The sequence below is a fragment of the Sphingomonas sp. UV9 genome (assembly GCF_004101245.1).
Taxonomy (GTDB): domain Bacteria; phylum Pseudomonadota; class Alphaproteobacteria; order Sphingomonadales; family Sphingomonadaceae; genus Sphingomonas.
The window spans coordinates 827,455-882,611 of record NZ_SCIN01000001.1; the positions used below are offsets into that span (position 1 = coordinate 827,455).

Sequence of the window (55,157 nt, forward strand, 5' to 3'; positions counted from 1 at the left end):
AATCGTCAGCGGCGTCGTCCCACTTCTTCTGCTGGTCGGCGAACTTCTGGAGCTGCTCGGTGACGGCCTCGTCGGCGACGGGCACGGTCAGGCGCTCGAGCTTGATACCGTCGATCGCGGGTGCGGGGACCTGCGGGAGGACCTCCATCTCGACCTTGACGACCGCGTCCTTGCCGATGTCATAGCCGTCTTCCAGCTCGACCGACGGCTGCATCGCGGGGCGAAGCTGCTTTTCGGCGACGAGCGTCTGGACGCCTTCCTGGATGGCGGCGTTCACCGCGTCCTGCGTCAGCGCGGGACCGTGCATCTTGCGGATGAGGTTCGCCGGCACCTTGCCCGGACGGAAGCCCGGCATCTTCATCTGCGGCGCCAGGCGCTTCAGTTCGACATCGACCTTCGCATCGATATCCTTCGCGGTGATGGTGAGCGTGTAGGCGCGCTTGAGGCCCTCGTTCAACGTCTCGACAGTCTGCATGTCCGGCCTTTGTCTAAAAGAGCATTCGGGAAAAATTCGTCTGGGTGTCGCCCCGCCCGAGCGGCGGAGTGGTGCGGGCGAAGGGACTCGAACCCCCACATCTTGCGATGGCAGGACCTAAACCTGCTGCGTCTACCAGTTCCGCCACGCCCGCACAGGACATCGCCGTAGCGGGCGCGTCTATACCAACGTTGTATGCCGGGGCAAGCACGCAAGGCAATACGTGGGCAACTACACGGGATCGCACGCGTTGATGCGGAAGAAGGAGAGAGCATCATGGCTACCCAACCCCCCGCAGAATTCCCGACGCCCTCGTCGCCTGCCGAGCCGACGACGCCACCGCCGGAGTTTAATCCGCCCGCGCCCGACGTCGACTATCCCGATCCGAGCGGACCCTCGACCGACCCCACGCCCATCCAGCCGGAGGTGTGACGATGAGTGATCCCCATGCCGGCACCAACCCGGAAACGCCGCCCGAGGATCGTGACGCAGACACGCGCAGCGACATCGAGCAGGCGGTGGAATCCCGTTCCGATGCGGTTGAGCGCGGCGAAGGCGGCGACGAACCCCAGACGTTTACCGATACCGGCATGCCGGACGGCGTCGGCGGCACCGGTGGCGTGACGAAAAATCAGGACGGCGACGCGCAATAAGGTCGCGTCAGCAACCAGACAGGCGGGAGGCGGTATGCGATAACGCACCCCTCCCGCCAAACAGGACTCGACGATTCCCACGATCCCCACCTTTGCCGAGCATCAGCACCTCTATCTCGGACTGGGCGCCCTCGTTCTGCTGCTGATCGTCGCGCAGCGCGTTCCCGTGATACGGTCGCTGGTGAACATCGTGACGACGCTCGCGCTCTTGGCCGTGTTGTTCGTGGCGATCGATCAGCGCCGCCAGTTCGATCCCTATATCGGCAAGATCGCGCGCTTCCTGAAGATCGAGGATCAGCAGGTCGTCGGTGGCGAGGTTCGGATCCGCATGGCGGCGGACGGGCATTTCTGGGCGCGCGCGACGATCGACGGCATCAGCCGCCGGTTGTTGATCGACAGCGGCGCGACGATCACCGCGATCTCGCAGCAGACGGCGGACGCGGCGCGGATCGATGCGAAGTCCAGCGTCGTGCCGATCGTGCTCCAGACCGCAAACGGATCGATCCCCGCGCAGACCGGCCGCATCCGCGAACTCAAGCTCGGCGCGATCGTCGCGCGCGACCTGCAGGTGGTGGTGTCGCCCGCGTTCGGCGAAACGAACGTGCTCGGCATGAACTTCCTGTCGCGCCTCGCATCGTGGCGGGTCGAGGAGAATGTGCTGATTATGGTCCCGCACCATCCGCAGAAGGTGGACACGTAACGCTTCCGACGGGAACTCCACCCCGGCGAAGGCCGGGGCCCAATTGGAAAGGTCTCAATAACGAAGCGCTGCCTTACGTTGGCATCGTTCCCCAATTGGGCCCCGGCCTTCGCAGGGGTGGTTCTGGCTGGCGCCGGCGAACAATACTTTTCCCGTTCCCCCGCATAGGCAGGGGCCCAGGAACCCAGCAGCGTTGCGCGCGGATACCTTGGGCTCCCGCTTTCGCGGGAGAACAAAGTCGTTACGGCGCCACCGACTCCCCAAGCGCGCTCTTCAGCACCTCGTTCACCACGGCAGGATTGGCCTTGCCGCCCATAGCCTTCATCGTCTGACCGACGAAGAACCCGAACAGCTTGTCCTTGCCGCCGCGATAATCCGCGACCTTGTCGGCGTTCGCTGCCATCACCTCGGCAATGACCTTCTCGATCGCGCCGGTGTCGCTGGTCTGCTTCAGTCCGCGATCCTCGACGACCTTCGCCGCACCATCACCGGTCTCGAGCATTACCTCGAACACCTGCTTGGCGAGGCTACCCGACAACGTGCCGTCGGCGATCAGCCCGAGCAACTCCGCCGCCTGCGCCGGCGATACGGGCGAGTTCTCGATGTCCTTGCCAGTCCGGTTCAGTGCGCCGAACAGTTCCGACGTCGTCCAGTTCGCCGCCGCCGCGGGCTTCACCCCCGCGTCGAGCAACGCATCGAACCAGCGCGCCGCCTCGACCTCGGCGGTCAGCACGGTCGCCTGGTATGGCGCGATCCCGAGCGCCTCGTAGCGCGCGCGCTTCGCATCGGGGAGTTCGGGCAACGACGCACGGCACTCGGCGAGAAACGCGTCGTCGAGCACGAGCGGCAACAGATCCGGATCGGGGAAGTAGCGGTAATCATGCGCATCTTCCTTCGACCGCATCGACCGCGTCTCGTTGCGATCGGGATCGTAGAGCCGAGTCTCCTGCTGGATCTTGCCACCGGCCTCGATCACCTCGACCTGCCGCTTGGCCTCCTGCTCGACCACCGCCATCACGAAGCGCACCGAATTGACGTTCTTCGTCTCGGTCCGCGTGCCGAGCTCGTCGCCCGCTTTACGCACGCTGACATTGACGTCGGCGCGCATCGAGCCTTCTTCCATGTTGCCGTCGCACGACCCGACATAGCGCAGGATCGATCGTAGCTTCCGCAGGTAAGCCCCTGTTTCGGCAGGCGATGCGAGATCGGGCTTCGACACGATCTCCATCAGCGCGACGCCCGAGCGGTTAAGATCGACATAGCTCTGCGTCGGATGCTGGTCGTGCATCAGCTTGCCGGCATCCTGCTCGACATGGATGCGCTCGACACCGATCCGCTTGCCCGTCGCATCCGGGTTCTTCTCGTCGAGGCTGATATCGATCGCGCCCTCGCCGACGATCGGATGATAGAGCTGGCTGATCTGATAGCCCTGCGGAAGGTCGGCGTAGAAATAGTTCTTCCGGTCGAACCGCGACCACTTATTGATCTGCGCCTCGATCGCCATGCCGGTACGGACCGCCTGGCGGATGCACTCGCGGTTCGGGATCGGCAGCATGCCGGGCATCGCCGCATCGACGAGGCTGACCTGCGTGTTGGGCTCCGCCCCGAACGCGGTCGCCGCGCCGGAGAACAGCTTGGCGTTCGACGTCACCTGCGCATGGACTTCGAGGCCGATCACCACCTCCCACTCGCCGGTTTCGCCCTGAATACGATAGTCGCTCATATTACCACCAAGCCTCCGGCCGCGCCGTAAATCCTGCCCGCTGTTCGATCGCGAGCCCTGCGTTCAGCACGCCTTGTTCGTCGAGCGGCTTGCCGATGATCTGCAAGCCCAGCGGCAGACCGTGGTGATCGAGGCCACCCGGCACCGACATCGCCGGCAGACCCGCCAGCGACGACGGCACGGTGAAGACGTCGTTCAGATACATCGCGATCGGATCGGCCGACTTCTCGCCGAGCGCGAACGCCGCCGAGGGTGCGGTCGGCGTGAGCAGGACGTCGCACGTCGCCCACGCCTTCTCGAAGTCACGCGCGATGAGGGTGCGGACCTTCTGCGCCTGCGTGTAGTACGCATCGTAGAAGCCGGCCGACAGCACGTAGGTGCCGATCATGATGCGGCGCTTCACCTCGGGTCCGAAGCCGTCGGCGCGGGTCGCGGCGTACATGTCCTGCAACCCGGCGCCCGTCGGCAGGTCGCGGATGCCGTAACGGACGCCGTCATAGCGCGCGAGGTTCGACGAGGCCTCGGCGGGCGCGATGATGTAATAGGCGGGCAGCGCGTATTTGGTGTGCGGGAGCGAGACCTCGACGATCGTCGCGCCGGCATCCTTCAGCCAGTCGATGCCCTGCTGCCAGAGCGCCTCGATCTCCTCGGGCATCCCGTCGACGCGATATTCCTTGGGAATACCGACGCGCAGGCCATTGAGATTGGCCGACAAACCCGCTTCCCATTTCGGCACGTCGATCTGCAACGAGGTGCCGTCCTTCGCGTCGAACCCCGCCATCGCCTCCAGCAGGATCGCACAATCCTTCACGTCGCGCGCCATCGGCCCGGCCTGGTCGAGCGACGAGGCGAACGCGATCGTCCCCCAGCGCGAGCAGCGACCATAGGTGGGCTTGATGCCCGAGATGCCGGTGAAGGCGGCGGGCTGGCGGATCGAGCCGCCGGTGTCGGTGCCGGTCGCGCCGGGGCAGAGCCGCGCAGCGACGGCCGACGACGAACCACCCGACGATCCGCCCGGCGCGAGCGCGGCATTGCCGCCATCGTTGCGCTTCCAGGGGCTGATCACGTTGCCGAACGCGGAGGTCTCGTTCGACGAGCCCATCGCGAACTGGTCCATGTTCAGCTTGCCGAGCATGCCCGCGCCCGCGTCCCACAGATTCTGCGAGACGGTCGATTCGTAGGTCGGCGTGAAGCCTTCGAGGATATGGCTCGCCGCGGTCGTGGTGACGCCCGCGGTGCAGAACAGGTCCTTCATGCCGATCGGCACGCCGGCGAGCGGCTTGAGCGTCTCGCCCGCCGCGCGCGCGGTGTCCGCGGCGGTGGCAGCGGCGATCGCGTGTTCGGGCGTCTCGACCAGAAACGCGTTCAACGCCTTGGCCTGGCTCACCTTGACGATGAACGCGTCAGCGACTTCGCGGGCCTTGAAGGAGCCGTCGCGAACGCCGTCGCGGATGCCGGCAACGCCCAGATCGGTAAGGTCGGTCATTATTCGATCACCTTCGGCACGGCGAAGAACCCGTGCTCTGCAACGGGCGCGTTCGCGAGCACCTGCTCGCGGATGCCGCCGCCGGTCAGCGGGTCGGCGTTGACGACGTCGTCGCGCAGCCGCAGCGTGTTGGGGATGACGGCGGTCATCGGCTCGACGCCGGTCGTATCGACCTCGCCCAGCATCTCGATCCAGCCAAGGATGTTTCCGAGTTCCGGCGCCATGCGGGCGGCGTCCTCGTCGGTGATCGCGATGCGCGCAAGGCTCGCGATCCGCTTCACGGTTGCAGTATCTACGGACATGCCGCTCGGCTAGCACCGCGCGACGCGAGGGCGCAACACCCTTCGTGTTCCCCCGCGGAGGCGGGGGCCCGGGATTACGGGCGGTGCCGCTTGAGATCCTGGGCCCCCGCCTCCGCGGGGGAACAGCTTACTTCGGCGAGAGGCGCCCGTTGCAACCGCCCCCAGCTTGCGGCACGGGGGCCGCAACGCCTGCACGGAAGGTCCCGCTTGGCCCGCAAGTTCCTCTATTTCATCGTCGTGATGATCGTCCTCGCGATCGCGGCGCTGCTCGCCTACCGGCTGTACGGGACGGAGATGATCCGGATCGCGATGGTCCCGCGCGAGACGTTCCACGCGCAACGCGAAGCCCCGCGCAACATCTACGCGCGGAAAGTCATGTGGCTCGCGCGGCCCGATGCGCCCGGCAACCCCGCGCTCTGGACGCCGCCGGGCTATACCCCCGGCGTAGCGGGAACGGGCGCGGCGATCTTCTTCATCCATCCGACCTCGTACATCAACCGCGACCATTGGAACGCGCCGATCGACGATCCTGAGACCAACGCGCGGGCCGAGTTGTTCCTCCGGGGACAGGCTAGCGCGTTCAACGAGGCCGGCGACATCTGGGCGCCGCGCTACCGCCAGGCGACGTTCGGCGCCTTCCTGACCAGCGAGGCCGACAGCGAACGCGCGCTCGCGCTGGCCTACGGCGACGTCTCCGCCGCGTTCGACCGCTTTCTCAACGAGGCCGGCCCGACCCGCCCGATCATCCTCGCGGGCCACAGCCAGGGTGCGCTCCACCTCACCCGCCTGCTGCGCGACCGCATCGCCACCGACCCGAAGCTGAAGGCGCGGATCGTCGCGGCCTATGTCGTCGGCTGGCCCGTCTCGCGCGCGACCGACCTGCCGCGCATGGGCCTCGCCGAATGCCGCGCCGCCGACCAGACCGGCTGCATCCTGTCCTGGGAGAGTTTCGCCGAGCCCGCCGACCCGGCGCTGATCGTCGACGCCTATGATCAGACCACCGGGTTCGACGGCCGGCCCCGCAAGGGCACGTCGATCGTCTGCACCAACCCGCTGACCGGCACCGCCGACGCCGCCGCGCCCGCGACCGCCAACCTCGGCACACTCGTCCCCGCCGCCGATCTCGCGACCGCGACGATCGCGGTCGGCAGCGTCCCCGCACGCTGCGCCGACCGCGGCTTCCTGCTGATCGGCGAAGGTCCTAGCCTCGGACCCTACGTGCTGCCCGGCAACAACTACCACGTCTACGACTACAGCCTGTTCTGGGCGAACATCCGCGCCGACGCCAACCGCAGACTGGCAGCGTTCAGGAAATGATCACCGTCTCCCCCGCCCTCTTCCGCGACGCGCTCCCCAATGGCGGGCGGCTGATCGGGCTCGACGTCGGCACCAAGACGATCGGCACCGCGCTGTGCGACGCCGGCTGGTCGTTCGCGAGCCCTGCCCTCCTGATCCGCCGCACGAAATTCCAGAAGGACAAGACCGCGCTCGCCGAGATCATCAAGGCACAGAAGGTCGTCGGGCTCGTCATCGGCCTGCCGATCAACCTCGACGGCAGCGAAAGCCCGCGGTCGCAATCGACCCGGGCATTCGCGCAGAACCTCAAGGACATGGGCCTCCCGATCCTGTTGCAGGACGAACGCTGGTCGACCGTCGCGGTCACCCGCACGCTGATCGAACAGGACGCCAGCCGCGCCAAGCGCGCCGAACTCGTCGACAAGATGGCCGCCGCCTACATCCTGCAAGGCGCGATCGACGCGCTGGTCACGGCACGAATCTAGCGGACGACCCGGTAGAGCGACGACTCGCCGTTGGTCCATATCAACCGCAGATCCCCCGCTCGTGCCACGCCGGGCGCAAACCCGATCGTCCAGACATGCGTGAAGGCCGCACGCGGAAATTGCGCGATCGTGGTATCGAACTTGGAGCCGATATCGCCACAGATCGCCGGGTAGACGCTCTGGCTGGGGTCCGAGAGATACGGCGTGGCGACAGGGTACCGGATGCGGAGCGCCTGCTGCCCCTCGATCGCCCATTGCTCGTTGGTGAAGACGTCGCGTCGCACGATCGCCAGCCCCGGCAGGTGATCGCGCCGCAGGTCGGTCCACGCACCGATGCAGGGTCGCGCGATCAGCGAGAGCACGGCGGCCCCGCGCGGGATCGCCGGGATCGCCGCGAGTTCGCGTTGCTGGTCGTGCGAACGCTCGACGAAGCTCATGGTGTTGCCGGCAAGGCGGACCAACAGGAAGGCCATCGCCGCGACCGCCAGCAGCCGCGACAGCCTGGCATCCTTCGGCGCGATCGATATCAGCGCCAGCATCGCCGTGGCCGGTGTCATCCGCATATCGACATAGGCGCCCCCCATCAGCAGGCGTGGCAGGACCAGGAACGCGCCGAGGCACAGCAAGGCCGGCCATCCGACCAGCGGCGACAGCGCCATCCTTGGGCTCCGCACCGCGAAATACACCAGCGCGACGAGCGGCAGCAACGATGCGAGGTCGAACCATTGCCAGCGATCTCGAAACAGCGACAGGAACCACAGGGCCTTGACCGGCAGATCGAACCAGTCGTCCGCCCCCAGCCCCCCCGCGGCCTTTCCGGCGGTTGCCGCCATCACGATCAACGGCAAGACGAGCGAGAAACACTGGATCGCCACGCTCACGCATGCCGGGACCCAGCGCTTGCCGTCCGCCCGGAGCCGGGCGAGCTCGGCCCCTGCCGCCATCAGGCCGAACAGACCCCAGCCGAAGCTGTGCGCGATCCACAGCGCGCACGCGACCGGCACGAACACGATACCCCGCAGCACGAAACGACGCTCCCGCCCGAGCCGTATCCACAACGCGAGCGCGCAGAAGGCCAGCGCCTGCGAAAGCGCGAAATTGACGAAGCCGAACTGGAACGGCCATGCATAGGCGAGCGGCAGCGCGAAGATCGCGGTCGGCGGTATCCGGCCATGCGCCTCGCGCGCGGTCCACAGCAAGCCGGCGGCGGTCAGCATCGGGATTGCGATTACCGCCAGCTTCGTCGCCGGTTCTAACCCGACCAACCGTGCGAGCGCCGGCACCACCAGATCCATCCCGAGGTTCGGGATCAACGCCCAGTGATACGCGTAATAGCGCTGAAGATCGGGCGAGGTCGGCAGCGCCATCGCGATATGCCAGCGCCCCATATGCCCCGGCAGGTCGCCAAGCGGTGGCAGCGCCGGCCACAACAACGGCACCGCCGACAGCAGGATCAGCGCCAGGGCGAACCACCACGTCTCCCACCACCGTCGCCCTGTATTTGCCTTGCCGTCCTGCATCATCCCCCCTGTTCGCCCACGTCATCCCATGACCGGACTAATTTCGGATTAACCATGCATATCGGGACCAACGATCGCGCGATGCTTGCCCCCTGCCCCCGCGCCCACTATCCCGCGGCTTTAATGCGACCTTCAGATCACCGCCCCGCCGCCCTCATCGAAGGCGGCGCCGTCTTCCCGCACCGGCATCTCACCGGCATCGACGGGCTCCAGCCGCACGAGATCGCGTTCCTGCTCGACGAGGCGGAGACGTGGGTCGGCGCGAACCGGACGCATGCGACGCCCGACAAACGGCTCGCCGGCCTCACCCAGATCAACGCGTTCTTCGAGAACTCGACGCGGACGCTGCTGTCGTTCGAGATCGCCGGCAAGCGGCTCGGCGCCGACGTCGTCAACATGCACGCCGCGCAGTCGAGCGTGAAGAAGGGCGAGACGCTGATCGACACCGCGATGACGCTGAACGCGATGCGCGCCGACGTGATCGTGATCCGCCATATGTCGTCAGGCGCGGTGCGGCTGATCGCGGACAAGGTCGACTGTCCGGTGTTGAACGCGGGCGACGGGCGGCACGAACATCCCACCCAGGCGCTGCTCGATGCGCTGACGATCCGTCGCCGGAAAGGCGCGATCGCGGGGCAGCGAATCGTGATCTGCGGCGACTTGCTGCACAGCCGGGTCGCTCGGTCTAATATTCTTGCCCTCACCGCGCTTGCCGCGGAAGTCCGCGTTTGCGCGCCGTCGACGCTGATGCCGCCGATGATCGAGCGGATGGGCGTGACCGCGTTCACCGATTTCGACAAGGCGCTGGAGGGCGCGGACGTGGTGATGATGCTGCGCTTGCAGAACGAGCGGATGGACGGCGCCTATGTGCCCTCCACGCGCGAATATCGGCTTCGCTACGGGCTGACGCTCGACCGTCTGGCGAAGGCGGCGCCCGATGCGCTGGTGATGCACCCCGGCCCGATGAACCGCGGCGTGGAGATCGATTCCGCGGTCGCCGATCATGCCCGCTCGGCGATCACCGAGCAGGTCGAGATGGGGGTCGCCGTCCGCATGGCGTGCCTCGACGTGCTGACTCGAAGAGCGCGCGGCGTGGAGGGTTGGGCATGATCCTCGCGCTCACCAACGCCACGCTCGCCTGCCCGGTCGGTGGCGTGTCGAAAGGCAATGTCCTGGTCCGCGACGGCGCGATCGTCGCGACCGGGATCCTCGACATTCCGTCGGATGCCGAGATCGTCGACTGCGCCGGCAAGACCGTCGCGCCGGGGATCGTCGATCTCGGCGTGGCGAAGGTCGATCGCGCGGCGTTCCGCGCTGGCGGGATTGTCCGGATCGGCCTCATGCCCGACCAGTCGCCGGTGCTGGACGACCCCGGCATCGTCCAGCGCGCCGCGCTGATCGGCAAGCCCGACCTGTGGATCCACCCCATCGCTGCCGCCACGCGCGGCCTAGAAGGCCATGACCTTGCGGAGATGGCGATCTGCGTTTCGGCGGGGGCGAAGGCGGTCGGCACGGGCCGGCACTGGATCGCCGACAGCGGTGTGATGCGGCGCGTGCTGGCCTATGCGCGCGACCTGGACGTGACGGTGGTCGCGCATGCCGAGGATGGCGGGCTCACCGCCGGCGCGGTCGCGACCGAGGGCGAGACGGCGACCCGCCTCGGCCTGCCCGCCGCACCTGCGGTGGCCGAGGCGCTCGCGATCGCGCGCGACCTGATGCTCGCCGAGGATACCGGCGCGCGCATCCACATCCGCCAGGTGACGACGGCGGCGGGGTTCGACCTGATCCGCGCCGCGAAGCGTCGCGGCGTTGCCGTCACCTGCGGGATCACGCCCGCGCATCTGCACCTGTCGGAGATAGCGGTCAGCGACTTCCGGTCGTTCGCGCTGCTGTCCCCGCCGCTGCGTGCGGAGGGCGATCGACGGGCCGCGCTGGACGCGATCGCCGACGGGACGATCGACGTGCTGTGTTCGGGCCACGAGCCGCGTGGGCCGGAGGAGAAGCGGTTGCCGTTCACCGATTCGACCAGCGGGATGGCCGGCGCGGAAACGTTGCTGCCGCTCGCGCTGATGCTGGTGCGCGACGAGTTGCTGACGCTGGAACGGCTGTTCGCGCTGCTGGCGCGCAATCCGGCGCGGGTCCTGGGGCTCGATACGGGGACGCTGGAGGCGGGCAAGCCTGCCGACCTGATGCTGTTCGACCAGCAGGCGCCGTGGCAGATCGTCGGGGAAGAATTCCTGGCCGAGGCGGGGAATACGCCGTTCGATGGCTTGCCGGTGCAGGGGCGCGTGTTGCGATTGTGGAAGGGTGGTAGGGAGGTTCGGTGAGGGGCGCGGGTGATACCCCACCAACATCACCCCGGCGAAGGCCGGGGCCCAACTGGGGAACGTCGCCAACTGAGCGTTGTCCACCGTTACGCCGACCTTTCCAATTGGGCCCCGGCCTTCGCCGGGGTGGTCGTTACTCTATAGGTGCGCGCCCTTACCGCGACGCCATCTGCATCCCGGGCTTGCGCAACCACTGCGCCATTGCGTCGCCCGCACCCTGGCGGACGAAGCAGGCGCCGCCCTTGGCACGGTATTGGCGGCACATAGAGTCCGCCGCCGGCCGGCTGAAACCGCCGACCGAGAGGCGGTAGAAATCCTCGCCCTTGGCCTTGAACGTCATGCCGTTCGGCGAATGCCCGGCGAGCATCGCAAACCGGCGCGAGGCGCGGCCCCAGGCGTCCTTGGCCACGCCCGCGCTCTCGAACGCGCCGAGCTGGACATACCAGGTGCCCGTCGCCGGTGCCTTCGCTTCATACGCCGCGGTCGCCATCCCGCGTCCCGTCGAGGCCGGGGTGGCGGCAAGCTTGATCGGACCATTCTCCGGGCGGAGCATCGTCGACGGCAACGCCTGGACGACCTCCTGCCGCGGGCCGAACGACACCTTCGAAAAGCCGGCGGCCGGCGTCGAGGCGACCTCGACCGGTACGGCGTCGGTCGGCGGGGCGACCGGTTCTACCGCCGCCAAGGCCTGCTCCGGAACACCCGGGACCATGGGCGCAGGCGCGTTCAGCGCCAGCGCGACCGGCTGGCCGGCGTCCGCCACCGCCCGCACGCCGAGCAGGCTCGCCACCTGGTCCGACGCGGTCGCAGGCTGCGCGAACAGCGCCCATTGCTGGAGCCGTGCGTCGACATCGGCCGGCGCCATGTCCGCCGCGGCGACCACGCGCGCCTCCGGCCAGCGACCCGCCAACGCGAAACTCAGCGCCAGATTCTGCCGGACCTTCGCATTCGTCTCGGGCGACCGCGCCACCTCGGTCAGCAGCGCGATCCCGCCCGCGGTATCCCCCGCCAGCGACAGTGCGAGCCCACGATCGGGCGCCGGAATGATCGTCGCGTTCGCTGTCAGAGTCTGCCGGGCCGCCTGCCAGTCGCCCGTCGCGACCTGTGCCAGCGCGAGGTTCAGCGCCGCCTTGCCGTTGGTCGGCGAAAGCTGAAGCGTATCCGCGAACGCGCGCGAGGCCGACGTGAAGCGGCCGCCTTGCAGATAGCTCTGGCCGAGCAGCATGCGGTATTCTGCCGACTGCGGCATCAGCGCGACCGCCCCCTCGGCATAGCCGATCGCCACCGGCCCCTCGCGCCGGGCGAGCGCGGTCTGCGCCTTGCCGGCGTTCGCCGCCGCGCCCTTGGCGGCCAACGCGCCGCTGCGGTCGCTTGCCGACGCTACGCCGCCGCCAGTGGCCGCACAGCCGACCATCGTACCGCCGAGCAGGAGGGCGGAAATGCCGCCGAGGAGGAGCGCGCGCGTGTTCATCGGGATAATCCCTGTTTCAACGTTTTGACGTGGCCGGCGGCAGCTGCGCGACGAGCGCATCCACCTCCGGTACAGTGTGCAGAAAGGCGTCGAGCGCCTGCGTGACGAGCTGTTGCGACGAACGGCCGGTAACGGCGCTCGCCAGCCGCAGCCGGAGATGCCGGTCGGTATCGAGCCGAAGCGTAAACGCGGCCTTTGCACCCCCGGTTTTGGACAACGTCTCGCGCCCGATCCGCGCAGCAGTCGCCTTCGACACGGACGCGACCGGCCGCTCGATCTCGACCTTCAGCGCGTCCCGATCGACCAGCACCTGCGGCTGCGAACCGCCCATGTCGTTCCAGCCGAGGTCGTCGAGCGCGTCCGTCGGCGCCTGATCGTCGAGATCCGGCTGGCGCATCGCCGGGCGGGCCGTACCCTTGCGGGCCAGCAGCGACGACGAGAGCGAGGGAAGCGGTTCGGGTCGTGCCATGGCGTCAGCCGATGACCCGGCGGCCAAAGCCACCTGCGGCGGGACGCTGTCCGACCGCGGTCGGCACGCTGAACACGGTCCGACGGAAATTCTTCTCGAGCCGGTCGCAGACATAGGTCCACAGCGCTTCGATCTCGGCGGTCGACTTGCTCCTCGGATCGAGCTCCATGACCGTTCGTCCGTCGATCATCGATACGGCGAAGTCGGTGCGCTGGTGGACGATGACCGGTGCCACGGTCCCGTGCTGCGACAGCGCGAGCGTCGCATCGGCGGTGATGCGCGCTTTCGGGGTCGCGGCGTTGACCACGAAGATCAGCGGCTTGCCGGCGCGCGCGCACATGTCGACGGTGGCACCGACCGCGCGCAGGTCGTGCGGGCTCGGCCTCGTCGGCACGACGATCAGCTCGGCGACCTGGATCACGCTCTGGATCGCCATCGTGATCGCGGGCGGGGTATCGATCATCGCCAGCTTGAAGCCTTGCTGGCGGAGTATCTCGAGATCGGCGGCGAGCCGCGACACGGTGGTCTGCGCGAACGCCGGCTCCTCGGCGGTGCGTTCGTTCCACCAGTCGGACAGCGAGCCCTGCGGATCGATGTCGATCAGCACCACCGGACCATGGCCGGCACGCTCCGCCTGGACGGCGAGATGACCCGTCAAGGTCGTCTTCCCCGATCCCCCTTTCTGCGATGCGAACGCCAGAACGCGCATAATTGGCCTGATCCCCAGTAATCGCAGCGGGCATGGCATGCGCGGGTCAAGAAGCGGTTAACGGCGCTTCATAATGGGCTTGAATCGAGCGAAATCGGTCGGAAAGCACGCGCGTGCCCTTTGCCTTGCGCCACGAACGGCGGCATGGTGGCGACGAGACGATATGGGGTAGAACGATGACGGTTGGGCGTAAGCTTCTGGTGGGTGCGATCGCGCTGAGCGGCCTGTTCGCCGCCATCCCCGCCCATGCCGATGTGAAGGCCGGCGTCGACGCCTGGGCCAAGGGGGATTACGCGCGCGCCGTCGGCGAGTGGCGGCCGCTCGCGATCGCCGGCGATGCCGATGCGCAGTTCAACCTCGCCCAGGCGTACAAGCTGGGCCGCGGCGTGCCGCTCGATCCCGGCCTTGCCGAAAGCTGGTTCCGCAAGGCGGCGCTCCAGGGGCATCTCCAAGCGGGCGACAATTACGGCCTCGCGCTGTTCCAGGCCGGCAAGAAGACCGACGCGCTGCCGTGGCTCGAAAAGTCGGTGGCGCGCGGCGAACCGCGGACCCAGCTCGTGCTCGGCACGATGCTGTTCAACGGCGACGGCGTGCCGCGCGATTTCCCCCGCGCCTATGCGCTGATGACGCGCGCATCCGCGTCCGGGCTGCAATCCGCCTCGCAGACCTTGGCGCAGATGGACCAGTATATCTCGCCCGCCGATCGCGAGAAGGGCACCGCGCTGGCACAGCAATACGCGCTGCAGATGACGCCCGCAGCGCCGTCGCGCACGACCGTCGGACAGGCCGGCGAGCGCGTGAGCGGTCGGCCCGCCAACCAGGCCGGTGGGCGGGTCGACGTGCCGGCGTCGCTCCCTGCCCGCGACTCCACGCCGACGCGTGAGCCCATGCCCAAGCCGGCAACGCCAAAACCAGCGCCGGTAAAGGCGGTTGCGGCAAAGCCCGTGCCGAAGCCGACACCCAAGCCCGCACCCGTCCCCGCACCCGTCCCAGCAACCGTCAAGGCGACCGGGAAATGGCGTATCCAGCTCGGTGCATTCCGCGATCAGGGCAATGCCGAGACGCAGTGGAGCAAGGTTCGCGGCAGGCTTCGCGGTACGCAGCCCTTTTATACCAAGGCGGGCAGCGTGACGCGGCTCCAGGCCGGCGGCTTTGCCTCGAAGGCCGAGGCGACGCGCGCCTGCTCGGCGGCCGGTGTGCCCTGCGTGATCGTCGCGCCCTGACCGGACAGGCTCAAACGCGACGATACGCATGACGAGGATGTGCGAATGTTCTTCCTGACCCTGGCGCTGGTGTCCGCGTCACCGACTTGCACCGAGGTCAGGCAGCAGTGTCGGGCGTGCCCGACCGGTGGCAGCGTCGAGGGATGCTCGACGGTCGGGATCGCCTGCCAGCCGACGGGTCGTATCTGCGAACCCACCCCTCCGGCGAAACCGGCGACGCTTCCGGCGCGCGGCATCGACCAAAGGTCGCGCTGAACCACCACCTCGTCCTTCGGCGAACGAGGCGCGTGACGCCGCAGGGATCAATTAGCCGGACCGGTCGTTTCGTTTCGACATCGACCGGGAGCTAGATGCATGATTTCGAAGACCTTGGCGCTGGCACTTGCCGGCGCAACGCTGTTGGCCGCGTGTTCCGGCAATCAGCCTGCAACGAATACGACCGACACGATCGTGGAAAACGGCGTGTCGCTTCGCAACCTCGCCGAAACCGACGTGGCCGTGCCCAAACCCGAGCAACTGACCGTCAAGGGCCGGCTGATCCCGACCCCGTCCGACCCGACCTCGCGCCATTTCCTGTTGCGCGAGCGCAAGGCGGTCGGCGGCACGATCATCGCGATCCTGCGCCAGGAACATGAGGGCAAGGTCGCCTATGCGCGGACCGAAACCGATTGCGCCAACCGCCTGTTCCATGTGCTCGGCGTCGGCCCGAACCGCGCGCTGGTCGAGACCAACATCGCGCATGACGGCCCGCTGCGGCCGATCAAGGGCCTGCCGCTGCGCGAGGAACTGGCGACGTATGTCTGTACGGCCAGTGGGACGCCGCTCGCCAAGGGCTGACGCGACCCATTGCATCCTCCCCCGCCAGGGGGAGGTGGCTGGTGCTTGCCAGACGGAGGGGCAGGAAAGGATCACGTCTGGTCCGTGTCCTCCCCTTCCGTCGCCTTCGGCGCCACCTCCCCCTAGCGGGAGAGGATTGCGGTATTAGTCGAGGACCCAATCGCGCTTTGGGATACCCTGTGCGTGTAGAAGCGCGGTCAGGTCGCCGTGATCGATCCGCGCCGCTGCGGCAGCCGCGACGATTGGCTTGGCGTGATACGCCACCCCAAGACCTGCCGCCTCGATCATCGCCAGATCGTTCGCGCCGTCGCCGACCGCGAGCGATTCCTCAACCACGATCCCTCGCTCGGCAATCGCCGCGCGCAACGTCGTCAGCTTGGTGTGCGACCCGACGATCGGCTTTGTCACCGTCCCTGTCAGCACGCCGCCCTCGATCTCCAGCACGTTGGCGATCGCGCGGTCGAAGCCGATCTCCCTGGCAACCGGCTCGGCGAAGCGCGTGAACCCGCCCGACACCAGCACCGCCAGCGCGCCGCGCGACCGCATCGTCCGTACCAGCGCCTTTGCGCCCGGCATGATCGTCACGCGCTCGGCGAGACAGCGCTCGATGTCGCTCTCGGCCAGCCCCTTGAGCAGCGCCACGCGCGCATCCAGCGCCGCCTCGAAATCGAGTTCGCCGCGCATCGCGCGTTCGGTGATCTCGGCGATCTGCGGCTTGATCCCGGCATAGTCGGCGAGTTCGTCGATGCATTCGACCGTGATCATCGTCGAATCCATGTCCGCGACCAGCAGCGTCTTGGTCCGCGTCAGGCTCGACTGCACGACCACGTCGGTGCCGCCGAACGCGCCCTCCAGCGCAGCCCGCGCCGCATCGGGCGCCATGCCGAAGATCAGGTCGGCCGCCTCGCCCTCGTCGATCCAGCCGCTGGCGCCCGGCGCGCAGCTCGCATCGCGCAACCGATCCATCGCGGTCGAAATATCGCCCGCGGTCAGCGTGCCCGAGGCTATAAGCGTTGCCGTGAACATACCCATCTCCCAATCGACGGGCGCTCTCCCGAAGGTCGCGCTCATCGCAGGGCCGACCGCGAGCGGCAAGTCCGCGCTCGCGCTTGCCGTTGCTTCCGCCCACGACGGCGTCGTCATCAACGCCGACTCCGCGCAGGTCTACACCGATCTCCGCATCCTCACCGCCCGGCCGTCGGCGGAGGAAGAGGCCAGCGCCCCGCACCGCCTGTTCGGCCATGTCGACGCCGCCGACGCGACCTATTCCGCCGCGCGCTGGGCCGCCGAGGCGACGCAGGCGATCCGCGACACGCTGGCCGATGCCAGGCTGCCGATCCTGGTGGGCGGCACCGGGCTCTATATCCGCACTTTGCTCGACGGCATTGCACCCGTCCCTGCGATCGACCCGGCACTCCGAGACGAAGTCCGCGCCCTCCCTGTCGCGGACGCGCACGCCGCGCTCGCGCGGCTCGACCCGCCAGCCGCCGCCAAGCTTGCCGCAGCCGACACCACCCGCGTCGCCCGCGCACTCGAAGTCGTCCGCGGCACCGGACGCACGCTTGCAGACTGGCAGACGGAGAAGGTCGGCGGCATCGGCCATACGATCGACGTCCGTGCGCTGATCCTGATCCCCGACCGCGACTGGCTCAGCGCGCGGATCGACCAGCGCTTCGCCGATATGGCCGATACCAGTCGCGACGAAATCGCCGCGCTGCTCGCCCGCACCGACATCCCGCAGGACGCCCCCATACGCCGCGCGATCGGCGTGCCCGAGATCACCGCGCTGGTCCGCGGCGAGACGTCCGAAGCCGACGCGATCGCCGCCGGATCGCTCGCCACGCGGCGCTATGCCAAGCGCCAATATACGTGGCTCAGGCACCAGCCGCCCGGCGATTGGACCCGCACCGACGCCCTCGATCTCCCAACGCGCCTGCAGCAATTTGAAACTATATTGCTAAAATGATGTTTGACACGCATCTTTTATATCGGTAGCCGGCCCCTCCACGAGGCGCTAAAGGCAGCGCTCTCGCAAAGGATGATATGAAATGACCGAGAAGAGTGGAGCCGATATCCTGATCGAGGCGCTGTGCGATCTCGGCGTGGAGGTCGTCTTCGGCTATCCGGGTGGTGCCGTGCTGCCGATCTACGATGCGTTGTTTCGCTCGGGTCGGATCAAGCACATCCTCGTGCGCCACGAACAGGCTGCTACGCATGCCGCCGAGGGTTACGCCCGCTCGACCGGCAAGCCCGGCGTCGTGCTCGTGACGTCGGGCCCCGGCGCGACCAATGCGGTCACCGGCATCACCGACGCGCTGATGGATTCGATCCCGATGGTCGTGATCACCGGCCAGGTGCCGACCGCGCTGATCGGCACCGACGCGTTCCAGGAGGCCGATACCGTCGGCATCACGCGCCATTGCTCGAAGCACAACTACCTCGTGAAGGATCCCGCCCGCCTGGGCGACGTGATCCACGAGGCGTTCCACATCGCCACCTCGGGGCGTCCCGGCCCGGTGGTCGTGGACATCCCCAAGGACGTGCAGGTCGCCACCGCGCGCTACAAGAAGCCGGGGCCGATCCAGCACAAGACCTATCGCCCGCAAGTGAAGGCAGACCAGTCTCAGATCGAGCAGCTCGTCGACATGCTAGCCGCGGCCGAGCGCCCGATCCTCTACACCGGCGGCGGCATCATCAATTCGGGCCCGGCCGCGAGCCAGTTGCTGTGCGAACTCGTCCGCATCACCGGCGCGCCGGTGACGTCGACGCTGATGGGCCTCGGCGCCTATCCCGCGTCGGGTCCGCAGTGGCTCGGCATGCTCGGGATGCACGGCACGTACGAGGCCAACATGGCGATGAACCAGGCCGACCTCGTCGTCGCGCTCGGCTCGCGCTTCGACGACCGCGTGACCGGACGCCTCGATGCGTTCAGCCCGAACTCGCGCAAAGTGCATGTCGACATCGATCGCTCGTCGGTGAACAAGACGGTGCGCGTCGATCTCGGGATCATCGCCGATGTCGGCCATGCGCTCGAGGACATGATTCGAATCTGGAAGAGCCGCCAGCATCCCAAGCCCGACACGACCGACTGGCAGAACCGGATCGCCGAATGGCGGGCGAAGAAGTGTCTCGATTTCCCCGAGACCGACCCGAACGAGATCATGCCGCAGCGCGCGATCCGGGCGCTGTTCGACGCGACGCATGCGCGCTCGCCGATCATCACCACCGAGGTCGGCCAGCACCAGATGTGGGCCGCGCAGCATTTCGGGTTCGAGAAGCCGAACAAGTGGCTGACGTCGGGCGGGCTCGGCACGATGGGTTACGGCCTGCCCGCCGCGATCGGCGCGCAGCTCGGCAACCCGAACGCGCTGGTGATCGACATCGCCGGCGAGGCCTCGATCCAGATGAACATCCAGGAGCTGGCGACGGCCTCGCAATACCGGTTGCCGGTGAAGATCTTCATCCTCAACAACCAGTATATGGGCATGGTCCGCCAGTGGCAGGAGCTCACCTATGAGAGCCGCTATGCCGAGAGTTATTCGGATTCGCTGCCCGATTTCGTGAAGCTCGGCGAGGCCTATGGCTGGAAGGGCATCCTGATCGAGACGCGCGACCAGCTCGACAGCGGGATCGCCGAGATGCTGGCCTATGACGGCCCGGTGATCGTCGACTGCCGCGTGTCGCAGCTGACCAACTGCTTCCCGATGATCCCGAGCGGTGCTGCGCATACCGACATGATCCTGCAGGCGAACGAAGTGTCGGGCACGATGGACGACGAAGCGAAGGCGCTGGTTTGATGCACATTTCCCAGGAAAAGGCCGAGCGGCACACGCTGGCCGTCATCGTCGACAACGAGCCCGGTATCCTCGCCCGGATCGCCGGCCTGTTCACCGCGCGCGGCTATAATATCGAGAGCCTGACGGTCAGCGAGATCACCGCGGACAAATCGGTCAGCCGGATCACCATCGTCACCTCGGCGAGCGCGGCGACGATCGAGCAGATCATCGCGCAGCTCGAACGGCTGGTGCCCGTCCACAAGGTGACCGACCTCACCGCGATGGGCGCGCATGTCGAGCGCGAGCTGGCGTTGGTGAAGGTGCGCGGCACCGGCGACCACCGGATCGAGGCGTTGCGCCTGGCCGACGTCTACCGCGCCCGCGTGGTCGATGCGACGACGTCGAGCTTCGTGTTCGAGGTCACCGGCGGCACCGACAAGATCGACAAGTTCGTCGAACTTATGGGTGAAGTCGGTCTGATCGAAGTCGCCCGAACCGGCATCGTCGCGATCGCCCGCGGCAAAGAGCCGGCGTAAACCTTTACGCTTAAAGAGTTTTGTTCTCCCGCGAAGGGCTTCCCTTCAAAGTAATACTTTGAAGGGCGTCCGAAGGCGGGAGCCCAGCCTTCACCTCCGCCTTCGCGGAGGGACATACCTTATCGAAAGGACCATCCAATGCGTGTCTATTACGATCGCGACGCCGACCTGAACCTGATCACCGACAAGAAGATCGCGATCGTCGGTTACGGCTCGCAGGGCCACGCGCATGCGCAGAACCTCCGCGATTCCGGCGTCAAGGACGTCGCGATCGCACTGCGTGAGGGCTCAGCGACCGCCAAGAAGGCGATCGAGGCCGGCTTCGCGGTCAAGTCTAACGCCGAGGCGGCCGCCTGGGCCGACATCGTCATGATCCTCGCGCCCGACGAGCATCAGGCCGCGATCTACGCGACCGACCTGCACGACAATCTGAAGCAGGGTGCGACGATCGCGTTCGCGCACGGCCTGAACGTGCATTTCGGCCTGATCGAGCCGCGCGCCGATCTCGACGTCATCATGATCGCACCCAAGGGCCCCGGCCACACCGTGCGCAGCGAATATGTGCGCGGCGGTGGCGTCCCCTGCCTGATCGCGATCGACCAGGACAAATCGGGCAACGCGCACGACATCGCGCTCGCCTATGCGTCGGGCGTGGGCGGCGGTCGCTCGGGCATCATCGAGACCAATTTCCGCGAGGAATGCGAGACCGATCTGTTCGGCGAGCAGGCCGTGCTCTGCGGCGGCATAACGCACTTGATCCAGGCCGGGTTCGAGACGCTGACCGAAGCCGGCTACGCGCCCGAAATGGCCTATTTCGAGTGCCTGCACGAGACCAAGCTGATCGTCGATCTGCTGTATGAGGGCGGGATCGCCAACATGCGCTATTCGATCTCGAACACCGCCGAATATGGCGACATCACCACGGGTCCGCGGATCATCACGTCGGAGACCAAGGCCGAGATGAAGCGCGTGCTGGCGGACATCCAGTCGGGCCGGTTCGTGAAGAACTTCATCCTCGACAACCGCGCCGGTCAGCCCGAGCTGAAGGCGGCGCGCAAGCAGGCGCTGGCGCATCCGATCGAGAAGATCGGCAGCGAACTGCGCGGCATGATGCCGTGGATCGGGAAGAACGCGCTGGTCGATAAGGCGAAGAATTAAGGCCGGTATTCGCCGCCTTCCCTACGCCCGTTCGTGCTGAGCGAAGTCGAAGCACCCCGCTTGGGGCAAGCCCTTCGACTGCGCTCAGGGCGAACGGGGGATGTTCGGCCACCGATAAGGGGCGCTGCCCGCCATCCACCCCGGCGAAGGCCGGGGCCCAGTTGGGAAGGCCGGAGTAACGGAACACTGCCTTCAGTCAGCACCGTCCCCCAACTGGGCACCGGCCTCCGCCGTGGTGGTCGTGTTTTGGGTCGAGTACTCGCTCAATAATCGGCGTCCCGTTCCCCCGCGAAGGCGGGGGTCCAGGGTCTCGGGCGGTGATCGTGGTTTAGCTGGGCCCCCGCCTCCGCGGGGGAACACGGCTCCCACCGACCCAAATCCGAAACACAGCGTTGGCATAACGCCGTTTGACGCAACGCAGCCGCTCGGCCAGCATCGCGCATCAAACAGGAGACCCCGCATGCGCCTAGTCCTAGCCACGATCCTCGCGCTCACCGCCGCCCCCGTGCTCGCCCAGACCGCCGCCGTCCCCGGCGCCCCCGTCAAGGCGCGCGTCGCCGCCGGCACCTATGCCGTCGACGCGAACCACACGCAGGTCACGTGGCAGGTCAACCACATGGGCTTCTCGATGCTAGAAGGGCAGTTCGGCGCGTCGGGCGGCAGCATCACGATCGATCCCGCCAAGCCGAACACGACCAAGGTCGAGGTCAACTTCGCGATCGACCAGCTTTCGGTCACCTCGGCACCGTTTACCGGTCATCTGAAGTCGAAGGACTTCTTCGACGCCGCGACCTATCCGACCGCCAAGTTCGTCTCGACCAAGGTCGTCGCGACCGGCGACAAGGCGACCATCACGGGGAACCTCACGCTCAAGGGCGTCACCAAGCCGGTCGTACTGCAGGCGACGTTCGTCGGTGCGGGCGCGAACCCGATGAACAAGAAGCTAAACTTCGGCTTCCGTGCGACGACCTCGATCAAGCGCAGCGACTTCAACATCGGTGCCTATGCCCCGGTCGTGTCCGACAAGGTCGACCTGACGATCAACGCAGCGTTCTCCGCGCAATAAACCGGCCGCCGACCCTATCGCGCTGGACATTTAGCATGTCCGCGCGATAGGGAAGACGCAATGTCTCACGGTCGCCTCCTGCCGCTTCGACTTACGCGCCCTTAGGCGCGCCGATCGTTTGCGTGGTGGCCAGCCCCCGCGCCTCGCGCCTAAGGGCTGACCCGAACGCTCCCGATCACGAGAGACACGAGCCATGCTGCGCGACCCATCGACCAAATACCGACCTTTCCCGCAAATCGACCTGCCCGACCGCCAATGGCCATCGAAGACGATCGTCAAGCCGCCGCGGTGGCTGTCGACCGATCTTCGCGACGGCAACCAGGCGCTGATCGACCCGATGGATGCCGAGAAGAAGACTCGCTTCTTCGACCTGCTCTGCAAGGTTGGGCTGAAGGAGATCGAGGTCGGCTTCCCGAGCGCCGGCGCGACCGAATTCGACTTCATCTCCGGCCTGGTAAAGAACGGCCGCATTCCCGATGACGTGTCGATCCAGGTGCTGACCCAGGCACGCCGAGACCTGATCGAGACGAGCTTTGCCAGCCTCGTCGGCGCGAAGACCGCGATCGTCCATCTCTACAACGCCGTCTCACCCGCCTGGCGCAAGATCGTGTTCGGGATGGATCGCGCGCAGGTGAAGCAGATCGCGATCGACGGCGCCAAGGTGCTGCGCGACGAGGCCGCCAAGCAGCCGAACGTCCGCTGGCAGTTCGAATATTCGCCGGAAACCTTCTCGACCGCCGAACTCGAGTTCAGCCTCGAGGTTTGCGAGGCGGTGATGGACGTCCTGATGCCGACGCCCGAAATTCCGATCATCTTCAACCTGCCCGCCACCGTCGAGTGCGCGACTCCGAACATCTATGCGGACCAGATCGAATGGTTTGGGCGCAACATCCGCAACCGTGACTCGGTGGCGATCTCGCTCCACACGCATAACGACCGCGGCACCGGCGTTGCCGCGGCGGAGCTCGGCATGATGGCGGGTGCGGACCGGGTCGAGGGCTGCCTGCTCGGCAATGGCGAGCGTACCGGCAATTGCGATCTCGTGACCGTCGCGCTCAACATGTACACGCAAGGCGTCGATCCCAAGCTCGACCTGTCAGACATCGACGGCGTCGTGAACACGGTGAACTACTGCACCAACATTCCCGTCCACCCGCGCACGCCCTATGCCGGCGAGCTGGTCTTCACCGCGTTTTCGGGGAGTCATCAGGACGCGATCAAGAAGGGCTTCGCGGCGCAGGAAGCCAAGAACGACACGCTGTGGGAGGTCCCCTATCTCCCGATCGACCCCGCCGACTTGGGCCGCAGCTACGAGGCGGTGATCCGCGTCAACTCGCAGTCGGGCAAGGGCGGCGTCGCCTGGGTGATTGAGCAGGACAAGGGCTTGAAGCTGCCCAAGCGGTTGCAGGCGGATTTCAGCCGTCACGTCCAGGCCTATGCCGACGAGACCAGCCGCGAACTGAACGCGGCCGACATCTGGAGCCTCTTCGAGCGGACCTACATGCCGCAGGCCGCAGACCGCGTCGAGTTGCGCGATTATGAGGAGAGCGGCACCGCGGGCCAGCGCGTCTTCATCGGCCGCGTCGCGATCGACGGTGAAGAGCGGTCGATCTCGGGGCGCGGCAACGGGCTGATCTCGGGCGTGATTGCGGCGATTGCGGAGTCGACCGGACCGGCACTCGACGTGGTCGATTACAACGAGCACGCGATCGGGCACGGGGCGGATGCGCAGGCCGCGGCGTATGTCGAATGCCGCACGGCCGAGGGTAAGACCGTGTTCGGCGTCGGCATGGACACCGACATCGCCACCGCTTCGGTGCGCGCTGTGCTGTCGGCAGCAAACCGGGCCTAGGTGACCTTCTCCCTCTCTCCTCCGGGGAGAGGGAGCTTGCTTCACCGCTCTCGGACGATCTCACACCCTACACGAGCGTCCGGGTACACGTCGGCCTTTACCGTCCGCACCTTCACCCGCCGCACCCGGGCATCCCCGAAACACAGCGCAGCGATCGCCTCACAGAGCGTCTCCTGCAACGCGATCGGCCGCGCCGCGACCATCTCCAGGATGCCGGTCCGCACGAAATCATAATCGAGCACCTCCTCGATCGCGTCGTCGCGAAGCGCCGCCGGATACCCCACAGTCATCTCGACCGACACGACCACGCGCTGCGGCGCCACTTCGTGCGGGTGGATGCCAAGCCGCATCATAACCTCGAAGTCGTCGAGGATCGTCGTGAATTCAGCCATTGCGTCCCCCATGGTCGCGGTCGAACATCACGTCGCCGTCGCGCTTCAGGAACCGCTGCCCGCAATCGACGAAGACATTCTGGCCGGTCACGCCCCTCGCGCTCAGCAGCCACGCCACCGCGTCCGCGACAGCCTCCGCACCGACTGGCCGCCGCAACAGATTGTCGCTCGCTACCGCCGCGAACTCCGCGTCGGTCTGGTCGCCGCTCGGCAAGGTCAGCCCCGGCGACACCGCGTTCACCGCGATCCGCGGGCCCAGCGCCTGCGCCAGCATCGTCGTCGCCCCCTCGAGCGCTATCTTCCCGCAGCTATACGAGAAGAAATCGGGGTTTAGGTTCGCCACCTTCTGGTCGAGCACACTGACCACCATACCGTCCGCGACGTCGTCCTGCGACGCCAGCGCGGAGGCCAGCAGCACCGGCGCGCCGCAATTGATCGCGCCGAGCTCCGCAAACAGCTTCGGATCGACACTTGGCGGCCGGTCGAACTCGAACCGCGACGCGCAGTTCACTAGTCCGTCGATCGGGCCGCCGATCGCCGTGCGCGCCGCCGCGAACAGATCGCCGATCGCGCCTAGATCGCTCAGGTCTCCCTCCACCGCCACGGCACGCCCGCCCTTGTCGACGATCTCCGCCACCAACGCGGCCGCCTCGTCCGGCGAATGCCCTTGGTGCACCACGACAGCGTGACCGTCCGCCGCCAGCCGCCGTACGATTGCCGCGCCCAGCCGCTTCGCTCCGCCGGTAACCAGCACCGTCCGCATCAGGCGCGCTGTCCCATCAAGGCCAGCACTTCCTTGCGGCTGCGTTCGTCGTCGCGGAACACACCCATCATCCGGCTGGTGACCATCGTCACCCCCGGCGTCCTGACACCGCGCGCGGCCATGCACGCATGGCTCGCCTCGATGACCACCGCGACGCCCTGCGGCTTGAGGTTTTCCCAGATGCAATCGGCCACCTCGGCGGTCAGTCGCTCCTGCACCTGCAAGCGCCGCGCAAAGCCGTGCAGCACCCGCGCCAGCTTCGAAATGCCGACGACATGGTTGCGCGGCAGGTAGGCGATGTGCGCCTTGCCGATGATCGGCGCCATGTGATGCTCGCAGTGGGACTGGAACGGGATGTCCTTCAGCAGCACGATCTCGTCATAGCCGCCGACCTCCTCGAACACGCGATCGAGGTGCTTGGCCGGATCGTCGCCATAGCCCGCGCAATATTCCTTCCACGCACGTGCAACACGGCGCGGCGTATCGAGCAGCCCTTCACGGGTCGGATCGTCGCCTGCCCAGCGGATCAGCGTACGGATCGCCGACGCTACGTCTTCGGGCACAATCAGCTTGCCGTCGGGCCCCAGTACATCTTCGGTTACCGCGTGCCCCGCGGGCCCACTCAGTTCATCCCGCATCGCAACACCCTTTATCAGCATACCCAAACATCAGAACATGGGTCCTCTTTTGCAACTGTTTCATTTCGGCCACTTGCCATAAATCCCCGTTTTCCGGGCAAGAAAAAGCGTTGACGATTGATTTTTTTAATCGTTACTTCGCCATACCTGAAAAACTAAATCGTGAATCGGCAAAGACCGGCACGATCGGGGAGAGGACTGCCATGGCTAAGTTCGAATTGCTCGCCGCATCGGCGATGATACTCCTGTCGATTGCGCCGGCAATGGCGCAGACCGCCACCACGACATCGGCTGAAAACACCGCACCCACTAATGGACCCGGCCAGGAGGCCCCGTCGAGCCAGACGACCCAGGACGTCTCCACCGCTGCTACGATTGACCCCTATGCGGCGCAGGATATCGTGATTACCGCGCAACGCCAATCGCAGCGTCTGCAGGATGTTCCGATTGCTGTGAGCGCTTTTACCGCTGACAACCTCGCCAAGCAGCAGATCGTCAATCCGAGCGCGCTTCAGCAGACGCTGCCCAACATCACCTTCACCAAGACCAACTTCACCACGTCGAGCTTCACGATCCGCGGGATCGGCGATCTGTGCACCGGCGCGACCTGCGATACCGCGACCGGCATCCACGTCAACGACATGCCGCTGGTGACGACGCGGCTGTTCGAAAGCGAGTTCTTCGACCTCGAACGGATCGAGGTCCTTCGCGGGCCGCAGGGCACGCTGTTCGGCCGCAACGCGACCTCGGGCGTGGTCAACTTCATCTCCGCCAAACCCGATCTTTCCGCGGTGCATGCGGCCGCCGAGTTCGAATATGGCAATTACGATTCGAAGCGCGTGAAGGCCATGTTCAACCTGCCCTTCACCGACACGCTCGGCATCCGCGTCGCTGGTACCTATCTCAACCGCGACGGCTATACCAAGAACCTGTACGACGGCCGCGACATCGACGGGCGCGACCTGTATTCGGTCCGCGGCACGCTGTCGTGGGAGCCAACCAGCGATACCCGGATCGACCTGATCGGCTCGTACTTCCGCGAGAAGGACGATCGCTCGCGGTTGCAGAAACAGCTGTGCCACCGCGATCCGACCGGCATCCTCGGCTGCCTACCCGACCGGCTCGCCAACGAGACCGCAAACGGCAATTCGACGCTCGCGGCGGTGCTCAGCTCGAGCGAGTTCTTCGCGGTCAACAATCCCGCGCTGGGGCGCTTCGGCCTGCAGAGCCTGTACGGCCAGGACACCTATGTCGGCGTGGTCAACCCGCGCGACGTGCGGACCGTGTCGCTTGACTACAGCCCGACCTATTTCGCCGAGGAAGAGCAATATACCGCCAAGATCTTCCATGATTTCGGACCGGTCAGCCTGAACTTCACCGGCGGCTATACGCGCAACGTCGTCGACAGCGGCACCGACTACAACCTCGCGGTCGAGAACCCGCTGACCAACAATGTCGGGCTCGCCACTCTGAACGCACTCGCTCGCCCCGGATCGCCGTTCGCGTTCCTGAACGGCGTGCGGCAGGCGCTGATCCCGAACGGTCCGGCCGGCGGCGCGTGCCAGTCCGCCGCCGAGCCGAACAATGTCGGCGTCTATGGCGGCAATTCGGTCGGCTGCTTTGCGCAGAGCCTCGACTTCGATCGGTCGCGGCAGAATAGCCGCCAATATTCCGCCGAAGCGCACCTCGACAGCAATTTCGACGGGATGTTCAACTTCCTGCTCGGCGGCATCTATGTCGACAGCAAATCGACCAATACCGATTATTTCGTCAACGCGTTCGGGCTCGACTACGCGTCCGGCGTCCTCGGTTCGGCTAACGCGGCGGGAGCCGGCCTGCCCGCGGGCAACGGCTATTTCCTGTCGACGCCCTTCTATCGCAACAGCGACGTCGAGTTCCGCCTGAAATCCTACGGCATCTTCGGCGAGACGTATTTCAAGTTCACCGACAAGCTTAAGCTGACCGTCGGCCTGCGCTACAACCATGACGAGAAAACCGACCAGGCGCGCAACCTCGCGCTCAACGTGCTGACCCCGATCGGTGCCACCGCGATCGAGCAGGGCCTCAATTACGGCGTTGTCGATTTCGACCCGAACCTGCCCGGGCGCCAGGAGTTCGCCAATGCGCAGGTCAGCTTCTCGCGACTGACCGGCCGCGCGGTGATCGACTACCGGATCACCGAGAACAACCTGCTCTACGCCTCCTATTCGCGCGGGTATAAATCGGGGGGCATCAACCCGCCGCTACTGCCGCAGTTCAGCGTGAGCAGCACGTTCGATCCCGAGCAGGTCAATGCCTACGAAATCGGCTCGAAGAACACGTTCGGCGGCGGCCGACTGCGGCTGAACCTCACCGGCTTCTTCTACCAGTACAAAAACCTCCAGCTGAGCCGGATCGTCGCGCGCACCTCGGTCAACGACAATGTCGACGCCGATATCTATGGCGTCGAGGCGGAGGCGATCATGAGCCCGATCCCGGCGTTCGTGGTCAACATGAACGCGAGCTACCTCCATTCGAAGGTGTCGAGCGACAAGTTCCTGGTGAACCCGCGCGACGTGTCGGGCGGCCGTGCGGACGCGGTGATCATCAAGGACATCACCAACGCGTCGAACTGCGTCGTCGTGCCCAACGTCGCGGGCAATGCGGCATTGTCGAACGGCTATGTCGCGCTGGTCAATCGCGCGATCGGCCTGCGCGCGCCGACCGCGATCCCGACGATCGCGGCAACCGGTGCGTTCGGGATCTGCTCCGCGCTGGGGGCCAACGCCGCGCTCAGCGGCGTGTCGGTGCTCGACGGCGTGACCACCAACATCCGCGGCAACCGCCTGCCCCAGGCGCCGACCTACAAATGGTCGGTCGGTGCGCAGTACACGATCGACTTCGCCAACGGCATGACGCTCGTCCCCCGCGCCGATCTCAACTACACCGGCGGGCTGTCGGGCAGCATCTTCAACACCCAGATCGACCGGATCCAGGGGTATGAGGTCGTCAACATGCAGGTCCAGCTCAACGCCCGCGAGGACCGCTTCTACGTCCGCGCGTTCGTGCAGAACTTGACGAACAACGACGCGACGACCGGGCAATATGTGACCGACCAGTCGGCGGGGCTGTTCACCAACATCTTCACGATCGATCCGCGCCGGTACGGAATCGCGGCGGGGTTCAAGTTCTGAAGGGAAGACTGTCGCGCGATCATGCCGTTGGCGGGATCGCGCGCGGGTATGACGTAGTTCGCTAGCGGGGCAAGCGTCGGTCGCTACACGGTGAGATCCCAGCGTTCGCTGGGATGACGGGCGGGAGTTGGGCGTGCAGGCGGCTCGCCCCCTCCCCGTCACCCCAGCGAAAGCTGTGGTCTCCCGCTTGGGAAAACCCGTCCGCCACCTGGCGGACAGAGGCCTACCCCAGCCGTTCCGCATGCCACGCGACATGATCGGCCATGAAGGTCGAGATGAAATTGTAGCTGTGGTCGTACCCCGGCTGGATCCGCAGCGTCAGGTCGATCCCCGCCGCCTCGCAAGCCTTGGCCAGCAATTCCGGCTTCAGCTGCTCGACCAGAAAGCCATCCGCATCGCCCTGATCGACCAGCAGCGCCGCCACCCGCGCGCCGTCCTCGATCAGCGCGCACGCATCATAGGCGCGCCACGCCATCCGGTCGGGCCCGAGATACCCGCTCAGCGCCTTCTCGCCCCACGGGCACTGCAGCGGCGAGACGATGGGCGAGAACGCCGACACGCTCCTGAACCGATCCGGGTTACGCAACCCGATCGTCAGCGCACCGTGGCCGCCCATCGAATGCCCCATGATCCCCTGCCGGGCCATGTCCGCCATCGGAAACTGCGCTGCGATCACTGCGGGCAGTTCATCCTCGACATAGGACCGCATCCGGAAATTCTTCGCCCAGGGTTCTTCGGTCGCATCGACGTAGAACCCCGCACCCTTGCCGAAATCATACGCCTCGTCGTCGGGCACATCGTCGCCCCGCGGCGACGTATCCGGCGCCACCAGGATCACACCGAGATCGGCACAGGCCCGCCGATACTCGCCCTTGTCCATGACGTTGGCATGCGTGCAGGTCAGCCCGGCCAGGAACCACAATACCGGCAGCCGCGCACCCTCGTCGTGCGGCGGGACATAGACGGCGAAGGTCATGTCGGTGCCGGTCGCGGTCGAGGCGTGACGGTACACGCCCTGGATGCCGCCATACGCCTTGCTGGTGGAAACGGTCTCCATCACGCGACCCGGTGCAGCGCGCAAATCTTGTTGCCCGACGGATCGCGCAGATAGGCGAGGTACAGCTTTCGCCCGCCCGTCGCGTTGCGCACGCCGGGCGGATCCTCGCAAGCCGTCCCGCCGTTCGCGAGACCGGCGGCGTGCCACGCATCGGCAACCTCGGCCGACGCGGCGGCAAAGCCCAGCGTGGTGCCGTTGCCGTGGCTGGCCGGCTGACCGTCGATCGGCTTGGTCAGCAGGAAGCGGCCGCCGTCATGGGCGTAGATCACCCGCCCCCACTCGTCGGCGACACCCGCGGGCACGCCGAGCGCGCCGAGCGCCGCGTCGTAGAACGCCTTCGAGGCATCGATATCGTCGGCGCCGATCATCACATGGCTGAACATTATCCGCTCCTCAGTAGATCACGACGGAGCGGATGCTCTCGCCGGCGTGCATCAGGTCGAAGCCCTTGTTGATCTCGTCGAGCGTCAGGCGATGCGTGATCATCGGGTCGATCTGGATCATGCCGTTCATGTACCAGTCGACGATCTTCGGCGTATCGGTGCGCCCGCGCGCGCCGCCGAACGCGGTGCCGCGCCAGTTGCGCCCGGTGACCAGCTGGAACGGCCGCGTCGAGATTTCCTTGCCCGCCTCGGCCACGCCGATCACGATCGAGGTGCCCCAGCCGCGATGGCACGCCTCGAGCGCCTGGCGCATGACTGTGGTGTTGCCGGTCGCGTCGAAGGTGAAGTCGGCGCCACCGTCGGTGAGCGCGACGATGTGGGGGACGATGTCGCCCACTTCCTTTGGATTGGCGAAATGCGTCATGCCGAAGCGACGGCCCCAGTCCTCGCGGTCGGGGTTGATGTCGACACCGACGATCATGCCGGCGCCCGCGAGCTTGGCGCCCTGGATCACGTTCAGCCCGATCCCGCCGAGCCCGAACACGACGACGGTGTCGCCCGGCTGGACCTTGGCGGTGTGCACGACCGCGCCGACCCCCGTCGTCACGCCGCACCCGATATAGCAGCTGGTGTCGAACGGCGCGTCGGTGCGGATCTTGGCGACCGCGATCTCGGGCAACACCGTGAAGTTGGAGAAGGTCGAGCAGCCCATGTAATGGAAGATCGGCTGGCCCTTGTAGCTGAACCGCGTCGTCCCGTCGGGCATCAGCCCCTTGCCCTGCGTCGCGCGGATCGCGGTGCACAGGTTGGTCTTGCCGCTGAGGCACGACTTACACTGGCGGCATTCGGGCGTGTAGAGCGGGATGACGTGATCGCCGACCGCGACGCTGGTCACGCCCGCGCCCACTTCGCGGACGATGCCGGCGCCTTCATGGCCCAGCACGCTCGGAAACAACCCTTCCGAATCAAGGCCGTCGAGCGTGTAGGCATCGGTGTGGCAGATGCCGGTCGCCATGATTTCGACCAGGACTTCGCCGAATTTCGGCCCCTCCAGGTCGAGTTCGACGATCTCGAGCGGTTTTTTTGCCTCGAACGCAACGGCGGCGCGGGTCTTCATCGATCGGTCTCCTTGATTGCCGCCCTGATGCCCCGACGGCCTCGGCTCTGCAACCCGCGGGGCATGCAACCAAACCCTGCGTCCCGCGCTTGATCCTTGCAAATCAAGGAGATGGCGCGATGAAGGATCCGAAGAAGGGCGACGAGGTTACCTGGAACTCGCCCGGCGGCGAGGCGCACGGCACGGTCGAAAAGAAGCAGACCACCGATACGAAGATCAAGGGACACACGGTGAAAGCCTCCAAGGAGGAGCCGCAGTTCATCGTAAGGAGTGACAAGGGCGGCAAGGCAGCGCACAAGGCGGACGCGCTCTCCAAGGCGTGACCACGCGCGCAGTGCCTAACGCACGCACGCAACAGGAAGGAATGCTTATGGCTACAGCTCCCAAGACCGGCGGCATCCACGCCCCCGTCCAGCCCTCTCCCGAGCTGGGCGCGATCGTCGGCAACGACAAGCTGCCGCGCAGCGAAGTGATCAGCAAGGTGTGGGTCTATATCAAGGCCAACAACCTCCAGAACCCCGAGAACAAGCGCGAGATTCTGGCTGACGAGAAGCTGAAGAAGGTCTTCGGGCGTGACAAGTGCACGATGTTCGAGATGAACAAGTACATCTCGCAGCACGTCAAGGCGTAACCGCCGGCACTGCACGGCAAGCGGCGACGGGGCATCCTAAGCGATACCCGTCGCCCTTGATCGCACCAGGATGTGGCCGTTCGCAAGGCCGATCGTCCATCCCCCATTTCATACCTGCACCAACACCACGCACGGCACCCAAGGCGCAAGCGCACGGCTTGATCGTCATTCCGGCCCGTCGTATTGCGCAGACAGATGCCCCCGTAGCTCAGCCGGATAGAGCGACGGTTTCCTAAACCGTAGGCCGCGTGTTCAAATCTCGCCGGGGGCACCAACCTTGTAGATGACGTATCGGCTTTTCGGCACAGCCCCTCCGTCGTCCGAGTAACAAACCGGGCATTACGACGATGAGCGAGCCATCCCGTTGTTTTGATCGACCCACTGAATTTAGAAACCCTGTTATGACGGATACGGAACAACATCGCGGCAGGGTGGTTTCTGGGTTCTCATACAGGGAGAGTAAAAATGGCTGATTACCGCACTGGCGAGCCGATCCGTGAAAAAAGTGGCGCAGGCAAGACGATTGTAATCGTTTTGGTTGTTATCGCTGCGATCGTTGGCGTTCTCTTCGCTACAGGTTTCTGGAGCGCGGATGTGAAGGAAGGGGCACTTCCGCAGGTCTCTGTTAAGGGCGGCGACATGCCAAACGTCGATCTTGATTCGAAGGAAGTCGTCGTGGGCACCACGAAGACCGAGGTCGAAGTTCCCAAGGTCAAGACCGAGACCGAAACCGTTGATGTGCCGACGGTCGGCGTCAAGGATAACGGCGAAAAGTAAAACGTCCCCAATCGTTTGAAAGGCCCCCTCCGAAAGGTGGGGGCCTTTTTCGTTTTTAGATCCTGTCCCCGCAATCGTTTCCAGTGCCGTTCCCCGCGCCCGCCACACCCAGTGTCGATGTTGGTTTCATGCTTGGCTGAGTCGCCTAGCGGTCAGACGGTCGGACAAGCCCTCGCCTGATCGAGAAAGAACAGGGATCAAGCGCTCTTCACCTTCGCCCAACTCCGATGAAGAACCATCTCGTTGACGCCGTCTAAGGTCCACGTGAACGGTTATGACGGGTCATTGCCCAGTTTGGAACGAACTGGCTCGTTCCAAACTAGAGCCAGCGTGGTCAAATCCTGCCGCGGGCGCCAGCGTTTCAGCCTGCGATCAAACATGTTTATCCGCCGCCCACATGCGTGCATGGAGGCGCGATGCTCGATCTTTCGACTGTGCCGTCTGCCTATACCGCCAACGCCCTGCCGCCCGATTTCGTCGTGATCGACGTCGAAACCGCGTGTTCGCGAGTCAGCAGCATCTGCCAGATCGGCATTGTCGGGTTTCGCGACGGGCGCGAGATCTTCGAATACGAGACGCTGCTCGATCCGCGCGACGAATTCCATCTGTTCAACACCCGCATCCACGGTATTGCCGAGCATCACGTCGTCGGCCAGCCTAGCTTCGCCGACGTCCACGGCATCGTCCACGGCCATCTGTCGGGGCGCACGACGGTCGCGCATTCCTATTTCGACAAGGGCGCGCTGGCCGCCGCATGCCGGGTCCATGACCGCCCCGCAATCGAGACGGTCTGGCTCGACAGCGTGCGCGTCGCCAAGCGCGCGTGGCCCGACCTGGAAAGCCACAGGCTCGGGTTGCTGGCGCGATATCTCGGGATCGAGCACAAGCATCACGACGCGCTCAGCGATGCACGCGCGGCCGGCTGGGTGATCGTCAAGGCGATCGACCATACCGGCATCGCGCTCGACGAATGGCTCGCGCCGCCGCGCAAACCCGGCCCCGCCCCGCGCCCGGCGCCGTCCGGACCGCTCAGCGGCGAACGGATCGCGATCCTCGGCGAACCCCGCGATGGCGCGCTGGCCTGCCGGATCGCCGCACTGGGTGGCCGGATCGTGTCGGCGGTCGGCAACACCACGACCGCGCTGGTGATCGCCGGACGCGCGCCGTTCGCCTATTCCATCCGCAACAGCGGCGCGTTCCGCCGCGCGGAGCAATATCGTCGCCTCGGTGGTGCGATCCGTATTCTCTCCGAACACGAACTGGACTTGCCGAACATGGCCGCGGGACCGGTCAGCGGCTGAATATTTCCTTCGGGATATGCGTGATACGGCACGCCAGATCCGCCTCGCCGCTCGCCACGACATAGAAGTCCCCGGCGTCGGCGATGCCGGTCGTGAAGACGACGTTGTCGAGGTACATCTGGTCCTTCAGCGGCTCGGTCAGTGCCGGGTTCGGCTCCAGCAGCGCGGTATGCTCGGTCGCGACGGTGATCGACGGGTCAGCCTTGTCGAGGATCGACCAGTAGGTGCGGTAGATGCCGACCACGCCCGACGGCTCGACGCCGTGCCACAAGGTCAGCCAGCCGCGATCGGTCAGGATCGGGGGCGCGCCGCCGCCCATCCGCGCGGTCGCGACGGTGGCGGCGTGGGGGCGGATACCGGGCTTGTCGTGGGGCTTCCAGTGGAGCGCATCGGGCGAGCGCGACAGGTTGATCGAGGGGCCGCTGCGCCACTCGCTGCCCGGCGGATAGGCGAAATACAGGTCGCCGAGCGGGCGGGTCTGTGCCCAATATTGCCCGTCGATCAGCCCTTCGAAGATCAGCATGTCCTTGTTCTGGTGATCGAGCACGATCCCTTCGAGCTGCCAGTCGAGCGCGTCGGCGGACGAATACAGCGTCGTCGAATGCCGCTCCGGGCTGACCGAACAGGTGGTCATCAGATAGCTGTCGCCGACCTTCGAAATCCGCGCGTCCTCGACGCCGTAGCATTGGTACGAGGTGCGCGGCGCAATCGCCTTGTCGTAATGCACCGCCACCACCGAGCGGCCCTCGGCATCCAGTTCGACCGGCAACAGCCACGACAGCGACGTCAGCGCCATCACCTTCCACCCGCCGCCCGGGATCAGAAATTTCCGCGGGTCCTTGGTGTCCACCTGCTGCAACGGCCACGCATCCAACACATACGCGCCGTCCTCCCAGCGGATCGCGTGCACGTTGCCGTCCTTGATCGGCTTTTTCAGCGCCTCGGCCACCCGCACCATCAGCAGCAGATTGCCGTTCGCCAGCCGCGTCATCCCCGGATTGAACGCGCCGAGCACATAGGTCTCGGCATCGACTTTCCCCGCCAGTGGCGAGCGCGACAGGTCGATGTCGGCGGGGGTGAAGACGAGCTGGTCGAACATGCTACTCTCCTTGGGTATCTGGTCTAGCGCGTGGCGCGGGGGCCACCCCCCTTCCGTTCGCCATGAGCGATGTCGAAGGGTACACCCCAAGCGGAGGTGGGCTTACTCCCCCTCCAGCGCCCGCGGGACGATCACGATCTGCTGGATGACCGAGCGCGTCGGCTGCGTCAGCACGAACTCGACGCCCGCGGCGATGTCTTCCGCGCGCAGCATCTGTTCCGCCTCGATCATCTGGCGCTGCTTGTCGTCGGGCACGTCGGGATACTGCATGTTCGACCCGACCTTGCCGGGCTCGACCAGCGACACCTTGACCCCCTTTGGCCCTACTTCGCGCCGCAACGCCTCCGAAAACCCGGCGATGCCCGACTTGATGCCGGCATACACCGTGGAACTCGGTCCGAGGATATGCGCGCTCAGCGAGCCGATGATGACGATGTCGCTGATCGGCTCCATACGGTGCGCAGCATGGTGCGCGCTGAGCAGGTATGCAGTGAAGTCGACGGCGATCGCATAGCGCAGCTCGTCCTCCGTCATCTGCATCAGCCCGCCCGCAGCGACCGCCGCATTGATGACGGTGATGTCGAAGCCGCCGAGATACGCTTCGCCCGCATCGAAGAACGCGCGGACCTTGTCGGGATCGGCGAGTTCGGTGATCATCCCGTCGCCCTCGCCGACCTCGCGAATGTGGGCGAGCGCGTCCGCCAGATAGCGTTCGTCGCGCCCGCAGACGAAGACCTTCGCCCCCTCTGCCGCCAGCAACACCGCGATCGCCCGCCCGATCCCGGTGGTCCCCCCGGTGATGATCGCGCGGCGGCCCTTCAAGGGGCGAACGGTCGTGTGTCGGTCGGAGAGATCGGTCATCAAGTATCCCGGTTGTCGGTAGAATGTCGGCAGGAAGCGCGTCCTAAGCGCGAACGCCCGCACCCTCAAGGCCATGCTCCAGCGCCCGCTCGAGCAGCCGGTCGATCGGCGCCTGCAGGATCGTCTCGGTCAGCGTCGGCGCGTGCCCGACCCCCGGCACCGTCACCAGTTCGACCCGGTCGAGCGACGCCGCCATCCGTTCCGCCGTCGCCGCCGACAACAGGTCGGACCGCCCGCCCCGCACGATCAGCGTCGGCACGTCGCGCAGCGATCCCAGCGCCTGCCACATGTCCGGCCCGGCCTCGTTGCCCGGCACGCGAAACGGCTCGGCGATCTTCACATCGTAATCGAGCACGATCCGCCCCGAACTGTTGAGCCGGTACAGCCGCTTGGCCATCGCCAGCCAGTCCTCGATGGCGAAGTCGGGATAAACGTCGTCGTTATTCTCCGCGACGCACCGCGCGGCGTGCATCCAGGTCGGAAACACGCTGGCCTTGCCGACATAGCCGCGGATCCGCGACAGCCCTTGCGCATCGATCTCCGGTCCGACATCATTGAGCAGCGCGCCGAGCATCCGTCCCTGCGACGGCCCCGCCATCAACATCGTGACGATTCCGCCGAGCGACGTGCCGAACGCGATGTAGCGATCGATCCCCTGCTCGGTCAGCAACGCCTCGACGTCTTCGACGTAGGTCGTCGGAACATAGGACGTCGGATCCTTGGCGTACGCACTCTCGCCGCGCCCACGAAAGTCGATCGCGATCGCCCGCCAGCGTCCTGCCAGCCGCGCCGCAAGCGCATCGAAATCGCGCGCGTTACGCGTCAGTCCGGGCAAGCAGAGGATCGGCGGCTGCCCTTCCGCCCCGCCCGGATAGTCGCGCGCGTGCAGTTTCAGGCCGTCGCCGGACGACCAATAGAGGTTTTCGTAAGCGGCCATGGTTGCGTCCTTCGGGTAGCGGCCACCATATCGCTGCATGCCTATCGACCCGCAAGCCTATCGCCCTGAAGCTGCACTCTTGACGCTCGGGGACGCGTTCTTCGATCCGGTCGCACCGGCAGACTTCCCCGAGACACGGCTTCGGTTCCGCAACGACCGCGCTGCCGCACAGGTCGGCCTGAACACGCTCACCGACGACGAATGGACCCGGCATTTCGGACGGTTCGAGCCCTTGCCGGACACGCTGCCCCAGCCGCTCGCGCTGCGTTATCACGGCCACCAGTTCCGCAACTACAACCCCGATCTCGGCGACGGTCGCGGCTTTACCTTCGCCCAGATGCGCGACGACCGGAACCGGTTGGTGGACCTCGGCACCAAGGGCTCGGGCCAGACCCCTTGGAGCCGCGCCGGCGATGGTCGCCTGACGCTGAAGGGCGGTGTCCGCGAGACCCTCGCGACCGAGATGCTGGAGGCGTTGAACGTCCCTACCTCGCGCACGCTGTCGCTGATCGAGACCGGCGAGGAGTTGCAGCGCGGCGACGAGCCCAGCCCGACGCGGTCCGCCGTTCTCGTCCGGCTCAACCACAGCCACGTCCGCATCGGCAGCTTCCAGCGCCTCGCCTACGAACGCGACGAAGCGGCCCTTCGCAAACTCGTCGGCTACACGCTCAGCAATCTCTACGACGAGGACAGCGACGACCCGGTCCGCCTGCTCGACCTCGTCGTCGCCCGCACCGCGCGCCTCTCCGCGCGCTACATGGCGGCAGGCTTCGTCCACGGCGTGCTCAATTCCGACAACATCAACGTGACCGGCGAGAGCTTCGATTACGGCCCGTGGCGATTCGCGCCGACCTGGGACCCGGCCTTCACCGCCGCCTATTTCGACCACCAAGGACTGTATTCGTTCGGCCGCCAGCCCGAGGCGATCCACTGGGGTGTGATGCAACTTGCGGTTTCACTTCGCCAGATCGCCGACAGCGAGCCTTTGGTCGCCGCTCTCGACACGTTCGGCCCGCGCTATCAACCGGAAGTCACCGAAGCGATCCTCTGGCGGCTCGGCGTCCTCCCGCGCGATCCCGACGCCGACCGCGATCTCGTCCAGGCCACCGAGCGCGCGTTGCGTACATCTGGCGTCGGCATCGACCGCTTCTTCTTCGACGTGTTCGGCGGGGATCTGCCCGACACCTACGCCGAACCCTGGACCGAAGTCCGCGCCGCGCTCGCCGCCTACGAACCGCGGAAAGGCCGCGCGCATTCCTATTGGTCGGGCGAACCGTGCAGCATGCTCATCGAGGAGGTCGAGGCGATCTGGGCGCCGATCGCCGAGCATGACGACTGGAGTGCATTGAACGCGAAGGTCGCCAAGATCCGTGAGATGGGCGAAGCGCTGGCCTCCTAACCCCGTCCGTCACCCCGGACTTGTTCCGGGGTCCACCGTTCCGCACGATAAATGCCCTCGGTCGTGCGGCGCCGTGGATGCCGGAACGCGCCCGGCATGACGGATCGTGTGAGGCACACATGGCACATACACATCCTCCAGTAGAAACTCCCCGCGAATCAAGGCAAGAGCGGCCCATGTCCGACGAGATCATCTCCTACGAGCCGGCCACCGGCGCGATTCTCTGGCGCCATCCTGTCGGCGACGTCGATGCCGAAGTTGCCGCCGCGCGCACCGGCTGGTCGAGCTGGGCGTCGAAACCACTGGCCTTCCGGATCGAGACGATGCGGCGCTTCGCCAACATCGTCCGCCAGCGCAACGACGCCTTCACCGACCTGATCGCGCGCGAAACCGGCAAGCCGATCTGGGAAGCCCGCGGCGAAGTCGAGACCGTCATCGCCAAGGTCGACATTTCGGTCAGCGCGTATGCGGATCGTACCGCACAGCGCCGTTTGGAGGCGACGATGGGCTCGCGGATCGCCGTCCGCCACAAGCCGCACGGCGTGCTCGCGGTTCTCGGCCCCTATAATTTCCCCGCGCATCTGCCCAACGGCCACATCGTCCCCGCGCTGATCGCCGGCAATGCGGTCGTCTTCAAACCGTCCGAAAAGACCCCCGCGGTCGGCGCGTTCCTCGTCGAATGCTTCCGCGCCGCCGGCGTCCCCCCCGAGTGCATCAGGCTCGTCATCGGCGGCCCGAACGAGGGCAAGGCCCTCGCAGCGCATCCCGACATCGACGGTCTGCTGTTCACCGGCTCCGCCCGCACCGGACTCGCGCTCAACCGCGCGTTCGCCGAAAAGCCCGAGAAGATCCTCGCGCTGGAGATGGGCGGCAACAACCCGATCGTCGTCTGGGACACGCCCGACCTGCACACCGCGGCGGTGCTGATCATCCAGTCCGCCTTCACCACCGCCGGCCAGCGCTGCACCGCGGCGCGCCGGCTGATCGTCGACACGCGGCTCTACGATCCGCTGATCGCCACCGTCGACAAGATGGTCGGCCGGATCATCGTCGGCGACCCCCATGCGAACCCCGCGCCATTCATGGGACCGGTGATCGACAACGAAGCCGCGGAACAACTGACCGAGAGCTTCCTCGAACTGCTGACACTGGGCGGTCGCCCGATCCGCCATCTCGAACGCCCGGTCGCGGACCTGCCGTTCCTGAAGCCCGCGTTGATCGACGTCACCGACATCGCCAATCGTCCCGATATCGAGCTGTTCGGCCCGCTGCTGCAGGTCATCCGCGTCGACGATTTCGACGCCGCAATCGCCGAGGCCAACGCCACCCGCTACGGCCTGTCCGCCTCGCTGATCAGCCAGACCCCGGCGCTGTACGACCGGTTCTGGGCGAACATCCGTGCGGGTATCGTCAACTGGAACAAGCCGACCAACGGCGCCTCGTCGGGCGCGCCGTTCGGCGGCATCGGCTGGTCGGGCAATCACCGCCCGAGCGCCTATTACGCTGCGGATTACTGCGCCTACCCGGTCGTCAGCAGCGAATCCGAAACCGCGCGTGCGAGCATCGGCATCGGCCTGGCCGACGGCTGACTCTCCAATGCTCCCCCGCCAGGGGGAGGATTCGTGCGAGCATCGGCATCGGCCTGGCCGACGGCTGACTCTCCAATGCTCCCCCGCCAGGGGGAGGATCAGGTCCGACAGGCTGGCCTCTCGGTTCGCCCGGCACAAAAGCAATCCTACCCCCCGCCAAAGCATCATTCGGTTGCGGCGCAGCGCGTTGCCGCCCATCTCTCGTACTATGGCAAGCCTCCTAGACCCTACCGCCCGCGGGCGCGTCATCCTCGTCGGGGCGGGGCCTGGCGATCCCGGCCTCCTCACCGTCCGCGCGGTCGAGGCGCTCAAGACCGCCGACATCGTCGTGCATGACGGCCTGATCGACCCGCGCGTGCTCGATATCGCGCCACCGTCTGCGCAGCGCATCTCGGTCGCCAAGCAGCGCGCGCGGCACACGCTGCCGCAGGAGGCGATCAACGCGCTGATCATCGCGCATGTGAAGACCGGCGCGATCGTCATCCGCCTGAAGGGTGGCGACCCGTTCGTGTTCGGCCGCGGCGGAGAAGAAGTCGAAGCGGTCCGTGCCGCCGGTCTGCCCGTCGAGGTCATCCCCGGCGTCTCCGCCGCGCTTGGTTGCGCGGCCGAGGCGATGCTGCCGCTTAGCCACCGCGATCACTCCAGCGCGGTCAGCTTCGTCGCCGGCCAGTGCAAAGGGCTGAGCGAACAGAATTGGGCCGGGCTTGCCGGGCAGGGCCGTACGCTGGTGATCTACATGGGCATCGCATCCGCGACCGACATTGCCGACAAGCTGATGGCGGACGGCGTCGCGCCCGACATGCCCGTGGCGGTGCTCGAACGTGGCACGCTGGAAGGCAGCCGCGCGATCCGCACCTTGCTTGCCGATCTTGGATCGATGGTGACACGCGAGGCGGTCAAGAGCCCCGCGATCATCGTCGTCGGCGAAGTCGTCGAACTGTCGGACGCCAAAGACAAACTTGCCCGCTGGGCCCGCGTAGCAGAGGACGCCGCCGCATGAAGCTCCTGACCGGAAATGACCTGCCGACCGGCGACGTGATCTGGTGGACCGGCAACGGCTGGTCGCGCCACATCGAGGACGCGACCGACGTCGGCGTCGCCGGCGAAGCGATCCTCCAGGCGGAGGAAGGCGCACGCCGCGTCAACGTCCCCTATCTGATCGAGGCGACGCAGACCGAAGACGGTCCCCGCCCCGCCCACATCAAGGACCGTATCCGCGCGCTCGGGCCCACGATGCGGCCCGACCTGACACTCAAACCCGCCGACCCGACCGCCGGCAGCTGGGTAATCTGACATGTATAAATATGACGAATACGACCAGGCGATCGTCGACCAGCGCGTCGACGAGTTTCGCGATCAGGTCCGCCGCCGCCTCTCGGGCGAGATGACCGAAGACCAGTTCAAGCCGATCAGGCTGATGAACGGCCTGTACCTCCAGCTCCACGCCTACATGTTGCGCGTCGCGGTGCCGTACGGGACGCTCGACGGGCGCCAGATGCGGATGCTCGGGCATATCGCGCGCAAATATGACCGCGGCTACGGGCACTTCACCACGCGGCAGAACATCCAGTTCAACTGGATCCAGCTCGATCAGACCCCGGACATCCTCCAGGAGCTGGCGACGGTCGAGATGCACGCCATCCAGACGTCGGGCAATTGCATCCGCAACATCAGTTCCGACCAGTTCGCCGGCGCGGCCGCCGACGAGGTCGCCGATCCGCGCCCTTGGGCCGAACTGATCCGCCAGTGGAGCACCTTCCACCCGGAATTCACCTTCCTCCCGCGGAAATTCAAGATCTGCGTGATCGCGGCGGACGAGGATCGCGCGGCGATGCGGCTGCACGATATCGGCATCCAGCTGCTGGTGAAGGACGGCGAGCTCGGCGCGAAGATCTTCGTCGGCGGCGGCATGGGCCGCACGCCGATGATCTCCCATGAAATCAGGGATTTCGTCGGCGCCGACGACCTGATGAGCTATCTCGAGGCGTGCCTGCGCGTCTATAATCGCTACGGCCGCCGCGACAATATCTACAAGGCGCGGATCAAGATCCTGCTCCACGAGATCGGCCCCGACGAATATCGCCGTCAGGTCGAGGAGGAGTTCGCCGCGGTGAAGGGCCTCGGCCTCGATCCCCCGCGCGCCGAGCTGGAGCGGATCACCAACCATTTCGGTGCACCCGCGTTCGACGCGAACGCCTCGACCGATATCGATCGCAGCGACCCCGATTTCGCCGTCTGGCTTGACCAGAACGTGAAGGCGCACAAGCAGCCGGGCTATGCGATCGTCAACATCAGCCTCAAGCCGATCGGCGGCATCCCCGGCGATGCGTCGGCGGACCAGATCGACGTCATGGCCGATCTCGGCACGCGCTACAGCTTCGACGAACTGCGCGTCACGCATGCGCAGAACATCGTCCTGCCGCATGTCCGCATCGCCGATCTCCACGCGGTGTGGACGGCGCTCAACGACGCCGGGCTTGCGGAGGCCAATCTCGACCTGATCAGCGACATCATCGCCTGCCCCGGTCTGGATTATTGCAGCCTCGCCAATGCGCGCTCGATCCCGCTCGCGCAGAAGATCGCGACGCGCTTCGGCAGCCTCGACCGCCAGCGCGACCTGGGCGAACTGAAGCTGAAGATCAGCGGCTGCATCAACGCCTGCGGGCATCATCACGCCGGCCACATCGGCATCCTCGGCGTCGACAAGAAGGGCACCGAGAATTACCAGCTCTCGCTCGGCGGGTCGGGGGCGGAGGATGTCAGCCTCGCCAAGATCACCGGCCCCGGCTTCTCGGAGGACGGCGTGGTCGACGCGATCGAACGCGTCACCGACCGCTATCTCGAAGTCCGCGAGACCGGCGAACGCTTCCTCGACACCTATCGCCGCGTCGGCTTCGAAACGTTCAAGGAGGCGATCTACAGCCCGGTAGAGGGGGAGGCCAAGTGAGCGACACCCTGCTCCGCTTCCGCGACGACGAGCCGCATGACGAGCCAGCGGTGACGCTCGATTCGTTCATCGGCCAGAGCAATGCGGCCGCCGTGCGGCTGGAGGCGGGCGACGATGCGCGCGCGCTCTTGCCGCAGATCGCCCAGCTCGCGCTGATCGAGGTCAGCTTTCCCGGCTATCGCGACGGGCGCGGCTATTCGTCCGCTCGCATCCTCCGCGAGGCGGGCTACACGGGCGAGCTCCGCGCGCAGGGCGACGTGCTGGTCGACCAGATCCCGCTGATGCGGCGGTGCGGTTTCGACAGCTTCGCGCCCGAAGCGCCGATCGACATCGACGTGCTGCGTGCCAGCTTGGAACGGTATGATTCGCCGTACCAGAAGGCCGCAGACGGCGCGGTACCGATATGGAAACTGCGCCATGGGTGAGCCCGCTCGCAAGCTCGACATGATCGACGTCACCCCGGCTTTCACGCGCGCCGATGCGGCCGCGATGCAGGCGCGGTTCGAGGGCGTCTCCGCACAGGACATGCTGCGCGAACTGCTGGTCGGCGAACTCGCCGGGCGGATCGCGTCGGTGTCGTCGTTCGGCGCCGAGTCCGCGGTGCTGCTGCACATGGTTGCGCAGGTCGATGTCGACGTGCCGGTGGTGTTCACCAACACGCAGAAGATGTTCGGCGAGACGCTCGCCTACCGTGACGAACTCGCCGAAAAGCTGGGTCTCACCGATCTCCGCGTGTTCCGTCCCGATCCGCGCCTGCTCGCGATCAAGGACAAGACGGGCCTGCGCTGGTCCTATGATCCCGACGGCTGCTGCGACCTGCGCAAGGTCGAGCCGCTGCGGCGCGCGCTCGCACCGTTCGATGCGTGGATTTCGGGTCGGAAGGGCTTCCAGTCGGGCACCCGTACCGCGCTGCCCCGGTTCGAGGAGGATGAGGGCCGGTTGAAGATCAACCCGCTCGCCGATTGGGACAAGGCCAAGCTCGACGCCTATTTCGCCCAGCACGAACTCCCCCGGCACCCGCTCGAGGCGCAGGGCTATCTCTCGATCGGCTGCGCGCCCTGCACGACGAAAGTCGCCCCCGGCGAAGACCCGCGCGCAGGCCGGTGGCGCAGTTTCGACAAGGTCGAATGCGGCATCCACGCGCCGACCGATTACGACCCGATGATCTGATTCGGGCTGCCGACCGGAGCATCCTCCCCCGCCAGGGGGAGGTGTCAGCCGCAGCCTGACGGAGGGGGCGGTAAGCGATTACCGATTCTTCGTGCCCGCCCCCTCCGTCGCCTACGGCGCCACCTCCCCCTGGCGGGGGAGGATCAGCGAATACGCTCAATAGTCCGCGAGATCCGAGAACTTCGTGATCGTCGGATCGAACTTCATCCGCACCTTGCCGGTCGCACCGTGACGCTGTTTCGCGATGATCAGCTCGGCAAGCCCGTACACCCGCTCCATCTCCGCCGCCCACGACGCGTGATCCTCGAAGATCTTCGAGCTGTCCCCTTCCGCCGGCCGCTTCGGCTCCTTCGACGCGACGTAATAATCCTCACGGTACACGAACCAGACCATGTCCGCGTCCTGCTCGATCGAGCCTGACTCACGAAGATCCGACAGCATCGGCGTCTTGTCCTCGCGGCTTTCGACCGCTCGCGACAGCTGCGACAGCGCTAGCACCGGCACGTTCAGATCCTTCGCGAGCGTCTTCAGCCCGCGCGAAATCTCCGAAATCTCCTGCACGCGGTTGCCGTCCTTGCTCTTGCCGGAACCCGACAGCAGCTGGAGGTAATCGACCACCACCAGCCCGATCTCGTTATTGTGCCGCCGCTGCAACCGGCGCACGCGCGTATGCAGCGCACCGATGGACAGGCCACCCGTATCGTCGATGAACAGCGGCAAATTCTCCAGCTCGGCGGCGGCGGCGGCGAGCTGCGCGAACTCGGTGCGGCTGATCTTGCCCATGCGGAGCGCTTCGGAACTGATCCCAGACTGCTCGGCGAGGATACGCGTCGCGAGCTGATCGGCGGACATCTCGAGGCTGAAGAACGCGACCTTCGCGCCGACCGAATCCTTGGGGGCGATCCCGTCGGCCATGTCGCGCATCCAGCGCCGCGCCGCGTTGAACGCGATGTTGGTGGCGAGCGAGGTCTTGCCCATGCCCGGACGCCCGGCGAGGATCATCAGATCGCTGTGATGCATGCCGCCGATCTTCGCGTTGATCGAATCGATACCGGTGGTCACGCCCGACAGATTGCCCCCGGAGTTCAGCGCACGCTCTGCCATCTTGACCGCCGCAGTGGTCGCCTGCGCGAACGACTTCACCGTGTTCTCGGCGCCGCCGTCCGCCGCGACCTTGAACAGCTCCTCCTCGGCCAGCTCGATCTGCGCGCGCGGATTGACCTCTTCCGAGGTGTCCATCGCGCGGTCGACGAGCGTACGGCCCACCGAGACTAGCGCGCGAAGCATCGCGAGATCGTAAATCTGCTGCGCGAACTGGCGCGCACCGATCAGACCCGCGCCGCTACCCGTCAGCCCCGCCAGATAGGCCGGGCCGCCCAGCTCGCGCATGCCCTCGTCCGCGTCGAACATCGGCCGCAGCGTCACCGGCGTCACCAGCATGTCGTTGCCGCGCAGCGTCTTGATCGCGGCGAAGATGCGGCCGTGGACGGGTTCGAAGAAATGCCCCGGTTCCAGCTTATCGACCAGATCGTCCGCGAGCCGGTTGTCGATCATCATCGCGCCGAGCATCGCGGCCTCGGCCTCGACGTTGCGGGGAAGTTGCTGCGGCTCGGGCACAGCGGTTACGGGAAATGCGAGAGTTGCCATCCCCCGCACCTACGCGATGCGCGCGCGCCGCACCAAGCGCGATCCGAACGGGATGCGGTGGAATGATGGGGATAAGTCGGCGTACGGACCAAGTGACAGGCGATACGACCCCCGCTATCGCATCGAGCATGGCCGACCCACGGATCATCGATGTGCAACTCGACGAAACCAGTCTCGGCTGGCGCTCGCCCGACGTCGAGCAGGAGCGGCGGATCGCGATCTTCGACCTGATCGAGGGCAATCACTTCGCGCCACAACGGGCCTATCCGGACGGCTATGCCGGCCCGTACAAGATCAAGCTCCAGTCGGAGGAAGGGCGCCTCGGCATCCATATCCACCGCGAGGACGATACGCATCTCGAAACGCTGGTGCTCGCGCTCGGCCGCTTTCGCCGGCCGATCAAGGATTATTTCGCGATCTGCGACAGCTATTACCAGGCGATCCGGCAATCTTCGCCCGCGCAGATCGAGACGGTCGACATGGCGCGGCGCGGCGTCCACAACGAAGCGGCCGAGCTGCTGAAGGAGCGCCTCGACGGCAAGATCGAGGTCGATTTCGACACCGCGCGTCGGCTGTTCACGCTGATCTGCGTCCTCCACATCCGCAACTAGAAGACACATGGCTTACGGACTTTTGAAATTCGCTGGCGCGCTGGCCGCGGCCGGCTTCGTCGGCATCTGCGGCTGGACCGCCGCGACTGGCTGGCATCCCGACGTGAAGCAGTATCCGTTGCAGGGCGTCGACCTTGCCGAAAATCCCGGCCCGGTCGAATGGGGCACGGTGCGCGCGAGCGGCGCCGACTTCGCCTATATCGTCGCGACGTCGGGCACCGATCGCCGCGATCCGAGCTTCGAGGCGAACTGGGCGGCCTTGCCCGACGCGGGGCTCCGGCGCGGCGCGGTCCATGTCTATTCGCTGTGCCAGCGTGCCGACGAGCAGGCCAACGCGTTCAACACCTTCGTACCCCGCGTCGCCGATTCGCTGCCGACTGCGGTCGACATCGCCTTTCACGACGACTGTACCGCACGGCCCGATCGCGCGACGCTGGTCGCCGACATCGGGACGTTCGTGACGATGGTCGAAACGCACACCGCGCAGCCCGTGATGCTGCGGATCAGCAAGGACGTGGATGCGAAATACGCCCTGTCCGGCGCCGTGCCGCGTCCACTCTGGGCGGTGGCGAACCTCATCAAGCCAGACTACACTGCGCGACCGTGGCGGATGTGGCGCGCGAGCGATTTTCGTCGCATCGACGGGATCGAGGGACCGGTGAACTGGGACGTGGTGGCATCATGACTGAACACGCAATCGCACTCGTGGCGGCAGCGCGCGACGCCGCGCGCAACGCGCACGCCCCCTATTCGCGGTTCGCGGTGGGTGCCGCGGTGCTGCTTGACGACGGCAGCGTCATCACCGGCGCCAATTTCGAGAATGCCAGCTACGGCCTGTCGCTGTGCGCCGAGACGGTCGCGATCGCCACTGCCAGCGCGGCGGGCCGCCTGCGCGATATCGTCGCGATCGGCGTGATCGGCGGCGCGATGGACGCGGACGGCCGTGCGACCGGCATATCCCCCGTCAGCCCGTGCGGCCGCTGCCGCCAGGTCATCAACGAAGCCGCACAGATGGGCGGTCGCGACCTGCCCGTGCACTGTGGCGCGGCGGAAGGCGACGCGATCCGGTCATACCTCGTCTCGGAGCTGCTCCCCGACGCGTTCGGCCCCGCTGACCTGGGGATCAGCTAGTCGGGCTGGCCTTCCCGTCCCGCCCGCGGCCTAACGGGCCGGCGTTTCGTAGAAGCCGCGGAAGCGCTTGCTCGGCTCGAACAGGCGGGTCTGGCCGATCACCGTTTCGCCCGCACCCATCACGAGCACCCCGCCGGATTTTAACGAGGCCGCGATCTTGGGGAACACCTGCTCCTTGGTGGTCGCGGACAGATACAGCAGCACGTTGCGGCAGAGCACGATATCGAACTGGCCGACCGGTGACGGATCCGCCATCAGGTTCATGCGCCGGAAGACGACGCGCTTGAGCAGGTCGGGCTTGGCGATCCAGTCGCTGCCGGTGGTGTCGAACCAACGGACCATCCGCCGCATCGGTAGGCCGCGCTGGATCTCGAATTGCGAGAACCGGCCCGAGCGCGCACGGGCGATCGCCGCGTCCGAGACGTCGGTGGCGACGATCTCCGGCATCGGCGCACCCGTCGCCTCGTGCCGATCGGCGAACAGCATGGCGAGCGACAACGGTTCCTGCCCGGTCGAACAGCCAGCACACCAGATGCGAACGCGGCGCCTCCCATTTTCGGCCCCAGCTTCGGCCCCAGCTTCGGCCACCGCCACTGCCTCGGCGAGCATCTCGAAGACCTGGGCGTCGCGGAAGAACGAGGTTTCCTGATTGACGAGGGCGTCGACGATCCGGTCGCCGATCAGCCGATCATTCCCCTCCAGCAACTGCGTTACCAGCTGGTCGAGCGTGTCGAGATTGCGGTCGCGGAGCAACGGTTTGAGCGCGGTATCGAGGCGCCAGGAGCGATAGGCGGCGATCTGCTGCCCGGTTCGCGCCTCGAGCAGCGCGGTCAGCACGCTGATCGCGGTCTGCGACGCGGGCGGGAACGCCGCGGAGCCAGGCGTCATGGCCGACGTCGCGATGCGATCAATGCGCCGATCGCTGTGGGTGACAGAAGCGCGTCGGCGACTCCCGACGAGGCGACCGCGCCGGGCATGCCCCAGACCACCGAACTGTCGCGGTCCTGCGCGACGACGCAACCGCCGGCATCGTGCACCCGCTGCGCGCCCTCCGCGCCATCGCGCCCCATGCCGCTGAGGACGATCGCCAGTACGCGTGCGCCGTACACCTCCGCGATAGAGGCGAGCATCGGATCGACCGACGGCATACAGCCGCTGCCGACGGGTTCGTGGGTCAACCGGAAGGCGGCGCCACCGTCACGCAGCTTGACGCATTTCAGATGCGCATCGCCCGGCGCGACGATGATCCGGCCCGGCCGAATGCGCAGTCGGTCGGTCGCGACATCACAGGGGCGCCCGGCGAGCAGTGCGATCTGCGCTGCGAAATAGGGCATGAACGATGTCGGCAGATGCTGGGTGATGACGATCGGCAGGCGGAACCCGGCAGGCACCGCACGGAACATCTGGCTGATCGCGTGGATACCCCCGGTCGAGGCGCCGATCGCGATGATATCGTAATCTTCGCTTGTGGAAACAAAGGGTAGCGCGGAACGGGTGACTTGGGATGATGCGAGCGAACGTGCCGTTGCCGTCGGCTCAGTCGTCGGCGTGGACCGGACGAACGCGACCGGTGGCAGTTGTGCCGGATCCTCGCAGAGCTTTTCGAGCTTCGTGACCAGCGCGCTGCCGAACCGCCCGGAAAGCGCCCCGGCGGAGGGCTTGATCAACGTCTCCGCCGCCCCCAGTGCAAGCGCCTGCATGGCTTTGGGCCCACCTTCGTCCGCGCTCGACGAGACGATCAGGACCTTGGCGCCCTGCCCGGCAGCGATCAGCGCGGGCAAGGCCGTCAGCCCGTCGATCCCCGGCATCTCGATATCGAGCAGGATGAACTCGACCGTCGCCCGGCCCAGAAACTCCAGCGCCGCCGCCGCACTGCCGACCGCACCGACCACGGAGAACCGGTCGCTTGCGTCGATCGTCCGCGCGATGACCGCGCGCGCCACGACCGAATCGTCGACGAGCAACACGCGTGCCGTGTCCGCGCTGTCGCGATCTACCCGTCGCGGAACGAAGAGGGGTCGGTTCGCCACCGTCTTGCCCGAATCAGGCCATGCCGACGATCTGGAGCTTCGATTCCAGCGTGTCGCGATCGAAGGGCTTCATGACGTATTCGTCCGCTCCCGCCTCGATCGCGGCGCGGATATAGGCCATGCCGTTCTCTGTCGTGCAAAACACCACCTTGGGCCGGCGCGGTATGTCGGCCTCGCGCAGCGCGCGCAGGAAATCCATGCCGCTCATCACCGGCATGTTCCAGTCGAGCAGGATCACGTCGGGGATAGACGCCATGCACGATGCCAGCGCCTCGCGACCGTCACACGCTTCGGTGACGGTGAAGTCCAGCGTCTCCAGGATGTGGCGCGCGACCTTGCGGATCACCTTGGAATCATCGACGACGAGACAGGTCTTCATGGACAGCCTTCCGGGGGAAATCGTGGAGCCGGTCTACGCAGGAAAGCGTAAGCGCCGGGTTAAGCAACGGAAAATATCAGGCGACGTATCAGGCGGCGGGGTATCAGGCGGCGGGGTATCAGGCGGCGGGGTATCAGGCGGCGGGCACGATAGCGGGGATCACCGCGGCAAGATCGAGGATCAGCAGCGGTTCGCCGTCGCGCTGGACGATCCCGGTCCCGGCCGTCGCCCAACCGCGGTGCAGCGCCAGTCCCGACGACAACGGCAACCGCGCGAACGGCGCGACGTCTTCGACCGAGTCGACCAGGATGGCGTAATGATGCCCTTCGACCACGGTGATGACCGCACGACGGGCGGCGTCGGGTGTCGGCTCCAGGCCGAGCGCGGTGCCGGTATCGATCACCGTCACCACGCGACTGCGCAGCGCCGCGAGACCGCGCACGAACGCGTCCGCGCGCGGCACCGCGACGACCTCGCCGATATCGACCACTGAATCGACCTGCGCGGCGGCGATCGCGACGCCGCGTCCTGCGATATGCGCCACGAGGAACAATTCGCTCACAGCGCCCTCCGTGCCGCCAGCGCGGCGATCAACCCCGGCCGGTCGTAGCGATAGATGCTCGCGTCATCATCCCCTTCGGCGGTCCGCGTCCGGCGCAGCGTCACCACCGGCGCCACCGTCTCGCGGATCGGCGTATCCTCCATCGCCAGCGCCACCGCCGCTGTCTCGCCCGCCGCCAGCGCAGTGACGCAGCGATAGCCAGACGCCTCGAGCGCGGGCTTCAGGAACGTCTCCATCCAGCCCGATCCGTCGACCTGCAACAGGCACACCGGCAGCGCAGCAAGCTTAACCGGCTGGCCCGCGAACAGCGCATGCGGGTCGACCAGCTCGATCTGCTCGCCCGCGATCGAGACCACGCCGGCGATCGGTCCGGTGCCCCGTGCAGGCGCGATCTCGGACGGCAACGCGACGATCTCGATCGCCTCGGCAATCGCATAGGCCATTTCGCTCTCGCCGTCCGTCAGGCGCAACACCGCGACCTCGGTGCGCGCGCCGAACGCGGAGACTGCGTGGAGCGGGATGATCGTATCGCCGATCGACAGCCGCATCGCCCCGCCCGACCAGCGGATCGCATCGACCGGTACCGGCTCGACGCGGTCGATCACCGCCAGCGCGATCGCGCGGCGGCATCCGTCGAGATCGTCGAACAACAACGCGGGCACGCCCGGCACGACCGCCTCGACTTCGGTCGCTGCCGCGACCACCGGCGTAAAGCGCAACCCGGCGACCGAGGCGATGCCCGACGCGTCAAGCAGCAGCATCGGCAGGCCGTTGTCGGGCAGGGTCTTGCCCGCATACACGCCGGTCGCCATGACCGCAGGCGAGGCGGGCTTCACCACCAGCTCCTCGGTGTCGAGCACGGTATCGACGCCGAGCGCGTAATCCCCCTCGCGGGTCGACACGATCACCAGCGTCGGCGGCGCGTCGTCATTCAGCTTGAACAGCTGGCCGAGCGATACCAGCGGCATCCGCCTGCCGCGCACCGTGACGGCGGCGGCGTCGCCGATCGTGTCGATCCGCACGGCATCCCCGCGGACCATCACGATTTCCTCGATCGCCTGGCGCGGCAGCGCGAACCGCTGCGTGCCGACGCCGACGATGATCGTCGACAGGATCGACAGGGTCAGCGGCACGTGAATGACGATCCGCAGGCCTCGCCCGGGATCGTTGGTAAGGACGATACGCCCGCCGATCTGCTCGATATTGGCGCGCACCACGTCCATGCCCACGCCGCGCCCCGAGATCGCGGTCACCGCGTCGCGGCTCGACAGCCCGGCGGCGAAGATCAGGTCGAGCTTGGCCGCCTCGCTCATCGCTGCGAGCTCGGCGACGGTGTGGAGCCCCTTCTCCGCCGCCTTGGCGACGATCCGCGCCACGTCGATGCCCTTGCCGTCATCGGCGACCTCGATCAGGATCTGGTTGCCCGACTGGCGCGCGGAGACGGTCAGCCGCCCGCTCGACGACTTGCCCAGCGCGCGCCGTTCCGCCGCTCCCTCGATACCGTGATCGATCGAATTGCGGATGATGTGGACGAGCGGATCGCGCATCAGCTCGATCATCTCGCGGTCGAGCTCTACATCGGCGCCCTCGATCACGAGGTCGACGCTCTTGCCGAGCTCCGCGCTGGTATCGCGGACCATCCGCGGCAGCGCCGAGAACAGCGCATCGACCTTCTGCATGCGCGTCCGCGTGACGGTATCGCGCATGTCCGCGACGGTCAGCGACAGGCGTTCGAGCGCCGCCTCCACCTTCGGATCGACGTCGCAGTCGCGCAGCCGCCGGGCCAGTTCGTTGCGCGCGAGCACCATCTCGGACATGCCGCTCATCATGTGGTCGAGCAGGTCGACGTTGAGGCGGACGCTACGACTGGCGGCGCGACTGTGCGGGATGGTCGGCACCTGTGCGCAGGGTTGCGCGTCGGGAGCCAGCGCGTCGATCAGCAGGTCCTCGCCCGAATCGTCGAGCGGCGAGCCACTGTCGATCGCCTCGACGATCTCGCCGATCCGGTCGACGATGCCGAGCACTGCGTTGACGAGCGCGGTATCCGGGGTGCGCTTGCCGTCGCGTACCGCGGCCAGCACGTCCTCGGCGGCATGACTCAATCGCGCGAGGCGCGGCAGGTCGAGGAACCCGCAGCTTCCCTTGACGGTATGGACGAAGCGGAAGATCGCATCGAGGCGCCCGCTATCCGCGGGTGCGGCTTCCCACGCGACGATCTCGCCGGAGATCGCCTCCAGCGTTTCGCGCGTCTCGGCAATGAATTCCTGTAACAGATCGTCCATGCGAGCCCCGCGTTCGAGGCCTGTCATGCAGGATGGAGGTTAAGACCGCGTTAGCCCGTCTCGATCCTCCCCCGCCAGGGGGAGGTGGCTGGCGCTTGCCAGACGGAGGGGGAGGAAAGGAATAACCTTGGTTCCGTGTCCTCCCCCTCCGTCACCTTCGGTGCCACCTCCCCGCCAGGGGGAGGATCCAACTTTCGCCCTACCGAGCGTCGAAGACCGCGCCGAAGATCATGATCCCCTCGGCGGGTTCGGACACGATCACCGTGCCACCCGCCTCGGCCACCACCGTGTTGATCAGATACGCGGCGGCGGCCCGCGGCGTGACGTTATGCGCGCCCTCGCCTTCGACAAGCGTGCGGCGGATCTCGGGGTCGAGCACGATCCGCGCGCCCTCGATCTTCACGACGATCTCCAGCTGCCCGTCATTCTCCTCGCCGCCGACCTCCATGGTCCCGCCGCGCACCAGCGATTCGGTCGCGACCAGCACGAGGTTGAGCAGCACTTTGACCGCCGATTTGGGCATCGCCGACGCCTCGACCGCCCAGACGAACTTGATCCGCTTGTTCTCGGCGACCAGCCCCTCGATCGCATTGCGCGCTTCATGCGTGTCGACCAGCTCGCCAAAGCCGCCAGCGGCCCCGAAGGCGAGGCGGAAGAATTTCAGCTTGCTGGCTGAGGCTCGCGCGCTGTCGGCGAGCAACTGCATGACTCGCTCGCGCATCGCAGGATCGGTCTCGTCGGCAAGCAGCTCCAGCCCGTTGTTGAGCGCCCCTACCGGCGACAGCAGGTCGTGACACAGGCGCGAACAGAGCAGGCTCGCGAAATCGACCGGGCTGACCGTCATGAAAATCCCCTAATTCTGGAGTGTCTTGTGGCCGGGGCGCGAACGGTGCGCAAGGGTTGCGGTCGCCGACTCTGACAACGGGCTTGACGTGTCCCCCTTCTGTCATCCTGACGAAGGTCGGGATGACGGATGTTGCGATTTACGGATCGTCGATCGTCTCTTCGACGAACGCGCCCCTCGCGACCGATCGCCAAGCCCGCGCCGCGCCCCCGCCAAGTATCAGCCAAACCGCCCCGTCCCCCATCGCCTGCGCCGCATCGCGCGGCGAAGGGTTAGGCAAACCCGACGGGTGCGAATGATAATGCCCGACCACGCTTGGCCCTCCCCCCCGCGCCCGTCGATGCGCGACGAACAACGCCTTCGGATCGATCTCGAACGTCCGCGCCGGATTGACCGCAACGTTCGCGCACGCCTCCGCTGCCTCGATCCGCCCCGCCGTCCCGAACAGCAATCCACAAATTTCCGCGTCGGGCGACGCGTTCGCCGCTGCAACAAGTTGTGTCAGTACTTCGCTTGAAATCGTCACGCTCATCGCCACATCGCTACGACATGGACCGGGGGGTTTCCATCGTCGAAGCATCGATCACGCCGGCCACCGATGGCTGGAGGCTCGATCGCGCGCTCGCCGAAGTGCTTCCCGACATGTCGCGCGAGCGTTTGAAGACGCTGATCGCGGCGGGACAGGTAACGCTAAACGGCCGCGAATGGCGCGATTCTGCAAAGAAGGCCGCTGCCGGACAGGTGTTCGCGGTCGCCATCCCGCCACCGACCCCGCTGCACAACGAGGCGCAGGACATCCCGCTCGTCGTCGCGTACGAAGACGACGACCTGATCGTGATCGACAAGCCTGCCGGGCTGGTGGTCCATCCCGCCGCGGGAAATTACGACGGCACGCTCGTCAACGCGCTGCTCCATCACTGCGCCGGTAATCTATCGGGCATCGGCGGCGTCGCGCGGCCCGGCATCGTCCACCGCATCGACAAGGACACCTCGGGGCTGATGATCGCCGCAAAGACCGACCGCGCGCACGAAGGCCTCGCCAAGCAGTTCCACGACCACAGCATCGACCGCCGCTACAAGGCGATCGTCGGCGGTATCCCACGCCCGCCGAGCGGGACGGTCAATGCGCCGCTCGCGCGCAGTCCGCAGAACCGCAAGAAGATCGCGATCGTCGAGGGCGGCAAACGCGCGGTGACGCACTTCACGACGATCATGCCGCTGCGGGGTGCCGCGCTAGTCGAATGTCGGCTCGAGACGGGCCGTACGCATCAGGTCCGCGTCCACATGGCCTCGATCGGCCACGCCTTGCTGGGCGACCCGGTTTATGGTAGAACAAAGCAAGCTCAAAAGTCGTTGCTCGAAACGCTCGGTTT

At 66.4% G+C, this 55,157-nt stretch carries 57 protein-coding genes and 2 tRNA genes (2 of these 59 only partly in view); 32 read left to right on the forward strand and 27 right to left on the reverse strand.

Annotation, left to right across the window (positions count from 1 at the left end):
- Together tig and EQZ23_RS03485 are read right to left on the reverse strand one after the other, a co-directional pair.
- On the reverse strand, positions 1 to 475 hold the 5' end (the start) of the coding sequence (gene tig / locus EQZ23_RS03480) for a trigger factor (RefSeq protein ID WP_128453041.1). 1,184 nt of this gene lie to the left of the window's left edge; 475 of the gene's 1,659 nt are visible here — the first part of the coding sequence; the start codon lies at positions 473 to 475; the stop codon falls past the left edge of the window.
- Positions 476 to 544: 69 nt separating this feature from the next.
- Positions 545 to 629, reverse strand: a tRNA-Leu gene (locus EQZ23_RS03485).
- Between the two features lie 122 nt (positions 630 to 751).
- Here EQZ23_RS03485 and EQZ23_RS19725 point away from each other — a divergent pair.
- The 3 genes from EQZ23_RS19725 (at position 752) to EQZ23_RS03495 (ending at position 1,828) form a co-directional block, all read left to right on the forward strand.
- Positions 752 to 907 (forward strand): hypothetical protein, encoded by a 156-nt coding sequence (locus tag EQZ23_RS19725; RefSeq protein ID WP_164913369.1) that lies wholly within the window; start codon positions 752 to 754, stop codon positions 905 to 907.
- Positions 908 to 909: 2 nt separating this feature from the next.
- A complete protein-coding gene (locus EQZ23_RS03490; protein WP_128453042.1) occupies positions 910 to 1,128 on the forward strand; it encodes a hypothetical protein in 219 nt (72 codons plus the stop codon).
- Positions 1,129 to 1,309: 181 nt separating this feature from the next.
- On the forward strand, positions 1,310 to 1,828 hold the full coding sequence (locus EQZ23_RS03495) for a TIGR02281 family clan AA aspartic protease (RefSeq protein ID WP_240663176.1): 519 nt from the start codon (positions 1,310 to 1,312) through the stop codon (positions 1,826 to 1,828).
- Between the two features lie 241 nt (positions 1,829 to 2,069).
- Here the strand turns inward: EQZ23_RS03495 and gatB are convergent, their stop codons facing one another.
- The 3 genes from gatB to gatC are packed head-to-tail and all read right to left on the reverse strand — an operon-like array spanning position 2,070 to position 5,339.
- Positions 2,070 to 3,551, reverse strand: coding sequence for an Asp-tRNA(Asn)/Glu-tRNA(Gln) amidotransferase subunit GatB (gatB, locus tag EQZ23_RS03500; protein WP_128453044.1), 1,482 nt, complete (start codon positions 3,549 to 3,551; stop codon positions 2,070 to 2,072).
- Between the two features lies 1 nt (position 3,552).
- Positions 3,553 to 5,037, reverse strand: a complete 1,485-nt coding sequence (gatA, locus tag EQZ23_RS03505; protein WP_128453045.1) for an Asp-tRNA(Asn)/Glu-tRNA(Gln) amidotransferase subunit GatA — start codon at positions 5,035 to 5,037, stop codon at positions 3,553 to 3,555.
- Complete coding sequence (gatC, locus tag EQZ23_RS03510; protein ID WP_128453046.1) at positions 5,037 to 5,339, reverse strand: Asp-tRNA(Asn)/Glu-tRNA(Gln) amidotransferase subunit GatC; 303 nt, start codon at positions 5,337 to 5,339, stop codon at positions 5,037 to 5,039. The genes gatA and gatC overlap by 1 nt, the downstream gene beginning before the upstream one ends.
- A 207-nt stretch (positions 5,340 to 5,546) precedes the next feature.
- On the opposite strand from gatC, the gene EQZ23_RS03515 reads away from it, so the two are divergent.
- The gene (locus EQZ23_RS03515) at positions 5,547 to 6,656 is read left to right on the forward strand and encodes a DUF3089 domain-containing protein (protein ID WP_128453047.1); all 1,110 of its coding nucleotides are present in this window, start codon (positions 5,547 to 5,549) and stop codon (positions 6,654 to 6,656) included.
- On the forward strand, positions 6,653 to 7,120 hold the full coding sequence (gene ruvX / locus EQZ23_RS03520) for a Holliday junction resolvase RuvX (RefSeq protein WP_128453048.1): 468 nt from the start codon (positions 6,653 to 6,655) through the stop codon (positions 7,118 to 7,120). The genes EQZ23_RS03515 and ruvX overlap by 4 nt, the downstream gene beginning before the upstream one ends.
- On the opposite strand, the gene EQZ23_RS03525 is transcribed toward ruvX, so the two are convergent.
- On the reverse strand, positions 7,117 to 8,640 hold the full coding sequence (locus EQZ23_RS03525; protein ID WP_128453049.1) for a hypothetical protein: 1,524 nt from the start codon (positions 8,638 to 8,640) through the stop codon (positions 7,117 to 7,119). The genes ruvX and EQZ23_RS03525 overlap by 4 nt on opposite strands.
- A 123-nt stretch (positions 8,641 to 8,763) precedes the next feature.
- On the opposite strand from EQZ23_RS03525, the gene EQZ23_RS03530 reads away from it, so the two are divergent.
- Positions 8,764 to 9,750, forward strand: coding sequence for an aspartate carbamoyltransferase catalytic subunit (locus EQZ23_RS03530; RefSeq protein WP_128453050.1), 987 nt, complete (start codon positions 8,764 to 8,766; stop codon positions 9,748 to 9,750).
- The gene (locus tag EQZ23_RS03535) at positions 9,747 to 10,967 is read left to right on the forward strand and encodes an amidohydrolase family protein (protein ID WP_128453051.1); all 1,221 of its coding nucleotides are present in this window, start codon (positions 9,747 to 9,749) and stop codon (positions 10,965 to 10,967) included. The genes EQZ23_RS03530 and EQZ23_RS03535 overlap by 4 nt, the downstream gene beginning before the upstream one ends.
- Before the next feature lie 154 nt (positions 10,968 to 11,121).
- On the opposite strand, the gene EQZ23_RS03540 is transcribed toward EQZ23_RS03535, so the two are convergent.
- Genes EQZ23_RS03540 through EQZ23_RS03550 form a run of 3 tightly spaced genes read right to left on the reverse strand, consistent with a single transcriptional unit; the run spans position 11,122 to position 13,616 of the window.
- Positions 11,122 to 12,438, reverse strand: coding sequence for a tetratricopeptide repeat protein (locus EQZ23_RS03540; RefSeq protein ID WP_128453052.1), 1,317 nt, complete (start codon positions 12,436 to 12,438; stop codon positions 11,122 to 11,124).
- Between the two features lie 16 nt (positions 12,439 to 12,454).
- A complete protein-coding gene (locus EQZ23_RS03545; RefSeq protein WP_128453053.1) occupies positions 12,455 to 12,907 on the reverse strand; it encodes a hypothetical protein in 453 nt (150 codons plus the stop codon).
- A gap of 4 nt (positions 12,908 to 12,911) precedes the next feature.
- The gene (locus EQZ23_RS03550; protein ID WP_128453054.1) at positions 12,912 to 13,616 is read right to left on the reverse strand and encodes a ParA family protein; all 705 of its coding nucleotides are present in this window, start codon (positions 13,614 to 13,616) and stop codon (positions 12,912 to 12,914) included.
- A 176-nt stretch (positions 13,617 to 13,792) separates the two neighbouring features.
- Here EQZ23_RS03550 and EQZ23_RS03555 point away from each other — a divergent pair, with 176 nt between their 5' ends.
- Complete coding sequence (locus EQZ23_RS03555; protein WP_128453055.1) at positions 13,793 to 14,839, forward strand: SPOR domain-containing protein; 1,047 nt, start codon at positions 13,793 to 13,795, stop codon at positions 14,837 to 14,839.
- 354 nt (positions 14,840 to 15,193) lie between these two features.
- Positions 15,194 to 15,676, forward strand: a complete 483-nt coding sequence (locus tag EQZ23_RS03560) for a hypothetical protein (RefSeq protein ID WP_128453056.1) — start codon at positions 15,194 to 15,196, stop codon at positions 15,674 to 15,676.
- Between the two features lie 144 nt (positions 15,677 to 15,820).
- On the opposite strand, the gene serB is transcribed toward EQZ23_RS03560, so the two are convergent.
- Positions 15,821 to 16,702, reverse strand: a complete 882-nt coding sequence (serB, locus tag EQZ23_RS03565; protein ID WP_128453057.1) for a phosphoserine phosphatase SerB — start codon at positions 16,700 to 16,702, stop codon at positions 15,821 to 15,823.
- On the opposite strand from serB, the gene miaA reads away from it, so the two are divergent.
- The 6 genes from miaA to leuA all read left to right on the forward strand — a co-directional run bounded on the left by miaA (position 16,695) and on the right by leuA (position 24,064).
- The gene (gene miaA / locus EQZ23_RS03570) at positions 16,695 to 17,642 is read left to right on the forward strand and encodes a tRNA (adenosine(37)-N6)-dimethylallyltransferase MiaA (RefSeq protein WP_164913370.1); all 948 of its coding nucleotides are present in this window, start codon (positions 16,695 to 16,697) and stop codon (positions 17,640 to 17,642) included. The genes serB and miaA overlap by 8 nt on opposite strands.
- An 82-nt stretch (positions 17,643 to 17,724) precedes the next feature.
- Complete coding sequence (locus EQZ23_RS03575) at positions 17,725 to 19,473, forward strand: acetolactate synthase 3 large subunit (RefSeq protein WP_128453058.1); 1,749 nt, start codon at positions 17,725 to 17,727, stop codon at positions 19,471 to 19,473.
- Positions 19,473 to 19,988 (forward strand): acetolactate synthase small subunit, encoded by a 516-nt coding sequence (gene ilvN / locus EQZ23_RS03580; RefSeq protein WP_128453059.1) that lies wholly within the window; start codon positions 19,473 to 19,475, stop codon positions 19,986 to 19,988. Before EQZ23_RS03575 ends, ilvN begins: the two co-directional genes overlap by 1 nt.
- A gap of 138 nt (positions 19,989 to 20,126) precedes the next feature.
- Complete coding sequence (ilvC, locus tag EQZ23_RS03585; RefSeq protein ID WP_055872745.1) at positions 20,127 to 21,146, forward strand: ketol-acid reductoisomerase; 1,020 nt, start codon at positions 20,127 to 20,129, stop codon at positions 21,144 to 21,146.
- A gap of 460 nt (positions 21,147 to 21,606) precedes the next feature.
- Positions 21,607 to 22,212, forward strand: a complete 606-nt coding sequence (locus EQZ23_RS03590; RefSeq protein ID WP_128453060.1) for a YceI family protein — start codon at positions 21,607 to 21,609, stop codon at positions 22,210 to 22,212.
- Between the two features lie 193 nt (positions 22,213 to 22,405).
- Positions 22,406 to 24,064 (forward strand): 2-isopropylmalate synthase, encoded by a 1,659-nt coding sequence (gene leuA / locus EQZ23_RS03595; RefSeq protein ID WP_128453061.1) that lies wholly within the window; start codon positions 22,406 to 22,408, stop codon positions 24,062 to 24,064.
- A gap of 41 nt (positions 24,065 to 24,105) precedes the next feature.
- Here leuA and EQZ23_RS03600 read toward each other — a convergent pair whose 3' ends face one another.
- The 3 genes from EQZ23_RS03600 to folE are packed head-to-tail and all read right to left on the reverse strand — an operon-like array spanning position 24,106 to position 25,857.
- Entirely contained in the window at positions 24,106 to 24,456 is a 351-nt protein-coding gene (locus tag EQZ23_RS03600; protein WP_128453062.1) for a dihydroneopterin aldolase, read from the reverse strand.
- Positions 24,449 to 25,219, reverse strand: a complete 771-nt coding sequence (locus EQZ23_RS03605) for an SDR family oxidoreductase (RefSeq protein WP_128453063.1) — start codon at positions 25,217 to 25,219, stop codon at positions 24,449 to 24,451. The genes EQZ23_RS03600 and EQZ23_RS03605 overlap by 8 nt, the downstream gene beginning before the upstream one ends.
- Positions 25,219 to 25,857 (reverse strand): GTP cyclohydrolase I FolE, encoded by a 639-nt coding sequence (gene folE / locus EQZ23_RS03610; protein WP_240663179.1) that lies wholly within the window; start codon positions 25,855 to 25,857, stop codon positions 25,219 to 25,221. The genes EQZ23_RS03605 and folE overlap by 1 nt, the downstream gene beginning before the upstream one ends.
- A 203-nt stretch (positions 25,858 to 26,060) precedes the next feature.
- On the opposite strand from folE, the gene EQZ23_RS03615 reads away from it, so the two are divergent.
- Positions 26,061 to 29,030: a TonB-dependent receptor gene (locus EQZ23_RS03615; protein ID WP_128453064.1), complete on the forward strand. Its 2,970-nt coding sequence runs from the start codon at positions 26,061 to 26,063 to the stop codon at positions 29,028 to 29,030.
- Between the two features lie 223 nt (positions 29,031 to 29,253).
- Here the strand turns inward: EQZ23_RS03615 and fghA are convergent, their stop codons facing one another.
- The 3 genes from fghA to EQZ23_RS03630 are packed head-to-tail and all read right to left on the reverse strand — an operon-like array spanning position 29,254 to position 31,587.
- Positions 29,254 to 30,087 (reverse strand): S-formylglutathione hydrolase, encoded by an 834-nt coding sequence (fghA, locus tag EQZ23_RS03620; RefSeq protein ID WP_128453065.1) that lies wholly within the window; start codon positions 30,085 to 30,087, stop codon positions 29,254 to 29,256.
- Positions 30,087 to 30,470, reverse strand: coding sequence for a VOC family protein (locus EQZ23_RS03625; RefSeq protein ID WP_128453066.1), 384 nt, complete (start codon positions 30,468 to 30,470; stop codon positions 30,087 to 30,089). The genes fghA and EQZ23_RS03625 overlap by 1 nt, the downstream gene beginning before the upstream one ends.
- 10 nt (positions 30,471 to 30,480) lie before the next feature.
- Positions 30,481 to 31,587: an S-(hydroxymethyl)glutathione dehydrogenase/class III alcohol dehydrogenase gene (locus EQZ23_RS03630; RefSeq protein WP_128453067.1), complete on the reverse strand. Its 1,107-nt coding sequence runs from the start codon at positions 31,585 to 31,587 to the stop codon at positions 30,481 to 30,483.
- Positions 31,588 to 31,706: 119 nt separating this feature from the next.
- Between EQZ23_RS03630 and EQZ23_RS03635 the strand changes: the two genes are divergently transcribed.
- The 5 genes from EQZ23_RS03635 to EQZ23_RS03655 all read left to right on the forward strand — a co-directional run bounded on the left by EQZ23_RS03635 (position 31,707) and on the right by EQZ23_RS03655 (position 34,296).
- Entirely contained in the window at positions 31,707 to 31,910 is a 204-nt protein-coding gene (locus EQZ23_RS03635; RefSeq protein ID WP_128453068.1) for a DUF2945 domain-containing protein, read from the forward strand.
- A gap of 47 nt (positions 31,911 to 31,957) precedes the next feature.
- Positions 31,958 to 32,218 carry an SWIB/MDM2 domain-containing protein gene (locus EQZ23_RS03640; protein ID WP_128453069.1) on the forward strand — a complete coding sequence of 87 codons (261 nt, stop codon included), beginning with the start codon at positions 31,958 to 31,960 and terminating at the stop codon, positions 32,216 to 32,218.
- A gap of 197 nt (positions 32,219 to 32,415) precedes the next feature.
- Positions 32,416 to 32,492, forward strand: a tRNA-Arg gene (locus EQZ23_RS03645).
- A gap of 191 nt (positions 32,493 to 32,683) precedes the next feature.
- Positions 32,684 to 32,995, forward strand: coding sequence for a hypothetical protein (locus tag EQZ23_RS03650; RefSeq protein ID WP_128453070.1), 312 nt, complete (start codon positions 32,684 to 32,686; stop codon positions 32,993 to 32,995).
- A 416-nt stretch (positions 32,996 to 33,411) separates the two neighbouring features.
- Positions 33,412 to 34,296 (forward strand): exonuclease domain-containing protein, encoded by an 885-nt coding sequence (locus EQZ23_RS03655; RefSeq protein WP_128453071.1) that lies wholly within the window; start codon positions 33,412 to 33,414, stop codon positions 34,294 to 34,296.
- On the opposite strand, the gene EQZ23_RS03660 is transcribed toward EQZ23_RS03655, so the two are convergent.
- The 3 genes from EQZ23_RS03660 to EQZ23_RS03670 form a co-directional block, all read right to left on the reverse strand.
- Complete coding sequence (locus EQZ23_RS03660; protein WP_128453072.1) at positions 34,286 to 35,395, reverse strand: glycosidase; 1,110 nt, start codon at positions 35,393 to 35,395, stop codon at positions 34,286 to 34,288. The genes EQZ23_RS03655 and EQZ23_RS03660 overlap by 11 nt on opposite strands.
- A gap of 102 nt (positions 35,396 to 35,497) precedes the next feature.
- Positions 35,498 to 36,256 carry an SDR family oxidoreductase gene (locus EQZ23_RS03665; protein ID WP_128453073.1) on the reverse strand — a complete coding sequence of 253 codons (759 nt, stop codon included), beginning with the start codon at positions 36,254 to 36,256 and terminating at the stop codon, positions 35,498 to 35,500.
- 43 nt (positions 36,257 to 36,299) lie between these two features.
- Positions 36,300 to 37,193: an alpha/beta hydrolase gene (locus EQZ23_RS03670; RefSeq protein WP_128453074.1), complete on the reverse strand. Its 894-nt coding sequence runs from the start codon at positions 37,191 to 37,193 to the stop codon at positions 36,300 to 36,302.
- Positions 37,194 to 37,230: 37 nt separating this feature from the next.
- On the opposite strand from EQZ23_RS03670, the gene EQZ23_RS03675 reads away from it, so the two are divergent.
- From EQZ23_RS03675 to EQZ23_RS03705, 7 genes are all read left to right on the forward strand, one after another.
- A complete protein-coding gene (locus tag EQZ23_RS03675; protein ID WP_128453075.1) occupies positions 37,231 to 38,592 on the forward strand; it encodes a protein adenylyltransferase SelO family protein in 1,362 nt (453 codons plus the stop codon).
- Between the two features lie 176 nt (positions 38,593 to 38,768).
- A complete protein-coding gene (gene astD / locus EQZ23_RS03680) occupies positions 38,769 to 40,181 on the forward strand; it encodes a succinylglutamate-semialdehyde dehydrogenase (RefSeq protein WP_128453076.1) in 1,413 nt (470 codons plus the stop codon).
- A gap of 208 nt (positions 40,182 to 40,389) precedes the next feature.
- Positions 40,390 to 41,181: a uroporphyrinogen-III C-methyltransferase gene (cobA, locus tag EQZ23_RS03685; protein ID WP_128453077.1), complete on the forward strand. Its 792-nt coding sequence runs from the start codon at positions 40,390 to 40,392 to the stop codon at positions 41,179 to 41,181.
- Positions 41,178 to 41,474 (forward strand): DUF2849 domain-containing protein, encoded by a 297-nt coding sequence (locus EQZ23_RS03690; protein ID WP_128453078.1) that lies wholly within the window; start codon positions 41,178 to 41,180, stop codon positions 41,472 to 41,474. The genes cobA and EQZ23_RS03690 overlap by 4 nt, the downstream gene beginning before the upstream one ends.
- Before the next feature lies 1 nt (position 41,475).
- The gene (locus EQZ23_RS03695) at positions 41,476 to 43,128 is read left to right on the forward strand and encodes a nitrite/sulfite reductase (RefSeq protein WP_128453079.1); all 1,653 of its coding nucleotides are present in this window, start codon (positions 41,476 to 41,478) and stop codon (positions 43,126 to 43,128) included.
- Complete coding sequence (locus EQZ23_RS03700; protein ID WP_128453080.1) at positions 43,125 to 43,553, forward strand: DUF934 domain-containing protein; 429 nt, start codon at positions 43,125 to 43,127, stop codon at positions 43,551 to 43,553. The genes EQZ23_RS03695 and EQZ23_RS03700 overlap by 4 nt, the downstream gene beginning before the upstream one ends.
- Entirely contained in the window at positions 43,546 to 44,298 is a 753-nt protein-coding gene (locus EQZ23_RS03705; protein ID WP_128453081.1) for a phosphoadenylyl-sulfate reductase, read from the forward strand. Before EQZ23_RS03700 ends, EQZ23_RS03705 begins: the two co-directional genes overlap by 8 nt.
- 156 nt (positions 44,299 to 44,454) lie before the next feature.
- On the opposite strand, the gene EQZ23_RS03710 is transcribed toward EQZ23_RS03705, so the two are convergent.
- Positions 44,455 to 45,945 carry a replicative DNA helicase gene (locus EQZ23_RS03710; RefSeq protein ID WP_128453082.1) on the reverse strand — a complete coding sequence of 497 codons (1,491 nt, stop codon included), beginning with the start codon at positions 45,943 to 45,945 and terminating at the stop codon, positions 44,455 to 44,457.
- A 128-nt stretch (positions 45,946 to 46,073) separates the two neighbouring features.
- Here EQZ23_RS03710 and EQZ23_RS03715 point away from each other — a divergent pair, with 128 nt between their 5' ends.
- The 3 genes from EQZ23_RS03715 to EQZ23_RS03725 are packed head-to-tail and all read left to right on the forward strand — an operon-like array spanning position 46,074 to position 47,687.
- Positions 46,074 to 46,556 carry a UPF0262 family protein gene (locus EQZ23_RS03715; protein ID WP_128453083.1) on the forward strand — a complete coding sequence of 161 codons (483 nt, stop codon included), beginning with the start codon at positions 46,074 to 46,076 and terminating at the stop codon, positions 46,554 to 46,556.
- 7 nt (positions 46,557 to 46,563) lie between these two features.
- Positions 46,564 to 47,241 (forward strand): GH25 family lysozyme, encoded by a 678-nt coding sequence (locus EQZ23_RS03720; RefSeq protein ID WP_128453084.1) that lies wholly within the window; start codon positions 46,564 to 46,566, stop codon positions 47,239 to 47,241.
- Positions 47,238 to 47,687: a cytidine deaminase gene (locus tag EQZ23_RS03725; protein WP_128453085.1), complete on the forward strand. Its 450-nt coding sequence runs from the start codon at positions 47,238 to 47,240 to the stop codon at positions 47,685 to 47,687. The genes EQZ23_RS03720 and EQZ23_RS03725 overlap by 4 nt, the downstream gene beginning before the upstream one ends.
- A 30-nt stretch (positions 47,688 to 47,717) precedes the next feature.
- On the opposite strand, the gene EQZ23_RS03730 is transcribed toward EQZ23_RS03725, so the two are convergent.
- The 7 genes from EQZ23_RS03730 to EQZ23_RS03760 form a co-directional block, all read right to left on the reverse strand.
- Positions 47,718 to 48,575, reverse strand: coding sequence for a protein-glutamate O-methyltransferase CheR (locus tag EQZ23_RS03730; protein ID WP_128453086.1), 858 nt, complete (start codon positions 48,573 to 48,575; stop codon positions 47,718 to 47,720).
- Positions 48,572 to 49,654 (reverse strand): chemotaxis protein CheB, encoded by a 1,083-nt coding sequence (locus tag EQZ23_RS03735; protein ID WP_128453577.1) that lies wholly within the window; start codon positions 49,652 to 49,654, stop codon positions 48,572 to 48,574. The genes EQZ23_RS03730 and EQZ23_RS03735 overlap by 4 nt, the downstream gene beginning before the upstream one ends.
- 76 nt (positions 49,655 to 49,730) lie before the next feature.
- The gene (locus EQZ23_RS03740) at positions 49,731 to 50,096 is read right to left on the reverse strand and encodes a response regulator (protein WP_128453087.1); all 366 of its coding nucleotides are present in this window, start codon (positions 50,094 to 50,096) and stop codon (positions 49,731 to 49,733) included.
- 133 nt (positions 50,097 to 50,229) lie between these two features.
- Complete coding sequence (locus EQZ23_RS03745) at positions 50,230 to 50,658, reverse strand: chemotaxis protein CheW (protein ID WP_128453088.1); 429 nt, start codon at positions 50,656 to 50,658, stop codon at positions 50,230 to 50,232.
- Positions 50,655 to 52,940, reverse strand: a complete 2,286-nt coding sequence (locus EQZ23_RS03750; RefSeq protein ID WP_128453089.1) for a chemotaxis protein CheA — start codon at positions 52,938 to 52,940, stop codon at positions 50,655 to 50,657. Before EQZ23_RS03750 ends, EQZ23_RS03745 begins: the two co-directional genes overlap by 4 nt.
- Before the next feature lie 199 nt (positions 52,941 to 53,139).
- Entirely contained in the window at positions 53,140 to 53,784 is a 645-nt protein-coding gene (locus EQZ23_RS03755; RefSeq protein ID WP_128453090.1) for a histidine phosphotransferase family protein, read from the reverse strand.
- A 139-nt stretch (positions 53,785 to 53,923) separates the two neighbouring features.
- The gene (locus tag EQZ23_RS03760) at positions 53,924 to 54,316 is read right to left on the reverse strand and encodes a M67 family metallopeptidase (RefSeq protein ID WP_128453091.1); all 393 of its coding nucleotides are present in this window, start codon (positions 54,314 to 54,316) and stop codon (positions 53,924 to 53,926) included.
- 17 nt (positions 54,317 to 54,333) lie between these two features.
- Here EQZ23_RS03760 and EQZ23_RS03765 point away from each other — a divergent pair, with 17 nt between their 5' ends.
- Positions 54,334 to 55,157, forward strand: partial view of an RluA family pseudouridine synthase gene (locus EQZ23_RS03765; RefSeq protein WP_128453092.1) — the 5' portion only. 124 nt of this gene lie beyond the right edge of the window; 824 of the gene's 948 nt are visible here — the first part of the coding sequence; the start codon lies at positions 54,334 to 54,336; its stop codon lies beyond the right edge, outside the window.

Coding starts and splice junctions, on each gene's coding strand:
- EQZ23_RS03730 (WP_128453086.1), bottom strand. CDS start 48,575: ATGACGCCTGGCTCCGCGGCGTTCCCGCCCGCGTCGCAGACCGCGATC.
- folE (WP_240663179.1), bottom strand. CDS start 25,857: ATGCGGGATGAACTGAGTGGGCCCGCGGGGCACGCGGTAACCGAAGAT.
- ilvC (WP_055872745.1), top strand. CDS start 20,127: ATGCGTGTCTATTACGATCGCGACGCCGACCTGAACCTGATCACCGAC.
- EQZ23_RS03670 (WP_128453074.1), bottom strand. CDS start 37,193: ATGGCCGCTTACGAAAACCTCTATTGGTCGTCCGGCGACGGCCTGAAA.
- astD (WP_128453076.1), top strand. CDS start 38,769: ATGTCCGACGAGATCATCTCCTACGAGCCGGCCACCGGCGCGATTCTC.
- EQZ23_RS03760 (WP_128453091.1), bottom strand. CDS start 54,316: ATGAGCGTGACGATTTCAAGCGAAGTACTGACACAACTTGTTGCAGCG.
- EQZ23_RS03490 (WP_128453042.1), top strand. CDS start 910: ATGAGTGATCCCCATGCCGGCACCAACCCGGAAACGCCGCCCGAGGAT.
- EQZ23_RS03650 (WP_128453070.1), top strand. CDS start 32,684: ATGGCTGATTACCGCACTGGCGAGCCGATCCGTGAAAAAAGTGGCGCA.
- gatA (WP_128453045.1), bottom strand. CDS start 5,037: ATGACCGACCTTACCGATCTGGGCGTTGCCGGCATCCGCGACGGCGTT.
- EQZ23_RS03640 (WP_128453069.1), top strand. CDS start 31,958: ATGGCTACAGCTCCCAAGACCGGCGGCATCCACGCCCCCGTCCAGCCC.
- EQZ23_RS03705 (WP_128453081.1), top strand. CDS start 43,546: ATGGGTGAGCCCGCTCGCAAGCTCGACATGATCGACGTCACCCCGGCT.
- EQZ23_RS03740 (WP_128453087.1), bottom strand. CDS start 50,096: ATGAAGACCTGTCTCGTCGTCGATGATTCCAAGGTGATCCGCAAGGTC.
- EQZ23_RS03755 (WP_128453090.1), bottom strand. CDS start 53,784: ATGACGGTCAGCCCGGTCGATTTCGCGAGCCTGCTCTGTTCGCGCCTG.
- ruvX (WP_128453048.1), top strand. CDS start 6,653: ATGATCACCGTCTCCCCCGCCCTCTTCCGCGACGCGCTCCCCAATGGC.
- gatB (WP_128453044.1), bottom strand. CDS start 3,551: ATGAGCGACTATCGTATTCAGGGCGAAACCGGCGAGTGGGAGGTGGTG.
- leuA (WP_128453061.1), top strand. CDS start 22,406: ATGCTGCGCGACCCATCGACCAAATACCGACCTTTCCCGCAAATCGAC.
- EQZ23_RS03615 (WP_128453064.1), top strand. CDS start 26,061: ATGGCTAAGTTCGAATTGCTCGCCGCATCGGCGATGATACTCCTGTCG.
- EQZ23_RS03660 (WP_128453072.1), bottom strand. CDS start 35,395: ATGTTCGACCAGCTCGTCTTCACCCCCGCCGACATCGACCTGTCGCGC.
- EQZ23_RS03550 (WP_128453054.1), bottom strand. CDS start 13,616: ATGCGCGTTCTGGCGTTCGCATCGCAGAAAGGGGGATCGGGGAAGACG.
- EQZ23_RS03715 (WP_128453083.1), top strand. CDS start 46,074: ATGGCCGACCCACGGATCATCGATGTGCAACTCGACGAAACCAGTCTC.
- EQZ23_RS03575 (WP_128453058.1), top strand. CDS start 17,725: ATGACCGAGAAGAGTGGAGCCGATATCCTGATCGAGGCGCTGTGCGAT.
- EQZ23_RS03625 (WP_128453066.1), bottom strand. CDS start 30,470: ATGTTCAGCCATGTGATGATCGGCGCCGACGATATCGATGCCTCGAAG.
- EQZ23_RS19725 (WP_164913369.1), top strand. CDS start 752: ATGGCTACCCAACCCCCCGCAGAATTCCCGACGCCCTCGTCGCCTGCC.
- fghA (WP_128453065.1), bottom strand. CDS start 30,087: ATGGAGACCGTTTCCACCAGCAAGGCGTATGGCGGCATCCAGGGCGTG.
- EQZ23_RS03525 (WP_128453049.1), bottom strand. CDS start 8,640: ATGCAGGACGGCAAGGCAAATACAGGGCGACGGTGGTGGGAGACGTGG.
- EQZ23_RS03695 (WP_128453079.1), top strand. CDS start 41,476: ATGTATAAATATGACGAATACGACCAGGCGATCGTCGACCAGCGCGTC.
- EQZ23_RS03530 (WP_128453050.1), top strand. CDS start 8,764: ATGCGACCTTCAGATCACCGCCCCGCCGCCCTCATCGAAGGCGGCGCC.
- EQZ23_RS03590 (WP_128453060.1), top strand. CDS start 21,607: ATGCGCCTAGTCCTAGCCACGATCCTCGCGCTCACCGCCGCCCCCGTG.
- EQZ23_RS03540 (WP_128453052.1), bottom strand. CDS start 12,438: ATGAACACGCGCGCGCTCCTCCTCGGCGGCATTTCCGCCCTCCTGCTC.
- EQZ23_RS03635 (WP_128453068.1), top strand. CDS start 31,707: ATGAAGGATCCGAAGAAGGGCGACGAGGTTACCTGGAACTCGCCCGGC.
- EQZ23_RS03655 (WP_128453071.1), top strand. CDS start 33,412: ATGCTCGATCTTTCGACTGTGCCGTCTGCCTATACCGCCAACGCCCTG.
- EQZ23_RS03675 (WP_128453075.1), top strand. CDS start 37,231: ATGCCTATCGACCCGCAAGCCTATCGCCCTGAAGCTGCACTCTTGACG.
- EQZ23_RS03630 (WP_128453067.1), bottom strand. CDS start 31,587: ATGAAGACCCGCGCCGCCGTTGCGTTCGAGGCAAAAAAACCGCTCGAG.
- EQZ23_RS03750 (WP_128453089.1), bottom strand. CDS start 52,940: ATGGACGATCTGTTACAGGAATTCATTGCCGAGACGCGCGAAACGCTG.
- EQZ23_RS03555 (WP_128453055.1), top strand. CDS start 13,793: ATGACGGTTGGGCGTAAGCTTCTGGTGGGTGCGATCGCGCTGAGCGGC.
- EQZ23_RS03690 (WP_128453078.1), top strand. CDS start 41,178: ATGAAGCTCCTGACCGGAAATGACCTGCCGACCGGCGACGTGATCTGG.
- EQZ23_RS03600 (WP_128453062.1), bottom strand. CDS start 24,456: ATGGCTGAATTCACGACGATCCTCGACGACTTCGAGGTTATGATGCGG.
- EQZ23_RS03545 (WP_128453053.1), bottom strand. CDS start 12,907: ATGGCACGACCCGAACCGCTTCCCTCGCTCTCGTCGTCGCTGCTGGCC.
- EQZ23_RS03535 (WP_128453051.1), top strand. CDS start 9,747: ATGATCCTCGCGCTCACCAACGCCACGCTCGCCTGCCCGGTCGGTGGC.
- gatC (WP_128453046.1), bottom strand. CDS start 5,339: ATGTCCGTAGATACTGCAACCGTGAAGCGGATCGCGAGCCTTGCGCGC.
- ilvN (WP_128453059.1), top strand. CDS start 19,473: ATGCACATTTCCCAGGAAAAGGCCGAGCGGCACACGCTGGCCGTCATC.
- EQZ23_RS03665 (WP_128453073.1), bottom strand. CDS start 36,256: ATGACCGATCTCTCCGACCGACACACGACCGTTCGCCCCTTGAAGGGC.
- EQZ23_RS03725 (WP_128453085.1), top strand. CDS start 47,238: ATGACTGAACACGCAATCGCACTCGTGGCGGCAGCGCGCGACGCCGCG.
- cobA (WP_128453077.1), top strand. CDS start 40,390: ATGGCAAGCCTCCTAGACCCTACCGCCCGCGGGCGCGTCATCCTCGTC.
- serB (WP_128453057.1), bottom strand. CDS start 16,702: ATGTTCACGGCAACGCTTATAGCCTCGGGCACGCTGACCGCGGGCGAT.
- EQZ23_RS03720 (WP_128453084.1), top strand. CDS start 46,564: ATGGCTTACGGACTTTTGAAATTCGCTGGCGCGCTGGCCGCGGCCGGC.
- EQZ23_RS03710 (WP_128453082.1), bottom strand. CDS start 45,945: ATGGCAACTCTCGCATTTCCCGTAACCGCTGTGCCCGAGCCGCAGCAA.
- EQZ23_RS03605 (WP_128453063.1), bottom strand. CDS start 25,219: ATGCGGACGGTGCTGGTTACCGGCGGAGCGAAGCGGCTGGGCGCGGCA.
- EQZ23_RS03560 (WP_128453056.1), top strand. CDS start 15,194: ATGATTTCGAAGACCTTGGCGCTGGCACTTGCCGGCGCAACGCTGTTG.